Origin of the sequence: Tsukamurella pseudospumae, assembly GCF_001575205.1 — a bacterium.
GTDB lineage: Bacteria > Actinomycetota > Actinomycetes > Mycobacteriales > Mycobacteriaceae > Tsukamurella > Tsukamurella pseudospumae.
Genome location: NZ_LSRE01000050.1, coordinates 558007 through 614796, shown reverse-complemented (window position 1 = coordinate 614796; position 56790 = coordinate 558007). Strand labels below are relative to the sequence as shown.

54 protein-coding genes, 4 tRNA genes and 1 pseudogene (2 of these 59 cut by a window edge) are annotated in these 56790 nt (G+C 69.9%); 42 read left to right on the top strand and 17 right to left on the bottom strand.

The window, feature by feature from the left end:
* Positions 1-179: the beginning of an AbrB family transcriptional regulator gene (locus AXK61_RS23995; protein WP_068574380.1), read on the bottom strand. Its footprint begins 901 nt before the window's first position; 179 of the gene's 1080 nt are visible here — the first part of the coding sequence; its start codon is at positions 177-179; its stop codon lies beyond the left edge, outside the window.
* 74 nt (positions 180-253) lie between these two features.
* On the opposite strand from AXK61_RS23995, the gene AXK61_RS23990 reads away from it, so the two are divergent.
* Positions 254-667 (top strand): MarR family winged helix-turn-helix transcriptional regulator, encoded by a 414-nt coding sequence (locus AXK61_RS23990; protein WP_068574382.1) that lies wholly within the window; start codon positions 254-256, stop codon positions 665-667.
* 4 nt (positions 668-671) lie between these two features.
* Here AXK61_RS23990 and AXK61_RS23985 read toward each other — a convergent pair whose 3' ends face one another.
* Entirely contained in the window at positions 672-1328 is a 657-nt protein-coding gene (locus AXK61_RS23985) for a Fic family protein (protein ID WP_068574384.1), read from the bottom strand.
* A 90-nt stretch (positions 1329-1418) separates the two neighbouring features.
* Here AXK61_RS23985 and menD point away from each other — a divergent pair, with 90 nt between their 5' ends.
* The 7 genes from menD (at position 1419) to AXK61_RS23950 (ending at position 8519) form a co-directional block, all read left to right on the top strand.
* A complete protein-coding gene (gene menD, locus AXK61_RS23980; RefSeq protein WP_068574386.1) occupies positions 1419-3056 on the top strand; it encodes a 2-succinyl-5-enolpyruvyl-6-hydroxy-3-cyclohexene-1-carboxylic-acid synthase in 1638 nt (545 codons plus the stop codon).
* Positions 3053-3520 (top strand): DUF3592 domain-containing protein, encoded by a 468-nt coding sequence (locus tag AXK61_RS23975; RefSeq protein WP_068574388.1) that lies wholly within the window; start codon positions 3053-3055, stop codon positions 3518-3520. Before menD ends, AXK61_RS23975 begins: the two co-directional genes overlap by 4 nt.
* Positions 3521-3557: 37 nt before the next feature.
* Positions 3558-4712 (top strand): glycosyltransferase family 4 protein, encoded by a 1155-nt coding sequence (locus AXK61_RS23970; protein ID WP_068574390.1) that lies wholly within the window; start codon positions 3558-3560, stop codon positions 4710-4712.
* A gap of 10 nt (positions 4713-4722) precedes the next feature.
* Complete coding sequence (locus tag AXK61_RS23965; RefSeq protein ID WP_068574393.1) at positions 4723-5412, top strand: demethylmenaquinone methyltransferase; 690 nt, start codon at positions 4723-4725, stop codon at positions 5410-5412.
* Positions 5413-5416: 4 nt separating this feature from the next.
* The gene (locus AXK61_RS23960; protein WP_068574395.1) at positions 5417-6409 is read left to right on the top strand and encodes a polyprenyl synthetase family protein; all 993 of its coding nucleotides are present in this window, start codon (positions 5417-5419) and stop codon (positions 6407-6409) included.
* Positions 6410-6418: 9 nt separating this feature from the next.
* Entirely contained in the window at positions 6419-7279 is an 861-nt protein-coding gene (locus tag AXK61_RS23955) for a M48 family metalloprotease (protein ID WP_231855648.1), read from the top strand.
* Positions 7280-7604: 325 nt separating this feature from the next.
* Positions 7605-8519, top strand: coding sequence for a type IV toxin-antitoxin system AbiEi family antitoxin domain-containing protein (locus tag AXK61_RS23950; RefSeq protein ID WP_082778179.1), 915 nt, complete (start codon positions 7605-7607; stop codon positions 8517-8519).
* A 308-nt stretch (positions 8520-8827) separates the two neighbouring features.
* Here AXK61_RS23950 and AXK61_RS23945 read toward each other — a convergent pair whose 3' ends face one another.
* Positions 8828-9319 (bottom strand): YajQ family cyclic di-GMP-binding protein, encoded by a 492-nt coding sequence (locus tag AXK61_RS23945; RefSeq protein ID WP_068574399.1) that lies wholly within the window; start codon positions 9317-9319, stop codon positions 8828-8830.
* A 94-nt stretch (positions 9320-9413) separates the two neighbouring features.
* Between AXK61_RS23945 and AXK61_RS23940 the strand changes: the two genes are divergently transcribed.
* From AXK61_RS23940 to rplA, 11 genes are all read left to right on the top strand, one after another.
* Positions 9414-9495: transfer RNA gene (locus tag AXK61_RS23940), tRNA-Tyr, on the top strand.
* A gap of 139 nt (positions 9496-9634) precedes the next feature.
* Positions 9635-9707: transfer RNA gene (locus tag AXK61_RS23935), tRNA-Thr, on the top strand.
* Positions 9708-9739: 32 nt separating this feature from the next.
* Positions 9740-9813, top strand: a tRNA-Met gene (locus AXK61_RS23930).
* 34 nt (positions 9814-9847) lie between these two features.
* Positions 9848-10015: a 50S ribosomal protein L33 gene (gene rpmG / locus AXK61_RS23925; RefSeq protein WP_013125415.1), complete on the top strand. Its 168-nt coding sequence runs from the start codon at positions 9848-9850 to the stop codon at positions 10013-10015.
* A 97-nt stretch (positions 10016-10112) separates the two neighbouring features.
* Complete coding sequence (gene hadA / locus AXK61_RS23920) at positions 10113-10682, top strand: (3R)-hydroxyacyl-ACP dehydratase subunit HadA (RefSeq protein ID WP_068574401.1); 570 nt, start codon at positions 10113-10115, stop codon at positions 10680-10682.
* Positions 10669-11094 (top strand): (3R)-hydroxyacyl-ACP dehydratase subunit HadB, encoded by a 426-nt coding sequence (hadB, locus tag AXK61_RS23915; protein WP_068747168.1) that lies wholly within the window; start codon positions 10669-10671, stop codon positions 11092-11094. The genes hadA and hadB overlap by 14 nt, the downstream gene beginning before the upstream one ends.
* Before the next feature lie 200 nt (positions 11095-11294).
* Positions 11295-11367, top strand: a tRNA-Trp gene (locus tag AXK61_RS23910).
* A 75-nt stretch (positions 11368-11442) separates the two neighbouring features.
* The gene (gene secE / locus AXK61_RS23905; protein ID WP_068574405.1) at positions 11443-11835 is read left to right on the top strand and encodes a preprotein translocase subunit SecE; all 393 of its coding nucleotides are present in this window, start codon (positions 11443-11445) and stop codon (positions 11833-11835) included.
* 42 nt (positions 11836-11877) lie between these two features.
* Positions 11878-12723 carry a transcription termination/antitermination protein NusG gene (gene nusG, locus AXK61_RS23900; protein ID WP_068747167.1) on the top strand — a complete coding sequence of 282 codons (846 nt, stop codon included), beginning with the start codon at positions 11878-11880 and terminating at the stop codon, positions 12721-12723.
* A gap of 62 nt (positions 12724-12785) precedes the next feature.
* The gene (gene rplK / locus AXK61_RS23895; RefSeq protein WP_068523954.1) at positions 12786-13217 is read left to right on the top strand and encodes a 50S ribosomal protein L11; all 432 of its coding nucleotides are present in this window, start codon (positions 12786-12788) and stop codon (positions 13215-13217) included.
* Positions 13218-13329: 112 nt separating this feature from the next.
* On the top strand, positions 13330-14043 hold the full coding sequence (gene rplA, locus AXK61_RS23890) for a 50S ribosomal protein L1 (RefSeq protein WP_068574409.1): 714 nt from the start codon (positions 13330-13332) through the stop codon (positions 14041-14043).
* A gap of 86 nt (positions 14044-14129) precedes the next feature.
* Here the strand turns inward: rplA and AXK61_RS23885 are convergent, their stop codons facing one another.
* Together AXK61_RS23885 and AXK61_RS23880 are read right to left on the bottom strand one after the other, a co-directional pair.
* The gene (locus tag AXK61_RS23885; protein ID WP_068574411.1) at positions 14130-14594 is read right to left on the bottom strand and encodes a DUF4190 domain-containing protein; all 465 of its coding nucleotides are present in this window, start codon (positions 14592-14594) and stop codon (positions 14130-14132) included.
* A gap of 3 nt (positions 14595-14597) precedes the next feature.
* Positions 14598-14990, bottom strand: coding sequence for a DUF4190 domain-containing protein (locus tag AXK61_RS23880; RefSeq protein ID WP_068574413.1), 393 nt, complete (start codon positions 14988-14990; stop codon positions 14598-14600).
* 150 nt (positions 14991-15140) lie between these two features.
* Here AXK61_RS23880 and AXK61_RS23875 point away from each other — a divergent pair, with 150 nt between their 5' ends.
* The 10 genes and pseudogenes from AXK61_RS23875 (at position 15141) to AXK61_RS23825 (ending at position 29706) form a co-directional block, all read left to right on the top strand.
* A complete protein-coding gene (locus tag AXK61_RS23875; protein WP_068574415.1) occupies positions 15141-15956 on the top strand; it encodes a DUF2786 domain-containing protein in 816 nt (271 codons plus the stop codon).
* Positions 15953-16690, top strand: a complete 738-nt coding sequence (locus AXK61_RS23865; protein ID WP_156485805.1) for a hypothetical protein — start codon at positions 15953-15955, stop codon at positions 16688-16690. The genes AXK61_RS23875 and AXK61_RS23865 overlap by 4 nt, the downstream gene beginning before the upstream one ends.
* A gap of 32 nt (positions 16691-16722) precedes the next feature.
* The gene (locus tag AXK61_RS23860) at positions 16723-17487 is read left to right on the top strand and encodes a hypothetical protein (protein WP_068747165.1); all 765 of its coding nucleotides are present in this window, start codon (positions 16723-16725) and stop codon (positions 17485-17487) included.
* Entirely contained in the window at positions 17484-18404 is a 921-nt protein-coding gene (locus AXK61_RS23855) for a hypothetical protein (protein WP_068747164.1), read from the top strand. Before AXK61_RS23860 ends, AXK61_RS23855 begins: the two co-directional genes overlap by 4 nt.
* Positions 18400-18885 (top strand): annotated as a pseudogene (locus tag AXK61_RS23850) (TIGR04338 family metallohydrolase); the annotation flags it as partial. The gene AXK61_RS23855 and the pseudogene AXK61_RS23850, both read left to right, overlap by 5 nt.
* A 441-nt stretch (positions 18886-19326) precedes the next feature.
* Complete coding sequence (rplJ, locus tag AXK61_RS23845; protein WP_068574427.1) at positions 19327-19857, top strand: 50S ribosomal protein L10; 531 nt, start codon at positions 19327-19329, stop codon at positions 19855-19857.
* Between the two features lie 99 nt (positions 19858-19956).
* Positions 19957-20349 (top strand): 50S ribosomal protein L7/L12, encoded by a 393-nt coding sequence (gene rplL, locus AXK61_RS23840; protein ID WP_068574429.1) that lies wholly within the window; start codon positions 19957-19959, stop codon positions 20347-20349.
* 187 nt (positions 20350-20536) lie between these two features.
* Positions 20537-21688, top strand: coding sequence for an ABC transporter ATP-binding protein (locus AXK61_RS23835; protein ID WP_068747162.1), 1152 nt, complete (start codon positions 20537-20539; stop codon positions 21686-21688).
* 515 nt (positions 21689-22203) lie between these two features.
* A complete protein-coding gene (gene rpoB, locus AXK61_RS23830; RefSeq protein WP_068574433.1) occupies positions 22204-25722 on the top strand; it encodes a DNA-directed RNA polymerase subunit beta in 3519 nt (1172 codons plus the stop codon).
* A gap of 27 nt (positions 25723-25749) precedes the next feature.
* Entirely contained in the window at positions 25750-29706 is a 3957-nt protein-coding gene (locus AXK61_RS23825; protein WP_068574435.1) for a DNA-directed RNA polymerase subunit beta', read from the top strand.
* Between the two features lie 456 nt (positions 29707-30162).
* Here AXK61_RS23825 and AXK61_RS23820 read toward each other — a convergent pair whose 3' ends face one another.
* Positions 30163-31035, bottom strand: a complete 873-nt coding sequence (locus tag AXK61_RS23820; protein WP_175400089.1) for a DUF559 domain-containing protein — start codon at positions 31033-31035, stop codon at positions 30163-30165.
* 326 nt (positions 31036-31361) lie between these two features.
* Here AXK61_RS23820 and AXK61_RS23815 point away from each other — a divergent pair, with 326 nt between their 5' ends.
* Together AXK61_RS23815 and AXK61_RS25835 are read left to right on the top strand one after the other, a co-directional pair.
* Positions 31362-31787 carry a DoxX family protein gene (locus AXK61_RS23815; protein WP_068574439.1) on the top strand — a complete coding sequence of 142 codons (426 nt, stop codon included), beginning with the start codon at positions 31362-31364 and terminating at the stop codon, positions 31785-31787.
* Positions 31788-31829: 42 nt separating this feature from the next.
* Positions 31830-32534 carry a hypothetical protein gene (locus AXK61_RS25835; RefSeq protein ID WP_231855647.1) on the top strand — a complete coding sequence of 235 codons (705 nt, stop codon included), beginning with the start codon at positions 31830-31832 and terminating at the stop codon, positions 32532-32534.
* A gap of 8 nt (positions 32535-32542) precedes the next feature.
* Here AXK61_RS25835 and AXK61_RS23805 read toward each other — a convergent pair whose 3' ends face one another.
* Positions 32543-32917 (bottom strand): YccF domain-containing protein, encoded by a 375-nt coding sequence (locus tag AXK61_RS23805; RefSeq protein WP_068747210.1) that lies wholly within the window; start codon positions 32915-32917, stop codon positions 32543-32545.
* A 34-nt stretch (positions 32918-32951) separates the two neighbouring features.
* Here AXK61_RS23805 and AXK61_RS23800 point away from each other — a divergent pair, with 34 nt between their 5' ends.
* On the top strand, positions 32952-33287 hold the full coding sequence (locus tag AXK61_RS23800) for a hypothetical protein (RefSeq protein WP_068574441.1): 336 nt from the start codon (positions 32952-32954) through the stop codon (positions 33285-33287).
* Here AXK61_RS23800 and AXK61_RS23795 read toward each other — a convergent pair.
* Entirely contained in the window at positions 33274-34191 is a 918-nt protein-coding gene (locus AXK61_RS23795; RefSeq protein ID WP_068747161.1) for a helix-turn-helix transcriptional regulator, read from the bottom strand. The two genes, AXK61_RS23800 and AXK61_RS23795, sit on opposite strands and share 14 nt — an antisense overlap.
* Positions 34192-34254: 63 nt before the next feature.
* Here AXK61_RS23795 and AXK61_RS23790 point away from each other — a divergent pair, with 63 nt between their 5' ends.
* Genes AXK61_RS23790 through AXK61_RS23775 form a run of 4 tightly spaced genes read left to right on the top strand, consistent with a single transcriptional unit; the run spans position 34255 to position 36497 of the window.
* Positions 34255-34845, top strand: a complete 591-nt coding sequence (locus tag AXK61_RS23790) for a TIGR03086 family metal-binding protein (protein WP_068747160.1) — start codon at positions 34255-34257, stop codon at positions 34843-34845.
* Between the two features lie 55 nt (positions 34846-34900).
* A complete protein-coding gene (locus AXK61_RS23785) occupies positions 34901-35491 on the top strand; it encodes a TIGR03086 family metal-binding protein (RefSeq protein WP_068574447.1) in 591 nt (196 codons plus the stop codon).
* Entirely contained in the window at positions 35488-36081 is a 594-nt protein-coding gene (locus AXK61_RS23780; protein WP_068574449.1) for a dienelactone hydrolase family protein, read from the top strand. Before AXK61_RS23785 ends, AXK61_RS23780 begins: the two co-directional genes overlap by 4 nt.
* Positions 36082-36122: 41 nt before the next feature.
* Complete coding sequence (locus AXK61_RS23775) at positions 36123-36497, top strand: VOC family protein (protein ID WP_068574451.1); 375 nt, start codon at positions 36123-36125, stop codon at positions 36495-36497.
* A 482-nt stretch (positions 36498-36979) separates the two neighbouring features.
* On the opposite strand, the gene AXK61_RS23770 is transcribed toward AXK61_RS23775, so the two are convergent.
* From AXK61_RS23770 to AXK61_RS23750, 5 genes are all read right to left on the bottom strand, one after another.
* On the bottom strand, positions 36980-40228 hold the full coding sequence (locus AXK61_RS23770; protein WP_068747159.1) for a DEAD/DEAH box helicase: 3249 nt from the start codon (positions 40226-40228) through the stop codon (positions 36980-36982).
* A 45-nt stretch (positions 40229-40273) separates the two neighbouring features.
* Positions 40274-41293 (bottom strand): beta-ketoacyl-ACP synthase III, encoded by a 1020-nt coding sequence (locus AXK61_RS23765; RefSeq protein ID WP_068574455.1) that lies wholly within the window; start codon positions 41291-41293, stop codon positions 40274-40276.
* 88 nt (positions 41294-41381) lie between these two features.
* Positions 41382-42389, bottom strand: a complete 1008-nt coding sequence (locus AXK61_RS23760; protein ID WP_068747209.1) for a hypothetical protein — start codon at positions 42387-42389, stop codon at positions 41382-41384.
* Positions 42386-43588: a sensor histidine kinase gene (locus tag AXK61_RS23755; protein WP_068574459.1), complete on the bottom strand. Its 1203-nt coding sequence runs from the start codon at positions 43586-43588 to the stop codon at positions 42386-42388. Before AXK61_RS23755 ends, AXK61_RS23760 begins: the two co-directional genes overlap by 4 nt.
* Positions 43576-44274, bottom strand: coding sequence for a response regulator transcription factor (locus tag AXK61_RS23750; protein WP_068574461.1), 699 nt, complete (start codon positions 44272-44274; stop codon positions 43576-43578). The genes AXK61_RS23755 and AXK61_RS23750 overlap by 13 nt, the downstream gene beginning before the upstream one ends.
* 194 nt (positions 44275-44468) lie before the next feature.
* Between AXK61_RS23750 and AXK61_RS23745 the strand changes: the two genes are divergently transcribed.
* Entirely contained in the window at positions 44469-44738 is a 270-nt protein-coding gene (locus AXK61_RS23745) for a LuxR C-terminal-related transcriptional regulator (RefSeq protein ID WP_068574463.1), read from the top strand.
* Between the two features lie 9 nt (positions 44739-44747).
* On the opposite strand, the gene AXK61_RS23740 is transcribed toward AXK61_RS23745, so the two are convergent.
* Positions 44748-45647 carry a LysR family transcriptional regulator gene (locus AXK61_RS23740; protein ID WP_068574464.1) on the bottom strand — a complete coding sequence of 300 codons (900 nt, stop codon included), beginning with the start codon at positions 45645-45647 and terminating at the stop codon, positions 44748-44750.
* Positions 45648-45768: 121 nt separating this feature from the next.
* Between AXK61_RS23740 and AXK61_RS23735 the strand changes: the two genes are divergently transcribed.
* The 4 genes from AXK61_RS23735 to AXK61_RS23720 all read left to right on the top strand — a co-directional run bounded on the left by AXK61_RS23735 (position 45769) and on the right by AXK61_RS23720 (position 51301).
* Complete coding sequence (locus AXK61_RS23735; RefSeq protein WP_068574466.1) at positions 45769-47133, top strand: MFS transporter; 1365 nt, start codon at positions 45769-45771, stop codon at positions 47131-47133.
* Positions 47130-47858: a 3-hydroxybutyrate dehydrogenase gene (locus tag AXK61_RS23730; protein WP_068574468.1), complete on the top strand. Its 729-nt coding sequence runs from the start codon at positions 47130-47132 to the stop codon at positions 47856-47858. Before AXK61_RS23735 ends, AXK61_RS23730 begins: the two co-directional genes overlap by 4 nt.
* A 405-nt stretch (positions 47859-48263) precedes the next feature.
* Positions 48264-49319: an IS110 family RNA-guided transposase gene (locus AXK61_RS23725; RefSeq protein ID WP_068747158.1), complete on the top strand. Its 1056-nt coding sequence runs from the start codon at positions 48264-48266 to the stop codon at positions 49317-49319.
* Between the two features lie 560 nt (positions 49320-49879).
* Complete coding sequence (locus tag AXK61_RS23720) at positions 49880-51301, top strand: acyltransferase (protein ID WP_139058076.1); 1422 nt, start codon at positions 49880-49882, stop codon at positions 51299-51301.
* Here the strand turns inward: AXK61_RS23720 and AXK61_RS23715 are convergent.
* From AXK61_RS23715 to AXK61_RS23705, 3 genes are read right to left on the bottom strand one after another with little or no spacing between them, the layout of a single operon-like run.
* Positions 51298-52713, bottom strand: coding sequence for a phytoene desaturase family protein (locus AXK61_RS23715; RefSeq protein WP_068574473.1), 1416 nt, complete (start codon positions 52711-52713; stop codon positions 51298-51300). The genes AXK61_RS23720 and AXK61_RS23715 overlap by 4 nt on opposite strands.
* A complete protein-coding gene (locus AXK61_RS23710) occupies positions 52710-54557 on the bottom strand; it encodes a DUF3556 domain-containing protein (protein WP_068747156.1) in 1848 nt (615 codons plus the stop codon). The genes AXK61_RS23715 and AXK61_RS23710 overlap by 4 nt, the downstream gene beginning before the upstream one ends.
* A 33-nt stretch (positions 54558-54590) precedes the next feature.
* Complete coding sequence (locus AXK61_RS23705; protein ID WP_068574477.1) at positions 54591-56051, bottom strand: class I adenylate-forming enzyme family protein; 1461 nt, start codon at positions 56049-56051, stop codon at positions 54591-54593.
* A 177-nt stretch (positions 56052-56228) separates the two neighbouring features.
* Here AXK61_RS23705 and AXK61_RS25950 point away from each other — a divergent pair, with 177 nt between their 5' ends.
* Positions 56229-56790: the start of a PucR family transcriptional regulator gene (locus AXK61_RS25950; RefSeq protein WP_068575290.1), read on the top strand. The gene runs 731 nt beyond the window's last position; only the first 562 of its 1293 coding nucleotides appear in the window; the start codon lies at positions 56229-56231; the stop codon falls past the right edge of the window.

Genomic DNA, 56790 nt, shown 5'->3' with positions numbered 1-56790 from the left:
GCCGCGAGCTGCGCCGGCCGCGGTATCGGCCCCGGAGCCCGTCCGAACAGCGCCGCGGCCACCGCGCACACCAGCGCTGCGAACAGCGGGGCACTGGGCACGCCGGCGGCGAGGAGCGCCGCGGAGAGCGCGCAGGAGGCGACGATCAGACCGGCCCACCTCGTCAGTTCGCTGCGCATGACAACAAGTATCTACGTGATAAACACGCGAATCAACTCGCAAAAGACGCAAAAGTATGAAGTAAAATCTTGCTATGTCTGATGTCAGCGAGCTCCGGTACGGCGTGCACTCCCTGAGCCGGGAGATCCGCGCGCACCGTCGGCCGGGCCCGTTCACCGAGACCCAGTACCTCATCCTCGGCAGTCTCGACCGCGGCGGCCCGGCGACACCGGCCGACCTCGGAGAGGCCCTGCACGTCCGCTCGCAGACCCTCACCCCCGCGCTGAACGCCCTCACGGACGCGGGCCTCGTGGGGCGGCGCCGGGACGAGGCGGACCGTCGGCGGCAGTACGTCGAGCTCACCGCCGAGGGGCGCACCGTCATCGAGGAGGACCGCGCGACCCGCAACGCGTGGCTCGAGGCCGCCATGGCCGAGCGGCTCACCCCGCTCGAACGCGACGTGCTCCTGCTCGCCGGTCCCGTGCTGGCGAAGCTGGCCGGCGGTTAGTGGGCTACGCGCCGATCGGCACGATCCCGTCCCGGCGCAGCAGGTTCTTCACGCCGTCGTCCTCGCCGAGCAGGTAGGCGCGGGCGAGCAGGTCGTTGAAGGTGTCCGCGACTGCGGGGTCGGTGTCGGAGACGGGGACGGTCAGGAGCTTTCCGGCTGCGGCGCTCAGCAGGAGGTGATTCGCGGCGAACAGCGCCGTGCGCTTGTTGCCGTCCTCGAAGGGCTGGGCCCGCGCGACGCCCACGAACAACGACAGCGCGGCCTCAATCGGATCCGTTCCGGCCGTGAGGGTCTCGACGAGGTCCTGCAGGCCCTCGTTGGTGAGGGCCTCCGGAGAATGCCGGCCGTACCGGGTGCGCACGCCGATCCGCTGCTCCGCGGTGCGCAGCTCGCCGGGATGCAGTGCGCCGCTGCGAGTGATCCGCGCGTTGATGTCTCGGACGAGCGCGGCGTCGGTCGGGCGCGCGGCACCGTCGAGGATGAATCCCGCGGCATCGCGCAGGTCCTCGAGGAGTGCCAGGTCCGCGCGCGAGGTGATCCCCTCGACGCTGCCGGAACGGAGGAAGTTCTCCGTGTCGAGCCGTCCGGTCGACAGCCCGTCGAAGACCTTGCCGGAGGAGTACACGACGCCCGCAAGGTCGGCGACGGTGATCGCGGTCATCTTCTGCTCCCTCCTCGCGGCATCCCGCAACGACCGTACGTCAGGTGCCGGGAGCCGGGCGAGCGCGAATGCGGTCGTAAGGTGGTGCGCATGCAGAAGCCGCCGAACCCGTCCACGCTGCAGGCGCGGGTGATCGTGGACGAGCTGGTGCGCGGGGGCGTGACCGACGTGGTGCTGTGTCCCGGCTCGCGCAACGCGCCGCTCGCCTTCGCGGTCCACGCCGCCGACAAGCGCGGAGAGCTGCGGCTGCACGTGCGGATCGACGAGCGGACCGCGGGCTTCCTCGCCGTCGGCCTGGCCGCCGCGAGCCGGCGCCCGGTGCCGATCATCATGACCTCCGGCACCGCCGTCGCGAACCTGTCGCCGGCGGTGTTCGAGGCCAACTACGCCCGGGTCCCGCTGCTCGTGATCAGCGCGAACCGCCCCTACGAGCTGCTCGGATCCGGTGCCAACCAGACCGTCGAGCAGTTCGGCATCTTCGGCACCCAGGTCCGCGCCGCTCTCAGCCTGGGCCTCTCCGAGCCGGGCCTCGACCGCAACTCGCAGTGGCGCAGCGCCGTCTGCCGCGCGCTCGCCGCCGCCCGCGGCGCCCGCACCGGCAACGCGGGCCCCGTCCAGTTCGACATCCCGCTCCGCGAACCCCTCGTGCCCGACGACCCGTCGCCCGCGCTCGCGCAGGGCAGGCCCGACGGTGGGCCGTGGACCGTCGCGCCCGTCGCCACCCTCGACGTCCCGCTCCCGATCGACCTGAGCCCGGACACCGTCGTCATCTCCGGGCACGGGGCGGGGGAGAACCCGGCCCTCGCGGGCCTGCCGACCGTCGCCGAGCCGACCGCGCCGCAGGCGACGAACGCGTTGCATCCCTGGGCGCTGTCGGCGCTGCAGCCCAAGCAGGCCATCATCTGCGGCCGCCCGACCCTGCACCGCGAGGTCAGCGCCCTGCTCGCCGACCCGGAGGTCACCGTGTACGCCGTGACCACCGGGCCGCGCTGGCCTGACGTGTCGGGCAATGTCGCGGCGACGGGCACGCGCGTCGTGCCCGTCGGGGAGCCCTCGCCGGACTGGCTCGCGACCTGTGCCGGGGCGGACGCCGCCGCCCGCGAGGCCGTCGCGCTGGGCCTGGAGGACGGCCCGGTGACGGGCCTGCACGTCGCGCGGGCCGTGTGCGCGGCACTGCGGCCCGGCGACCAGCTGGTGGTCGGCGCGTCGAACCCCGTCCGCGATGTCGCGCTCGCCGGGCACGTGCCCGACGGGGTGCGCGTGCTGTCCAACCGGGGCGTCGCCGGGATCGACGGCACCGTCAGCACCGCGATCGGTGCCGCACTCGCACATCCGGACCGGCGCACCGTCGCGCTCATGGGCGACCTGACCTTCGTCCACGACGCGTCCGGGCTGCTCATCGGCCCCGAGGAACCCCGGCCCGACAACCTCACGATCGTGGTCGCCAACGACAACGGGGGAGGCATCTTCAACCTGCTCGAACAGGGCGAGGAGCGCTACTCCGGCGCGGAGTACGACGGTGCCGCCGCCCGGGTGTTCGGCACGCCGCACGGGACGGACATCAGCGCGCTCTGCGCCGCGTACGGCGTCGAGTACGCGCGTGCCGGCCTGGACGACCTGGGATGGGAGCCGGACGGGCTGCGGGTCGTCGAGGTCCGGACCGAGCGGGCCGGGCTCCGGGCCCTGCACGCGGGCATGCGCGCACGGATCTCGGGCGGGCACGCGTGAGCCGCACGGCGCTGCGCCGGGTGCAGTTGGTGCTGCTGTCGGCGGCGATCCTCATCACCGGGCTGTGCGCGGTCCTCGTCGCGGCGGCCTGGCGCGACGACGTGACCATCGACGCCGACCGCGGCACGGCGACCGCGGAAGTGCTCTCCGCGGGGCCCCGCCGCTCGACGATCAGCTTCTACACGACCGACGGCGTCAACCACAATCCTCCGCTCGGCGTCCTGTACCCCAGTGAGCTGTCGGTGGGCGACCGGATCCAGGTGGAGTACAGCCGGTCGGACCCGGAGCTGGTCCGGGTGGCCGGACGGTCCGCCGTGGTCGCGGTGGTGCCGGCGGCGTCCGTCGCCGCCGGGACGTGGCTGGTGATCGGGGCGATCATGGTGCTCCTCGCCGTCGGCTACCACCGGGGCGACGGGTCCCGGCCCGAGAGTTCACCTGACGTTCCGCACACCGTCGACCCTTAGGCTCCCGCACGGCCCTCCCGCACGACACACTCGGCACGTGCGTATCGCGATCGTGGCCGAGTCCTTCCTGCCGAACGTCAACGGGGTCACCAACTCGGTGCTCCGGGTACTGGAGCACTGTCGCCGTACCGGTGCGGACGCGATCGTGATCGCGCCCGATTCGGTCGCGGGTGAGGAGCCCGCCCCGCTGGAGCACCTCGGGTTCCCCGTGTACCGGGTGCCGGCGCGGATGCTGCCGCGGATCTCGTCGCTGCCCATCGGGCAGCCGAACATGCGGATCCTCGACGTGCTCCGCGAGTTCGAGCCCGACGTGGTGCACCTCGCTTCGCCCTACTTCCTGGGCGCGGGTGGCCTGGCCGCGGCCAAGCGCCTGGGCATCCCGACGGTCGCGATCTTCCAGACCGATGTCGCCGGCTTCGCGGGCTCCTACGGGCTCGGGCCGCTCGAGCGCGCAGCGTGGTGGTGGACCCGGCAGATGCACAAGCAGTGCGACCTGACCCTGGCACCCTCGAGTGCGTCCGTGGCCGATCTCGAGGCGCACCGCATCCCCCGCGTGAAGACCTGGGCCCGCGGCGTCGACGGCGAGCGGTTCGCGCCGTCGCACCGCAGCGCCTCGCTGCGCGCCGCCTGGTTGGGGGACCGGCCGGACCGGATGGTCGTCGGGTTCGTCGGGCGGCTCGCGGCGGAGAAGCACGTCGAGCGGCTCGTCGGGCTCGCGGGGCGCGATGACGTGCAGCTGGTCATCGTGGGCGACGGGCCGGAGCGCGCGCGGCTCGAATCACTGCTGCCCGGAGCGGTGTTCACCGGGCAGCTGGGCGGCGCGGAGCTCGGCGCGGCCTACGCCTCCCTCGACGTCTTCGTGCACGCCGGCGAGCACGAGACCTTCTGCCAGGCCGTCCAGGAGGCGCTCGCGTCGGGCGTACCGTCGATCGCGCCGGACCAGGGCGGGCCGCGCGACCTGGTCGCGCACTGCCGCAACGGCTACCTGCTGCCCGTCGCCGAGTTCGCCGACCTGCTTCCCGGCGTCATCGACACCCTGGCCGACCCGGCGCTGCGCGCCCGGTTCGGCGAGGCCGCCCGCAAGTCGGTCCTCGCTCGCACCTGGCCCGCGCTGTGCGACCAGCTGTTCGCGCACTACGAGAGCGTGATCGCCGGACCTGCGACGAATCGTGGCGTGCGCGCGGTCGTGTAACTTTCGGGTCATGGCAAGGGCCTCCCTGGACAAGAAACCCGGCGACGTCGCGTCGATGTTCGACGGTGTCGCGCGCCGCTACGACCGGACCAACACGCTCATGACGGGCGGGCTGGATCGGTACTGGCGCGCCCGCACCCGGCGCGCGCTCGACCTCAAGCCGGGGGACCGCGTCCTCGACCTCGCCGCCGGGACGGGCGTCTCGACGGTGGACCTCGCCCGGTCCGGCGCGTGGGTCGCCGCCTGCGACTTCTCGACGGGGATGCTCCAGGCGGGTGCCTTCCGGCGCGTGCCGATGGTCGCGGGTGACGCGATGGCGCTGCCGTTGGCGGACGACTCCTTCGACGCGGCGACCATCTCCTTCGGGCTCCGCAACGTGCAGGACACCGTCGCCGGCCTGCGCGAGATGGCCCGCGTGGTGCGGCCCGGCGGGCGGCTCGTGGTGTGCGAGTTCTCCACCCCGACCAACGGCGCCTTCCGCACGCTGTACGAGAAGGTCGCGCTGGAGGCCATCCAGGTGGTGGCGAAGGGATCGTCGAATCCGGAGGCCTACACCTACCTCGCCGAGTCGATCCGGAACTGGCCCGCGCAGGCCGACCTCGCGGAGCTCGTGCGCGAGGCCGGTTGGGGTGGCGTGAGCTGGACGAACCTGACCGGCGGCATCGTCGCACTGCACACCGCGACCCGCCCGCTAGGCTGAACCCGTGGAGAAGACGGTAGCCGGGGTCTCGCTGGGGTCCGACGAGTTCGCGGCCGGGGTCCGCGCGGATCTGGCCCGCGTGGAGCAGGTCATCGCCGACGGCATCGCCGAGGCCGACGGGTGCGTGATCGAGGAGGCGCTGCACCTGTTCCAGGCCGGCGGCAAGCGGTTCCGGCCCATGTTCACGGTCCTCTCCGGCCGGATCGGTGGTTCGCCGTCGGAGGAGGTGATCACCGCCGCGGCCGCGATGGAGCTCACCCACCTCGCGACGCTGTACCACGACGACGTGATGGACGAGGCCGACACGCGCCGCGGCGCACCGTCGGCCAACGCGAAGTGGGGCAACTCGATCGCGATCCTCGCGGGCGACTACCTGTTCGCGCGCGCCTCGAAGTACGGCGCCGACCTCGGCCCCCGCGCCGTCGGCGTGATCGCGCAATGCTTCGGGGAACTGGTCACCGGGCAGATGCTCGAGCTCAAGGGGGCCGGCGACGGCGATCCCGTGCAGCACTACCTCGACACCATCTGGGGCAAGACCGGCAGCCTCATCGCCACCTGCGGCCTGCTCGGCGCGCTGCATGGCGGCGCCGACGAGGAGACGGCGCAGCGGATGTACCGCATCGGCGCCGCGATCGGCATGGCCTTCCAGATCAGCGACGACATCATCGACATCAGCTCGATCGCCACGGAGTCCGGCAAGACGCCCGGCACGGACCTCCGCGAGGGCGTGTTCACCCTGCCGGTGCACTACGCCCTGCGCGACTCCGGGCCGGAGGCCGACCGGCTCCGGGAGATCCTCGTCGGCCCCGTCACCGACGATGCACTGGTCGACGAGGCCATCGAGCTCCTCGGTCGCTCCGCCGGCATGAAGGAGGCCGAGGCGGTGCTCGCGCGGTACGCCGACGAGGCCCGCGCCGAGCTCGCCGCGCTGCCCGAGTCCGAGCCGCGCGCCTCGCTCGAATCCCTCGTCACCTTCACGGTCGCCCGCCTGGGCTGAGGTCTGCGCGTGCTGGGCCCCCGGAGCCGGACCGGGAATCTGATCCGCACCGCGCTGCTGCTGGCGCTGGTCGCGGGTTTCGTGATGGCCAGCGGCGCGATCTTCGGACGCACCACCTTCCTGCTGTCCATCGTCCTCGCCGCCGGTGTCTGCGCCTACCTGTACGTCAGCGGACCGTCGTTGCCGCTGCGCGCGATGCACGCCCGGCGCGTGTCCGAGCTGCAACAACCCGCGCTGTTCCGGCTGGTGCGCGAGCTGTCGACCTCTGCGCGGCTGCCGATGCCCGCGGTGTACGTCTCACCGACCGCGGCGCCCAACGTCCTCGCCGCCGGACACGGGCCGTCGCACGCGGCGGTGTGCGTCACCGTCGGGCTGCTCGAGCTGCTGCCGGAGGACGAGCTGCGCGCGGTGCTCGCGCACCAGCTCGCGCGGATCGGGGCGCGGGACACTCTGACCGCGTCCGTGGCCGGCGCGCTCGGCGCCGTGATCTGCGGGTTCGCCGGGTTCGGGTACCTGTTGGGTTTCGGGGACGGCGGATCGCGCCGCAGCCGGGTCGTCGACGCGATGCTGTCGGTGCTCGCGCCGATCGCCGGCGCGCTGATCCGGCTCGGTGTCTCGCGGACCGTCGACTACCGCGCCGACCATTCCGCGGCACTGCTCACGGGTGCCCCGTCGGCTCTGGTCCGCGCCTTGCGCACCGTGTCCGACGGTGCCGCCCGCGCCCCCCTGCCCCCCGAACCCGACCTCGCCGTGCACGCCGACACGATGCTCGTGTACCCCTTCCGTGACAGCGACCGCCTCGGCCGCGTCTTCCGCACCCAGCCGCCGCTGGAGAGGCGCGTGGAGCGGCTGGAGGCGCTGACCGCGTAGCCCGGCTCGACGGTGCCGCCGGTGCGGCAGGTGCGCGGCGGTTGGCGCGGGGTTGGGGCGCGGCGTGGGGGTCGGCGGCGTGGCGTGGGGGACAACGCGTCCCTCGCGAAACGCCGGGCGTTCGGTGGGGGACGGAACGCCTGGTGCTCCTGGCGGCGCGGCGCGGGGGACGACGGCGCGGCGCAGGGGGAACGGTGGGCTGGGGCCGGGGCCCGTCGTAGGGGGAACGATCAGCGCCGAATTTGTTGTGGATACCCTCCAGTAGCCTGGGGATGAACGCGGCTGGGCGGCGATTCGCGGTGTCGCGGTGCGGTTCACTCAACGCATGGGGGAGATTCTGACTCGGGAGTATCTGCTCGCGACGGGGTGGACGAGCGGCGACATCAGCAGGGCTGTGGACAGCGGCGAGCTGATCCGACTGGCCATGGGGGTCTACGCGCACGCCGGCGGCTACGACGCGCGGGCGCTGTACCGAATGAAGATCCTCGCGGCGTCGATGTCGTGCGGTGGCGTGGTGAGCCACGAAAGTGCCGCGGTGCTGCACGACATTCCGTTCCTGCAGCCGGACCGGCAGTCGGTGCACTTCACCGTCGATCGGGAGCATGGTGGAGGACGGCGCCCCGGGATCCACGTTCATCCCCGGCCGCTGGAGGACGACGAGGTCGTGGAGGTCGACGGGGTGCGTGTCACCTCGCGAGTGCGTACTCCCATCGACGTGGCGATGTCCGGCGACCTCGTGCGGGCCGTCGCGGCGATCGACGCGGTGCGCTTCATCCCCCGATTCCCGACCGCGTCGACTCCGGCGCCGGTTCCACTGGAGAGCCTGCAGTCCACTCTGGACAGGCTCGGTCGACGGCGGGGATCAGCCGTGGCCAGGCGCGCCTTGCACCTGTCAGTGGACTGCAGTGAATCCGCGGGGGAGTCCTGGTCGCGGATGTTGATGCTGGCGTGGGGTGTGCCGACTCCACAGCTTCAGGCGGAGTTCCACCTCGATGGACACCTGCTCTTCGCCGACTTCCGGTGGGGAACGCTGATCGGTGAATTCGACGGTGAGGGCAAGTACGGCACGACCGACTCCGAGCGCTCCGCTGCGCTCGCCGCGGAGAAGCAGCGGCACGCGGTGTTCGCCGCGCACGGCTTCGAGATCGTGCGGTGGGGCTGGAAGGATCTGGTCGACGACGCGCGCTTACGCCGCAAACTCACTCCGACTTTGGTCCGTCACGGTCTGCTGGCCGCGTAGTCGCCATCGCGGCGTGGGGGACGCCATCGCGGCGTGGGGGTCGGCGGCGTGGCGCGGGGGACAACGCGTCCCTCGTGAAACGCCGGGCGTTCGGTGGGGGACGGAACGCCTGGTGCTCCTGGCGGCGCGGCGCGGGGGACGACAGTGCCTCACCGGGGGCGGCGACCTTCCCGCCGCGCCGAAACCCGCGGCCCAACCTCTCCTGTGAGAAAACCCACAGCTGACCCCCGCACTCGACGACGAAACGAGGGACGGGTGCGGTCACCCCAACCGGCCCGGACAACCGCACACCGTCGGGCAGAAAGGCCTCAGCGGTAGTTGACGAACTGCACCGCGATGTCCAGGTCCGCGCCCTTGAGCAGGGACTGGACGGACTGGAGGTCGTCGCGGGACTTGCTGGTCACGCGGAGCTCCTCACCCTGGATCTGGGCCTTGACGGACTTGGGGCCCTCGTCGCGGATGAGCTTGCTGATCTTCTTGGCGTTCTCGCTGGTGATGCCCTCGACCAGAGTGCCCGTGATCTTGTAGGTCTTGCCGGAGGCGACCGGGTCACCGGCGTCGAAGGCCTTCAAGGACAGCCCGCGCTTGATCAGCTTCTCCTGGAACACCTCGAGGCCGGCCTTGACGCGCTCCTCGGCGTCGGAGGTGAGGACCACCTTGTCCTCGCCGGAGAACTCGACCGTGGTGTTGGTGCCGCGGAAGTCGTACCGCTGGCTGAGCTCCTTCGCCGCCTGATTGAGGGCGTTGGCGACCTCCTGGCGGTCGATCTTGCTCACGACATCGAACGACGAATCGGCCATCTCGGCTGGACTCCTAATCAGTTGACCTGCGGGTTTGCGCGGCCCCGGTGGGGGCGATGTAGTCTACTCTCCGCTGCCTTCACGGGCAGTGAACGGCACGTTGCCCGAGCGGCCAATGGGAGCGGACTGTAAATCCGTCGGCTTAGCCTACGTAGGTTCGAATCCTACACGTGCCACCCGCCTCGACCCCCGGTGATCTCGATCGCCGGGGGTCGCTGCGAAAACGGATTGACCTGCGGATTTGGATGATCTCCGCCGCAGTGTGTAATCTCGTTGAGGCTCTTGGAGTGCCGGAGACGGCGCCCCCAGGACCACGCCCCCTTAGCTCAGTCGGTAGAGCGTTTCCATGGTAAGGAAAAGGTCAACGGTTCGATTCCGTTAGGGGGCTCGCTAGACCAGTGCAATGTGCTGATAGCTCAGGGCGGTGTAGCTCAGCTGGTTAGAGCGCACGACTCATAATCGTGAGGTCGGGAGATCGAGCCTCCCCACCGCTACAACTGACAAGAGATTTGCGAAAGAGGGAACGTCGTGGCTTCATCGACAGATGTTCGCCCCAAGATCACCTTGGCGTGCGAGGTGTGCAAGCACCGCAACTACATCACCAAGAAGAACCGTCGCAACGACCCCGATCGCCTCGAGCTGAAGAAGTTCTGCCCGAACTGTGGCTCGCACCAGGCGCATCGCGAGTCGCGCTAGGCGAAACGTTCGAACGAAGGGGAGGGCATCCGCCAAGGATGCCCTCCCCTTTGGCATACTGCTCTTCAGCCCATTTCACGTTAGGTAGGTTCCCCACGTGAGCAACGACATCGATGTACCGGGTGGCCCGGTCACCGAGCAGCTCAGCCCGGAAGAGGTCGCGGAGCGTACCCGCGCCGCGGTCGGTTACAACTACGAGTACAAGGACAAGTACTACGTCAGCCGTGAGAAGGTGCGGGAGTTCGCCAACGCCAGCCAGCTGACCGACCCCGTCCACCACGATCCCGAGGCCGCGCGTGCCGCCGGATACGACGACATCGTTGCGCCGCCCATCATGTTCTCGCTGATCGGCATCGTGGCGCATCGCCCGTTGTTCGAGGAGGCCATCGTCGGCTACGGGCGTCGCCCGGTGATGCAGACGGAGCAGAAGGTGCAGTTCCATGCGCCGATCCTGGCCGGCATGACGCTGACCACCCACGTGCACTTCGACGCGTTCCGGCAGGTCGCTGGCGTCGATCTGATCGTGACGCGCAACGAGATCTCCGATCAGGACGGCAACCCGCTCGTCACGTCCTGGACCACGCTGGCAGGTCGCTCGACCGATGACCCCGACGCTCCCGACTTCATGGGCGCCGCAGAAAAGGTGATGATGTATGGCACTTCGTAACTTCGCGGACGTATCGGTGGGCGAGGAGCTTCCCGAGCGGATCTTCGAGCTGACCCGCGGTGACCTGGTCAACTACGCGGGCGTCACCGGCGATCCGAACCCCATCCACTGGTCGGATCACATCGTGAAGCTGGCCGGCATGGAGGACGTCGTCGCGCAGGGCATGCTCACGATGAGCCTGGGCTCGAATTACATCACCGAGTGGCTGGGCGATCCGGGCGCGCTCAAGGAGTACAGCGTCCGCTTCACCGCGCCGGTGTTCGTTCCCGCCGACCAGAAGGCGGAGCTGCTGTACGCGGGCAAGATCAAGTCCCTCGACGAGGAGACCAAGACGGGCGTCGTCTTCCTCACCGTCAAGCAGGGTGACCGCAAGATCTTCGGTAAGCCGGTCGCCACCGTCCAGTTCGGCTAGTCACGACGGTGCGCGGTCCCGCCGGGCCGGACGACGGTCACCGTCGGGCGGGCCCGACCGTGGTGGACTGCCGGGCCTCTGACGGGGCGTTTTGAGGTGCGGCACCGATGTGCCGTACACTGAACTGTCCGCACCACACGGCGGGCGTGCGAAAGCGCGCCCATCGAAGGGTGCGGGTGCGGGACCGCGAGGTCCCGCAAAGGGGTGTAGCTCAGTTGGTAGAGCAGCGGTCTCCAAAACCGCAGGTCGCAGGTTCGAGTCCTGTCGCCCCTGCACAGGCGGGCCCCGGCGCCCGGCTCTGACATCGGTCGGCCCGCGGGTCGCCGGAGGAACAGCGGAGGGAAGTGCGTGAGCGACGAGCAGGACGACGCGACCACCGGCGAGACCGCCGGGGACAGCGCCGCCGAAGACGCCCAGCAGGCCCGCCCCTCCGGTAAGCGCTCCAGCGGCCGGCGTGGCCGCACGGCGCTGGCCGAGGCACCCGAGCCCGGTGAGTCGACGACGGCGTCCGGCACTGCGAAGAAGACCGCGGCCGCGAAGCCCTCGCGCAATCCGTTCGCCGCCATCTGGCTGTACATCCGCCAGGTCGTCGCCGAGCTGCGCAAGGTCATCTGGCCCACCCGCAGCCAGATGGTCAACTACACGATCATCGTGCTGCTCTTCGTGGTGATCCTCACCGCGATGATCAGCCTCCTCGACCTCGGCTTCGCGAAGCTGATGTTGTGGGCGTTCGGCAAGTAGCCGGACCGCCCGAGAAGACGAGACGGAAGGAACTTCGGCGCTGTGAGCACCCCGGAGCACAACGAGGCTGAGCAGGACTCCCCTGAGGGCGTGCTGGTCGATGACGCCGAGGCGACCGAGGTCGAGTCGGCCGAGGACGAGGCCCTGATCGAGGCCGAGGAGAACGTGTTCGGCACCCCCGAGGAGGACGCGGCCGCCGGTGACGGCGCCGAGCTCGTCGAGGAGGAGGCCGAGGAAGAGGTCGAGATCGACCCCGTCGAGGAGCTGAAGGCGCAGCTGCGCACCGCCCCCGGCGACTGGTACGTCATCCACACCTATGCGGGCTACGAGAACAAGGTCAAGGCCAACCTCGAGACCCGTGTCCAGAACCTCGACGTCGGCGACTACATCTTCCAGGTGGAGGTCCCCACCGAGGAGGTCACCGAGATCAAGAACGGCCAGCAGAAGCGGGTCAACCGCAAGGTGCTGCCGGGCTACATCCTGGTGCGCATGGACCTCAACGACGAGTCCTGGGGCGCGGTGCGCAACACCCCCGGCGTCACCGGCTTCGTCGGCCTGACCAGCAAGCCCTCGCCGCTCACGATGAACGAGGTCGTGAAGTTCCTGCTCCCCGAGAGCGCCCGGACCAAGCCCGCCAAGGACAAGGCGGGTGCCGCGTCCGACGGTGCCGCGGCCGCGTCCGGTGGCGCCGTGTCGCAGGGGCCCGCGGTCGAGGTGGACTTCGAGGTCGGCGAGTCGGTCACCGTCATGGACGGCCCGTTCGCCACCCTGCCCGCGTCGATCAGCGAGATCAACGCCGAGCAGCGCAAGGTCAAGGTGCTCGTCTCGATCTTCGGTCGCGAGACGCCCGTCGAGCTCGCGTTCAACCAGGTCGAGAAGATCTCCTAGCGAGACACCAATGCTTCCCGCGCCGGTACACGGGCGCGGGGTGATGAAAAAGGATACTGAGGATGCCCCCGAAGAAGAAGAAGGTCGCCGGGCTCATCAAGCTGCAGATCCAGGCCGGGCAGGCCAACCCTGCTCCGCCCGTGGGTCCCGCGCTTGGTCAGCACGGCGTCAACATCATGGAGTTCTGCAAGGCGTACAACGCCGCGACCGAGTCGCAGCGTGGCAACGTCATCCCGGTCGAGATCACGGTCTACGAGGACCGTTCGTTCGACTTCAAGCTGAAGACTCCTCCTGCTGCGAAGCTGCTGCTCAAGGCCGCAGGCGTGCAGAAGGGCTCGGGCGAGCCGCACAAGACCAAGGTCGCCAAGGTGACCTGGGATCAGGTGCGCGAGATCGCCGAGACCAAGAAGGAAGACCTGAACGCGAACGACATCGATCAGGCCGCGAAGATCATCGCCGGCACTGCTCGCTCGATGGGCATCACCGTCGAGTAACTCGCACCGTCGAGTTTGTCGCCGGGAGGCCTGTGCCTCCCGTGGGAGGGCCGGCTCGGCCCGCAGAACCACTCACTGCCCGCACGCTGGGCAAGATAAGAAAGAGTTCCACATGAGCAAGAACAGCAAGGCCTACAAGGCCGCTGCCGAGAAGGTCGACAAGGACAAGCTGTACAGCCCGCTCGAGGCCGTCACGCTCGCCAAGGAGACCTCCTCCACCAAGCAGGACGCCACCGTCGAGGTCGCCATGCGCCTCGGTGTCGACCCCCGCAAGGCCGACCAGATGGTGCGCGGCACCGTCAACCTGCCGAACGGTACGGGTAAGACGGCGCGCGTGATCGTGTTCGCCGTCGGCGACAAGGCCGAGGAGGCCAAGGCCGCCGGTGCGGACGAGGTCGGCGCCGAGGACCTGATCGAGAAGATCCAGGGCGGCTGGCTCGAGTTCGACGCCGCGATCGCCACCCCGGACCAGATGGCCAAGGTCGGTCGCATCGCTCGCGTGCTCGGCCCCCGTGGCCTCATGCCGAACCCGAAGACCGGCACCGTCACCCCCGACGTGACCAAGGCCGTGGGCGACATCAAGGGCGGCAAGATCACGTTCCGCGTCGACAAGGCGTCGAACCTGCACTTCGTGATCGGCAAGGCGTCCTTCGACGCCAAGCAGCTGGTGGAGAACTACGGCGCCGCGCTGGACGAGGTCCTGCGCGCGAAGCCGTCGGCGGCCAAGGGCCGGTACCTGAAGAAGGTCACCGTCTCGACGACCACCGGACCGGGCATCCAGGTGGACCCGTCGCGAGTGAGCAACCTCGCGGAGGAGGAGGCGTAAGCCTTCCCCTCATCAGGGCCTGATCCACGAAGCCCCCGATCTCCGCGAGGAGGTCGGGGGCTTCGTCGTGTCCGGGGACGCTGCGGTCAGAGCAGGGACAGCACGTACGAGCTGGAGCTCGAGCCGACGGCCGCGATGATGATGATCGCGTAGATCACGACCACGACCAGCAGCATCGCGCTGCTGATCCCGCCGAGGATCGCGCCGACCAGCGCGACGGTGTTCTTGTAGCCGCGCTCCTTCGACTTGTTCAGCGCGATCCAGCTGACGATCAGGCCGATCGGGCCGCAGCAGACGAAGTTGAGGACCAGTCCGACGATGCCCATGGCGTTGTCGGGGTCCTGCATCTCGCCGTTCGGCACGGGGTAGCCGGGGTAGCCGCCCGGGTACGGCTGGGCCGCCGGGTAGCCCTGGCCGGGGTACGACGGTGCCTGGCCGTACGGATCGTACTGCCCGGCGCCGTACTGGCCCGCGCCGTACTGCGCGTTCGGGTCGTTCGTACCGTACGGATCCTTGGTGAACGGGTCCTGCGGGTTCTCGGGGTAGCCCATGCGTCAGACGAGGAAGTAGGACGAGCTCGACGCCGAGCCGATACCGATGACCACGGCGAAGATCAGCCACAGCACGAACAGCACGGAGAAGATCGCGCCGAGGATCACGCCGATGAGGGCCGGCGTGTTCTTGTAGCCGCGCTGCTTGGACTTGTTCAGCGCGATCCAGCTGACGATGAGGCCGACGATGCCGCCGCAGACGAACACCAGCACGAGGCCGACGATGCCCAGGGTGTTGTCGGGATCGTTGAGCTGCTCGCCGTTCGGGCCGATGGGCGCCGGCTGGCCCGGGTACGGCTGACCGGCGAAGGGCTGCTGCTGGCCGTACGGCTGCTGCTGGCCGGGGTACTGGTTCGGGTCCGGCTGCTGGCCGTACGGGTCGTTGGGCGTCGACATAGTGAATTCTCCCCTTGGTAATGCGAAGCTTAGGTCCGGATAAGCGTAACCGAAAGCCGCTGGCGGATCACTTGGAGGAGCCTTGGAACGTCGCGACCCCGTCGATGTGCGACCACGAAACCTGTCACCCGACGTCGGTATCCTCGCGCCATGGACGACGACAGGCTGTTGACGCGGATCGGCGCGCTGCTGCGGCAGGCCGAGGGGACCGACAACGAGCACGAGGCGGCCACCTTCACCGAGGCGGCGCAGCGGCTCGCCACCGCGGCATCGATCGACCTGGCCGTGGCCCGCGCGCACCAGCGCGGCACCGAGCGCGCGCGAGCAGTGCCGGAGCAGCGCACCGTCCGGATCGGTGAGGCGGGCCGGCGGGGCCTGCGCACCTTCGTCGAGCTGTTCGTGGCGATCGCCCAGTCCAACGACGTGCGGTGCGATGTCGCGTCCAATTCCACCTTCGTCTTCGCCTACGGCTTCGCGGAGGATGTCGACGCGTGTGAGGCGCTGTACGCGTCGCTGGTCATCCAGATGGTCCGCGCATCGGACGCGTACCTGCGCTCGGGCGCGCACAAGTCCGAGACGGTGCAGCAGCTCTACGAGGATCGCCGCACGCGGCGGCGGTGGGTCGAGACGAAGCCGGTCTCGGGGGTCACGGCGCGGATCAACTTCCAGTCCGCGTTCGCGGCGCGCATCGGCGCCCGGCTCGCAGAGGCGCGGGCTGCGGAGACGGCGCAGGTCGTGGAGCGGGGCGAGCCCGGCACCGCCGTCGCGCTGCGTGACAAGGAGGTCGAGCTCGCGTCGTTCTATCGCGGCGAGTCCACGGCGCGCGGCCAATGGCGTGGCTCCAGGGCGTCGGCCGGCTACTCCGACGGTGCCCGCCGCGCGGGCGACAAGGCCGGCCGGTCGGCCCGTCTCGGCGACCATTCCGAGCTGGGCGGTGGGCGCGCGCTGGAACGGGGCGCCCCGTGAGCGCGCCCTACTCGCCGTACTCACCCCCGCCCGTGCCGCCACCGCGGCGCGGGCCGGCGCTGTGGTGGGTGATCGGGGGCGCGGTCGCGCTCGTCGTCGTGGTCGGGGTGGTCGCCACGGTGCTCCTGGTCCGGTCGTCGGGCCGCGGCCCGTCCCCGTCGACGGTGGCGGCACCGTCGACCTCGCGGACGGGGAGCGGCGGATGCGGCATGCCCGGGCCGGGCTCGACGGTGCCGATCACGGAGCGGGTGGTCTCCGGGCCGCTGTCCTTCCCCGTCTCGGCGGCGCCGGGGTGGACGGCGCAGCGGTACCAGCTGTTCGCGCCGGGAGCGCAGACCGCGGGCCTGCGGCAGAAGGTGCCCGGCCACCAATGGGACGCGCACGCCGAGATCGGGCAGACCACCTTCGCCCCCAAGGCGTCGGCCCAGGACGCCGCGCGCCGGATCATCCCGTGCATCGTCGCGAGCAGCCGGTACGACTCGTACCGTCCGCGGCTCGAGGGCCTCACGGAGCCCGAGGCGATCACGGTCGACGGTGTGCCCGCGGCGCGCGTCACCGGCCGGATCCTGGTCAGTCGCGCGGGCCTGGACATCGCCGGTGACGTGCTGACGGTCGTGGTGATCGCGTCCGCCCCGCAGACCTACTTCCAGTCCGACAGCCCGATCGGAGACGCGGCGCTCGCGGCCGTGGTGCAGAACATCTTCGACCACCTCAAGGTCGCGAGGGACGTATGAGCCGGCCGTCGGGTCCCGGACCGTATCCGCCCGTGCCCGGTGGCCGCCCGGGCGGCTACGGAGGCCCCGGTCCCGGTTTCGGCGAGCCCGCGCCGAAGCCGCCGAACCGCGCCCTGTGGTGGGCCGTGGGTGGCGCGGTGGTCCTGGTCCTGGCCGTGATGGTCACCGCCGCCGTGGTCGTGGTGCGCAACCCGGCGTCGCAGGGTACGCGGGCGGCACCGTCGACCTCCACGGGCGCGAGCGCCCGGTCCGGGGCGGCCGCGGATTGCGGCAGCCCGGGGGAGAGCTCGACCACGCCCGTCACCGAGCGCGTCGTCGCCGGGCCCCTGTCGTTCCCGAGGTCCGCGGCGCCCGGGTGGACGCAGAACGGGTACGTGATCTTCGCCGAGAGCGCGCTGGGCGTGGGCCTCAAGCAGTCGATCGCCGGGCAGGGGTGGCAGGCGCACGTGGAGATCGGCCTCACCCACTTCGGGACGAAAATCTCCTCGGCGGAGGCATCGCGTCGGGTGATCGGGTGCATGGCGGCGGGTACGGGCTACGCCAGGTACTCGCCGCGCGTGGAGGCGCTCACCGAACCGGAGGCGGTGCGCGTCGACGGTGTGCCCGCTCACCGCGTCACGGCACGGATACTCGTCTCCAAGTCCGGGCTGAGTCTGGCGGGAGACGTGGTTACTGTTGTGGTGATCGACTCGGCGCCCCAGGCATACTTCGAGTCGGACACCCCGATCGGGGATACCGCCCTCGCGGCGGTGGCCCAGCAGGTCTTCGAGCAGCTCAAGGTGGCGAGGGACGTATGAGCAACCCGCAGGATCCGTACGGGCAGCAGCCCAACCCGTACGGGCAGCAACCCGACCCGTACGCACAGCCCGACCCGTATGCGCAGGGCGGCTACCAGTACGGCTACGGCCAGCAGCAGAACCCGTACGCACAGCAGCCCTATCAGCAGGGGTATCAGCAGCAGGGCTACCAGTACCCCGGCCAGGCGCCCCAGGGGCAGCCGCCGCAGAAGCCGAAGCGCACCGGCCTGTTCGTCGCGATCGGCGTGGCCGTCGTCCTGGTGATCGCGGTCGCCATCGCCGCTGTCGTCATGGTGATGAACTCCGGCTCGGAGGGCGGCGGTACCGCCGCGCCCACCACCAGCGCGGCCGCCACCACCAGCGGCGGCGCCACCGGAGCGAGCTGCGGAATGCCGGGCACGGGCCTGGCCTCCGACATCACCGACCGGGTCGCCTCCGGCCCGCTGTCCTTCCCCGTCTCGGCCGCTCCGGGCTGGGAGAAGGAGAGTTACACCGTGTACGCGCAGAGCATCGCCGCGGCGGGCCTGCAGAAGTCCACGGGCGACGGCCAGTCGTGGCAGGCCGGCGCGGAGGTCGGGCAGACCAACTTCGGATCCAAGCTGGACCCGAAGGACGCTGCGGCGCGGATGATCCAGTGCATCGCCGACGGCGCCGGGTACAACAGCGCCACGTCCCGTCGGGTCGAACAGAACGCGCCCGAGACGATCACGGTCGACGGCGTGTCCGCGGCCAAGGTCACCGGCAAGATCCTGGTCACGGCGCCGAACGTCACCGTCCCCGGTGACGACGTCACCGTCGTCGTGATCGCGTCCGCGCCGCAGACCTACGCCATGATCGTGATCCCGATCGGGCGGGACGACATGGCGGCGACGGGCAAGGCGATCCTCGATTCGCTGAAGGTGGCCAAGGACGTCTAGGGACGCACAGCGCGCCGCGGTCTACCGGGCGGAGGAGATGGTCCGCAGCCTGTTCGACCATGCCGGGGCGGGGCGGACCGTCGACGTGCTCGGCGTACCGCTGACGCTGCCGCCGGAGGCCCGGTTCGCGTCCGTGGAGTCGGTCCAGAGCTACGCCGACCGGGTACTCGGGCTCGGCGAGGTCCGTGTCCGGGCCCGCGCAGGCAGCGCGGGCGCGCACTACGAGAGCGGGAACGGCCGGACGCCGGTCGTCGCCGTCCCGGCCGGGCGCGACGGTGCCTGGGCCCTGCGGGAGCTCGTCGTCCTGCACGAGCTCGCGCACCACGTCGCCCTCGCGACCTCTCGTCCCGGCGTCGACGGTGCCGCCCACGGCGCGTCGTTCACCGCGGCGTTCATCGAGCTCGCGGCGCGGGTCATGGGTCCGGAGGCCGGACTGGCGTTGCGCATCGTCTACACGGAGTCCGGCGTCGCGGTCGGCTGAGTCGGCGTTGCACAAGGGGAGACCCGGCGTTTGGTGGGGGATTCGGCGCCGCGCGGGGGACAGCTGAGTCCCCACGAGACGCACGGCGTCCGGTAGGGGACGAACCGCGAAGTGGGGGATTCGGCGCGGCGCGGGGGACGACGGGGCGAAGCGGGGCCGGCGTCCCGACCGGCCCGGACCAGGGCACCGTCGGGGCGACGATTTGGCGAACCGGCGCACCGTCGGTACTCTGAACCCTTGGAATCCGGTGTCAACCGGATCGTTCCACCGAAGACCGTCGGTCGTCGGGCGTCAGCCCGATCGAAGGTCCGGCCCCGAGCCGGCGACCCACGCAGGAGGACGAGGATTCTTCATGAACCCCGTGCGCCCTGCGCCGGGGTTCTCGTCGTTTCTGGCCCGAACCTTCGGCCGTCGGTACGACACGTAGAGAGGAGGCGAAGTATGGCAAACGCCGAGAAGGTCACAGCAGTCGCTGAGATCGCCGAGAAGTTCTCGAAGTCCACGGCCACCGTGGTCACCGAGTACCGCGGGCTGTCGGTCGGTTCCATCACCGAGCTGCGTCGTTCGCTCGGGGCTGGTGCCACCTACTCCGTCGCCAAGAACACCCTGGTCAAGATCGCCGCGAAGGATGCCGGCGTCGAGGGCCTGGACGAGCTGTTCGAGGGTCCGACCGCGATCGCCTTCATCGAGGGTGAGCCGGTCGAGGCCGCCAAGGCGATCAAGAAGTTCGCCAAGGACAACAAGGCCCTGGTCATCAAGGGCGGCTACATGGACGGCAAAGCGCTGTCCGTGGCCGAGGTCGAGCGTATCGCCGATCTCGAGTCGCGCGAGGTGCTCCTGGCCAAGCTCGCCGGTGCCATGAAGGGCAACTTGGCGAAGGCCGCTGGCCTGTTCAACGCTCCCGCTTCGCAGGTGGCCCGTCTGGCCGCCGCGCTGCAGGAGAAGAAGGCAGCCGACGAGGCCGCCGCGTAAGACCGCTGATCCAGCGAACCCCCGCGGGCACCGCTCGTGGGAACCATCACCACCTTGCCTCGCGGATCAGCGAGCAAGACTGAACGGAAGGACGCCACCATGGCGAAGCTCACCACCGACGAGCTGCTTGATGCTTTCAAGGAGCTGACCCTGCTCGAGCTCAGCGAGTTCGTGAAGGCTTTCGAGGAGACCTTCGAGGTCACCGCTGCTGCTCCGGTCGCCGTCGCGGCTGCCGGCGCCGCCCCCGCGGCCGGCGGCGCTGACGCCGCCGCCGAGCAGGACGAGTTCGATGTCGTCATCGAGGCCGCCGGCGACAAGAAGATCCAGGTCATCAAGGTCGTCCGCGAGCTGGTTTCGGGCCTCGGCCTGAAGGAGGCCAAGGACCTCGTCGAGAGCGCCCCCAAGGCGATCCTGGAGAAGGTCGACAAGGAGGCCGCCGAGGCCGCCAAGGCCAAGCTCGAGGAGGCCGGCGCTTCGGTTTCGGTGAAGTAATAACCGAGCCGCACGTCAGTGCTTTTGACCGCCCCGTCGCCCAGTGCGACGGGGCGGTTCTCGTTTCCGGGTGCGCGGTGCGCCCGATTGGAACAGGTCCGGTACCGCGACCAGCGGTGACTGGGGTACTGTGCTCCCAGCGGTCTGTGGCGCGAGCCACACCTGGAAGCGACGAAAGGTCTCGACAGTGGGTGTCGAAGTAACTACCAAGAACCTGACGAAGTCGTTCGGGTCCCAGAACATCTGGTCCGACGTCTCGTTGACCCTGCCTGCGGGCGAGGTCTCGGTTCTGCTCGGCCCGTCGGGTACCGGTAAGTCGGTGTTCCTGAAGTCGTTGATCGGTCTGCTGCGCCCGGAGGAGGGCGAGATCATCATCGACGGCACGGACATCCTGACGTGTTCGAGCTCGGAGCTGTACGAGATCCGGAAGATGTTCGGTGTGCTGTTCCAGGACGGCGCGCTGTTCGGCTCGATGAACCTGTACGACAACACGGCCTTCCCGCTTCGTGAGCACACGAAGAAGAAGGAGAGCGAGATCCGTCAGATCACGATGGAGAAGCTCGAGATGGTGGGTCTGATCGGCGCGGAGGACAAGCTTCCCGGTGAGATCTCGGGTGGTATGCGTAAGCGTGCCGGCCTGGCCCGTGCGTTGGTGATGGATCCGAAGATCATGCTCGTCGACGAGCCGGACTCGGGTCTGGACCCGGTGCGTACCACGTACACCAGTCAGCTGCTGATGGACATCAACGCGCAGATCGACTGCACGACGCTGATCGTCTCGCACAACATCAACATCGCCCGGACGGTGCCGGACAACATGGGCATGCTGTTCCTCAAGCACCTGGTGATGTTCGGTCCCCGCGAGGTGCTGCTCACCTCGGAGGAGCCGGTGGTCAAGCAGTTCCTCTCCGGTTCGATGATCGGCCCGATCGGTATGTCGGAGGAGAAGGACTCGTCGCAGATGGAGGCGGAGGCCGCTCGCGTGGCGGCCGGTCACTCCGACGGTGGTGTGGACGTGCCGGACGAGATCGCGCCGCAGATGCAGCCGACGCCGGGTATGCCGCAGCGGCAGGGTGAGCTGCGTCGTAAGGCGCGTGTGCGGCAGATCCTGCCGACGCTGCCGCACAAGGCGCAGATCGCCATCCGCCGCGACCTGGGCGATGATCCCGCCGAGTTCGCGACCACGGCGCCGGCGCAGGTCGCCGCGCAGGCCCCGGAGGCGGCCCCCGTGTCCATCCAGAAGGCCTACTCGGGCGACGATTCGCCCACGGGCGCGTACCCCACCACCCAGATCGACGAGAACCCGACCGATCACCTGCCCAAGGTCGACGGCCGCTAGGTCGACCACGGCGCACCGTCGAACACGAACATCGGACCGGCCCGGGGAAACATCCCCGGGCCGGTCCCGTCGTCTCAGGAGCCCTTCAGGTCTCCTGGAGCGCGCCTTCAGCTCGTGAGCGCGCCCGATATTCGAAGGAAATCGGCGGTTTCGCTTGACGTCCGTGCGGATACGGGTCACAGTTATCGGCAGGACGCGACGTGCTCGTGTCCACGTGAGAGCATCATCGAGTGCATGCGGCCCGCAGAGGTAGCCAGCCTGGGGCCGGTGCGGCGGCGAGTCCGACCGGTGGTGCCGGTGTTCGAGAGAACGGCGCGCGTCATGCTTGCGCGGGAGCCCCTCGGGGCTTAGTCTGGACTGCCCCTTGCGGGGTGGTCGTTCCTCTGTTAATGTTGGACGTTGCGCTGGCTGCCTCCTGCCCATCTGAATATTGCCTCAGCGATTGAGGTCGTTATCTCTGCGGGTTGCCGTCAGCACAATTAGGCAACGTTACTAGTCACAGCAGAGGACGCATCTTGGCAGTCTCCGTCTCCAGCCAGACTCAGAACGATCAGAACAGCGCGGTGGTCCCTGGGGCCCCCAAGCGCGTTTCGTTCGCAAAGATCAAGGAGCCCCTCCCGGTTCCGGGACTGCTCGACCTGCAGATCGACTCGTTCGAGTGGCTCGTCGGCACCCCCGCATGGCGGGAGAAGGCCGCTGCGCGCGGTGAGGCTCAGCCCACCGGTGGTCTGGAGGACATCCTCGCGGAGCTCTCGCCCATCGAGGACTTCTCGGGCTCCATGTCGCTCTCCTTCTCCGACCCGCGCTTCGACGAGGTCAAGGCCTCGATCGAGGAGTGCAAGGACAAGGACATGACGTACGCGGCTCCGCTGTTCGTCACGGCCGAGTTCATCAACAACAACACCGGCGAGATCAAGTCGCAGACCGTCTTCATGGGTGATTTCCCGATGATGACGGACAAGGGCACGTTCATCATCAACGGCACCGAGCGCGTGGTCGTCTCGCAGCTGGTCCGTTCGCCCGGCGTCTACTTCGACGAGAACATCGACAAGTCGACCGAGAAGCCGCTGCACAGCGTCAAGGTCATCCCGGCCCGCGGTGCATGGCTGGAGTTCGACGTGGACAAGCGCGACACCGTCGGCGTCCGCATCGACCGCAAGCGTCGCCAGCCGGTGACGGTGCTGCTCAAGGCTCTCGGCTGGTCCGCCGAGCAGATCCTCGAGCGCTTCGGCTTCTCGGAGATCATGCGCTCCACCCTGGAGAAGGACAACACGGCCGGCACCGACGAGGCGCTGCTCGACATCTACCGCAAGCTGCGCCCGGGCGAGCCGCCCACGAAGGAGTCGGCGCAGACCCTGCTGGAGAACCTGTTCTTCAAGGAGAAGCGCTACGACCTGGCCCGCGTCGGCCGGTACAAGCTGAACAAGAAGCTCGGTCTCCCGGCGAACTCCGACGGCACGCAGCCGCTGGTGCTCACCGAGGAGGACATCGTCGCGACGATCGAGTACCTCGTGCGCCTGCACGAGGCACCGTCGGAGCAGCTGACGTACATGACCGTGCCGGACGGTGGCGTCGAGGTTCCCGTCGAGGTCGACGACATCGACCACTTCGGCAACCGTCGCCTGCGCACGGTGGGTGAGCTGATCCAGAACCAGCTCCGCGTGGGCCTGTCCCGCATGGAGCGCGTCGTCCGCGAGCGCATGACCACGCAGGACGTCGAGGCGATCACCCCGCAGACCCTGATCAACATCCGCCCGGTCTCGGCGGCGATCAAGGAGTTCTTCGGCACCTCGCAGCTCTCGCAGTTCATGGACCAGAACAACCCGCTGTCGGGCCTGACCCACAAGCGCCGCCTCTCGGCCCTGGGCCCGGGCGGCCTGAGCCGTGAGCGCGCGGGCCTCGAGGTCCGCGACGTCCACCCGTCGCACTACGGCCGCATGTGCCCGATCGAGACCCCTGAGGGCCCGAACATCGGCCTGATCGGCTCGCTGTCGGTGTACGCGCGGGTCAACCCGTTCGGGTTCATCGAGACGCCGTACCGCAAGGTCGTCGACGGTGCCACCACCGACGAGGTCGTCTACATGACGGCCGACGAGGAGGACCGGTACTACATCGCGCAGGCCAACGCCGCCACCGACGACGCCGGTCGCCTGACCGACGACAAGGTGCTCGTGCGTAAGCGCGGCTCCGAGGTGGAGTTCGTCCCGGTCTCGGCCGTGGAGTACATGGACATCTCGCCGCGCCAGATGGTGTCGGTCGCGACGGCGATGATCCCGTTCCTCGAGCACGACGACGCCAACCGTGCCCTCATGGGCGCGAACATGCAGCGCCAGGCCGTGCCGCTGGTCCGTTCCGAGTCGCCGCTGGTCGGTACCGGTATGGAGCTGCGCGCCGCGGTCGACGCGGGCGACGTGGTGATCACGGAGAAGCCGGGCGTCGTGGAGGAGGTCTCGGCCGACTTCATCACGATCATGGCCGACGACGGCTCGCGCAAGACGCACCGCCTGCGCAAGTTCGCGCGCAGCAACCAGGGCACCTGCGCCAACCAGCGTCCGATCGTGAACGCCGGCCAGCGCGTCGAGGGTGGCCAGGTCCTGGCCGACGGCCCCTGCACCGACAACGGTGAGATGGCGCTCGGTAAGAACCTGCTCGTGGCGATCATGCCGTGGGAGGGCCACAACTACGAGGACGCGATCATCCTCTCGCAGCGCCTGGTGGAGGAGGACGTCCTGACGTCCATCCACATCGAGGAGCACGAGATCGATGCCCGCGACACGAAGCTGGGCGCCGAGGAGATCACCCGGGACATCCCGAACGTCTCCGACGAGGTGCTGGCCGATCTCGACGAGCGCGGCATCATCCGCATCGGCGCCGAGGTCCGCGACGGCGACATCCTGGTCGGCAAGGTCACGCCGAAGGGCGAGACCGAGCTGACCCCGGAGGAGCGGCTGCTCCGCGCGATCTTCGGTGAGAAGGCGCGCGAGGTCCGCGACACCTCGCTCAAGGTGCCCCACGGCGAGACCGGCAAGGTCATCGGCGTCCGCGTGTTCTCGCGCGACGACGACGACGAGCTGGCCCCCGGCGTGAACGAGCTGGTCCGCGTGTACGTGGCCCAGAAGCGCAAGGTCCAGGACGGCGACAAGCTCGCCGGCCGCCACGGCAACAAGGGCGTCATCGGCAAGATCCTGCCCGCCGAGGACATGCCCTTCCTGCCCGACGGCACCCCGGTCGACATCATCCTCAACACGCACGGCGTGCCCCGTCGTATGAACATCGGCCAGATCCTGGAGACGCACCTCGGGTGGGTCGCCAAGACCGGCTGGGACGTGCGCGACGAGAACGGGAACATCCCGGACTGGGCGTCGGCGCTGCCCGAGGAGATGTACAGCCAGCCCAAGGACACCAACACCGCGACCCCCGTCTTCGACGGTGCGCGGGACGAGGAGCTGGCGGGCCTGCTGGGCTCGACGCTGGCCAACCGCGACGGCGACGTCATGGTCGGTGCCGACGGCAAGGCGACGCTGTTCGACGGCCGTTCGGGCGAGCCCTTCCCGTACCCGGTGGCCATCGGCTACATGTACATCCTCAAGCTGCACCACCTGGTCGACGAGAAGATCCACGCTCGTTCCACCGGCCCGTACTCGATGATCACGCAGCAGCCGCTGGGTGGTAAGGCGCAGTTCGGTGGCCAGCGCTTCGGCGAGATGGAGTGCTGGGCGATGCAGGCGTACGGCGCCGCCTACACCCTGCAGGAGCTGCTCACCATCAAGTCGGACGACGTGGTCGGCCGCGTGAAGGTGTACGAGGCGATCGTCAAGGGCGAGAACATCCCCGAGCCGGGCATCCCCGAGTCGTTCAAGGTGCTCCTCAAGGAGCTCCAGTCGCTCTGCCTGAACGTGGAGGTCCTGTCGTCCGACGGTGCCGCCATCGAGATGGCCGACGGTGACGACGAGGATCTCGAGCGCGCTGCTGCCAACCTCGGCATCAACCTCTCGCGCAACGAGAACGCCTCGGCCGAAGACCTCGCCAACTAACCGCCAACCGGACGAATTAGGAGAGAAGTGCTCGACGTTAACTTCTTCGACGAACTGAAGATCGGTCTGGCGACCGCCGATGACATCCGTAACTGGAGCTACGGCGAGGTCAAGAAGCCCGAGACCATCAACTACCGCACGCTCAAGCCCGAGAAGGACGGCCTGTTCTGCGAGAAGATCTTCGGACCTACTCGCGACTGGGAGTGCTACTGCGGTAAGTACAAGCGCGTCCGCTTCAAGGGCATCATCTGCGAGCGCTGCGGCGTCGAGGTCACTCGCGCCAAGGTGCGTCGTGAGCGGATGGGCCACATCGAGCTGGCTGCTCCCGTCACCCACATCTGGTACTTCAAGGGCGTCCCGTCGCGCTTGGGCTACCTGCTGGACCTGGCGCCCAAGGATCTCGAGAAGATCATCTACTTCGCGGCCTACGTGATCACGGAGGTCGACGAGGAGCAGCGCCACAACGAGCAGTCCACGCTCGAGGCCGAGATCACCTCCGAGAAGAAGGTCCTCGCCGACCAGCGCGACGTGGATCTGGAGAACCGCGCCAAGAAGCTCGAGGACGACCTCGCCGTGCTCGAGGCCGAGGGCGCCAAGGCCGACCAGCGCCGCAAGGTCAAGGACGGCGGCGAGCGCGAGATGCGGCAGATCCGCGACCGCGCCGGCCGCGCCATCGACGAGCTGGACGAGATCTGGACGACCTTCGTCAAGCTCGCTCCGAAGGACATGATCGTCGACGAGAAGCTCTACCGTGAGCTGCAGGATCGGTACGGCGAGTACTTCAAGGGCGCCATGGGTGCCGAGGCGATCAAGAAGCTCATCGAGAACTTCGACATCGACGCCGAGGCCGAGATCCTGCGCGAGACGATCCGCTCGGGCAAGGGGCAGAAGAAGCTCCGCGCCCTCAAGCGGCTCAAGGTCGTCGCGGCGTTCCAGATGTCGGGCAACTCGCCGCTGGGCATGGTCCTCGACGCGGTGCCGGTCATCCCGCCGGAGCTGCGCCCGATGGTCCAGCTCGACGGTGGCCGCTTCGCCACGTCCGACCTGAACGACCTGTACCGTCGCGTGATCAACCGCAACAACCGCCTCAAGCGACTGATCGACCTCGGCGCGCCCGAGATCATCGTCAACAACGAGAAGCGGATGCTGCAGGAGTCCGTCGACGCGCTGTTCGACAACGGCCGCCGCGGCCGTCCGGTCACCGGACCGGGCAACCGCCCGCTCAAGTCGCTGTCCGATCTGCTCAAGGGCAAGCAGGGCCGGTTCCGCCAGAACCTGCTCGGCAAGCGCGTGGACTACTCGGGCCGTTCGGTGATCGTCGTGGGCCCGCAGCTCAAGCTGCACCAGTGCGGTCTGCCGAAGCTGATGGCGCTCGAGCTGTTCAAGCCCTTCGTGATGAAGCGCCTGGTGGATCTCAACCACGCGCAGAACATCAAGTCGGCCAAGCGCATGGTCGAGCGGCAGCGTCCGCAGGTGTGGGACGTCCTCGAAGAGGTCATCGCCGAGCACCCCGTGCTGCTCAACCGTGCTCCCACGCTGCACCGTCTGGGCATCCAGGCGTTCGAGCCGCAGCTCGTGGAGGGCAAGGCCATCCAGCTGCACCCGCTCGTCTGTGAGGCCTTCAACGCCGACTTCGACGGTGACCAGATGGCCGTGCACCTCCCGCTGTCCGCGGAGGCGCAGGCCGAGGCCCGGATCCTGATGCTCTCGAGCAACAACATCCTGTCGCCGGCGTCGGGCCGCCCGCTCGCCATGCCCCGTCTGGACATGGTGACCGGTCTGTACCACCTGACCACGCTCAAGCCCGAGGCGATCGGTCACTTCGTGGCCGCCGCCAAGGACCAGCCGGAGACCGGCGTGTACTCGTCCCCGGCCGAGGCCATCATGGCCGTCGACCTGGGCGAGCTGTCGATCCAGGCGCCGATCAAGGTGCGGCTCACGCAGCAGCGCCCGGCGGCCGAGGTCGAGGCGGAGCTGTTCGACGGTGCGTGGACCCGCGGTCAGGCCTGGACGGCCGAGACCACCCTGGGCCGCGTGCTGTTCAACGAGCTGCTCCCGGCGGACTACCCGTTCATCGACGAGCAGATGCCGAAGAAGCGTCAGGCCGTGATCATCAACGACCTGGCCGAGCGGTACCCGATGATCGTGGTCGCGCAGACCGTCGACAAGCTCAAGGACGCCGGCTTCTACTGGGCCACGCGTTCGGGCGTCACGGTCTCGATGTCCGACGTGCTCGTTCCGCCGAGCAAGAAGGACATCCTCGACCGTTACGAGGAGCGTGCCGACGGCATCGAGCGCAAGTACGCCCGCGGTGCCCTCACCTCGGGTGAGCGTCGCGACGCGCTGGTCGAGATCTGGAAGCAGGCGACGGACGAGGTCGGTAAGGCGATCGACGACTTCTACCCCGAAGACAACCCGATCACGATGATCCCGAAGTCGGGTGCCACCGGCAACATGACCCAGGTGCGGAACCTGGCCGGCATGAAGGGCCTGGTGACGAACCCGAAGGGTGAGTTCATCCCGCGCCCGATCAAGTCGTCCTTCCGTGAGGGCCTGACGGTGTTGGAGTACTTCATCAACACCCACGGCGCTCGTAAGGGTCTGGCCGATACCGCGCTCCGTACCGCCGACTCGGGTTACCTGACCCGTCGTCTGGTGGACGTCTCGCAGGACGTCATCGTCCGCGAGACCGACTGCAACACCACCCGTGGCATCGTCGTGCCGCTGGCGGAGGTGCAGGCCGACGGTTCGCTCATCCGCGATGCGCACGTCGAGACCTCGGCGTACGCCCGCACCCTGGCCGAGGACGCGAAGGACGCCGGCGGCAACGTCGTCGTCGAGCGCGGCCACGACCTGGGCGACCCGCAGATCGAGGCGCTGCTCGCCGCCGGCGTCGCCGAGGTGAAGGTGCGCTCCGTGCTCACCTGCACCACCGGCACCGGCGTCTGCGCCACCTGCTACGGCCGCTCGATGGCGACGGGCCAGCTCGTCGACATCGGCGAGGCCGTCGGTATCGTCGCCGCGCAGTCGATCGGTGAGCCCGGCACGCAGCTGACCATGCGTACCTTCCACCAGGGTGGCGTCGGTGACGACATCACCGGCGGTCTGCCGCGAGTCACCGAGCTGTTCGAGGCCCGTGTCCCCAAGGGCAAGGCCCCGATCGCCGAGGTCTCCGGCCGCATCCGCCTGGAGGACGACGACCGGTTCTACACGATCACCATCACGCCGGACGACGGCGGCGAAGAGGTCGTGTACGACAAGATCAGCAAGCGTCAGCGTCTCCGCGTGTTCAAGCACGAGGACGGCAGCGAGCGTCTGCTGGCCGACGGTGACCACGTGCAGGTGGGCCAGCAGCTCCTCGAGGGCGCTGCCGATCCGCACGAGGTGCTGCGCGTCATGGGCCCGCGTCAGGTGCAGGTGCACCTGGTCAACGAGGTCCAGGAGGTGTACCGGTCGCAGGGTGTGTCGATCCACGACAAGCACATCGAGACGATCGTTCGTCAGATGCTGCGTCGTGTGACGATCATCGACTCGGGTTCGACGGAGTTCCTGCCCGGCTCGCTCACCGAGCGCGCCGAGTTCGAGGCCGCGAACCGTCGCGTCGTGGCCGAGGGCGGCGAGCCCGCGGCCGGCCGTCCGGTGCTCATGGGCATCACGAAGGCCTCGCTCGCGACCGACTCGTGGCTGTCGGCGGCCTCCTTCCAGGAGACCACCCGCGTGCTCACGGACGCCGCGATCAACACCCGCTCCGACAAGCTGGTGGGCCTCAAGGAGAACGTCATCATCGGTAAGCTCATCCCGGCCGGTACGGGCATCAACAAGTACCGGAACATCCAGGTGCAGCCGACCGAGGAGGCCCGCGCGGCCGCGTACTCGGTGCCGACCTTCGACGACCAGTACTACGGTCCGGAGGGTGCGTTCGGCGCCCCGTCCGGCGCCGCGGTGCCGCTCGACGACTACGGCTTCTCCGACGGTTACCGGTGAGCTGAGTAGCTGAATTCGGCCCCCGCCCTGCGCAAGCAGGTCGGGGGCCGTTCTCATGTCCGACGGTGTGCTTCTGGCCGGCCGGTACCGTGCCCGACGGTGCTGTGGCCGGGCTGTGCGGAGGCATCGCCGCTCGCTTAGACCTCCTCACCTCGCCTAGCGGCTCGGCTCGTCCGATGCGCTCGTCGGCGATGCCTCCGCACATCCCTCGTCCGGCAGTCGGCTTGCGACGCTGGCGATAGTCGGCGGTGGTGCCTCCGCGCGTCCTTCGTGTGGCAGTCGGTTCGCGACGCTGCTGATATGTGGCGGTGCTGCCTCAGCGCATCTCTCATCCAACGGTTGGCTCCCTGCGCTGCTTGAATTGGCCGGCACTGTCGGTAGTCTGCGGTGGATCGAGTGGTCGGCGCCCCCATCGAGTCGTCGTGAGCACGACGTGAGCCGACTTCCCCAAGGTTGCTAGTGGTTTCGGTGATCGTGACCTGCGATTCGCCCGCCGATTCCGCTAGCAACCGTTTGGTCGGCGGCGTCGGTGGGCGGCTTCGCCGTGGCGCTCGCCGGCAGTATGAGGCGCGGCACGGTCGGCGGTGGGCCCGTCCAGCCGCGGTGTCGGAGTTCGGATTCGATGCGCGTGATGAAGGCCGCGAGGTCGCCGGTGAGCGTCTCGGATGTCACGCGAATGATCGCCCACTCGCGGCCGGTGATGGCGTTCCACCGCCGGATGTCTCTGCGCTGCTGCCGTATTGAGCGGTGGTACCCGCCGTCGTATTCGATGGCGATCTTGTGCTCACCGTCGCCCAGGTCGACGTGGTACCCGGTGCCGGGAACCGGCGCCTGCGGCGTGAAGAAGGTCAGGCCCGCGCGGTGCACGGCGAGGCGGGAGTAGGTCTCCCAGTGCGAATCGGCGCCCGTGCTCGATTCGGCGAGGACGGCGCGCACCCGGTTACCGCCGTAGAAGCCGGGATGGGCGTCGAGGTAGGCGAGGACCGCCTCCTGCGTGGTGACGGACCTGTCGTAGTCATCGACGCGCAGACACTGGTCGAACCCCGCGATCCCCTCGTCATCGGTGCTGTGGCGCGCGATGTCGGCAGCGGTGAGCGGCCCCGATGTCGCGCGCCGCCGCAGGACCCTCTCGATGTCCGCCTCGTCGAGCCGGCCGGTGCGGATGATGATGTCCTTGCGGCTGCGCTGCTGCGGCAGCCAGATCTCCGCCGGATGACCCTCGGTGTACAGCGCGCCGTGGAGCGCGGCGGCCGTCCAGCCGGTGAACACGGCCGCGGGGTAGGCGATGGCGAGCGCGTCGCGGACGTCTCTGGCGTTGGTGGACCCCACGCCGTCCTTCCGTAAGCCGTGCACCACCGATGTGGACTCGATGCGCACGGCGTGCGCGGTCCGAGCCTGGAGCAGTTCGCGCGTTCGGCGGATCACATCAATTGGACGCATCACCTCCGTCCGCGGTTCCCGGCCGACCGATTCCCAGCGGTTTCGGCGACGCCGACCTGCGATTCGCCCGCCGAAACCGCTGGGAATCCCATCCGCGGCTCACGTCGTGGACGCGATGTCGCCCGACGTAGCCATTGACGCAACCGATCGGTTGTGTGTACGGTGTGAACATTAGCTGATGTTCACGGCGTGAACACCGACTTGAGGAGCCGATCATGACCACAGCAACCGCCACCGACGCCACCGCCACCAAGCCGTGGACGGGCCGCTCGCGATCGTGGATCGCGGGGATGGTGCTCACCGTCCTGATCTGGGCGTTCCTGGTGTTCGACGTCGTCGGCAAGATCACGAAGCCACAGGCCGTCATCGACGGGACCACGGACCTCGGATTCCAGGAGAAGCACATCCTGGTGATCGGCCTGGTGCTGCTGGTCGGCGTCGTGTTGTGGACGATTCCGCGCACGGCGGTGATCGGTGCGATCTACCTCACCGGCTACCTCGGCGGGGCCGTCGCGATCAACCTGCGTGCCGAGCAACCGATCGCCGGATTCGTGCTGTCGGGCGCGTACGTGGGAGTGCTCATCTGGGTCGCCATGATCCTGCGTCGTCCCGAGCTGCGCCGCGCGATCCTCGGCCGGTAGGGCGCGCGCACGGGGCGGTCGGCGGACGCATATCCTTCCCGCATGAACCCAGATGTCCCGCCCCGCGGTCCCTACGGTGGCGGCCCCGGCGGACCCGCGCCTCAGCAGGGCCGGCAGCAGGGCCCGCCGCCACAGCAGGGCCGGCAGCAGGGCCCGCCGCCGCAGCAGGGCCCGCCTCAGCAGCAGGGCCCGCCTCAGCAGCAGGGATTCCCGCCGGCGCCGCGCTCGCCCCAGCAACAGGGATTCCCGTACCAGCCGGGTGGTCCTCAGCAGGCGGCACCGTCGGGCTACCCGCCCGCGGGCCGAGCGCCCTACGGCGGACCCCAGCAGCCCCCGGCCGCCTACGGGCAGCAGGGAGCGCCGGGCCTGGTGATCACCACCAAGTACTTCCCGATGTCGTGGATCTTCGCCTTCTGCAAGCCGGCGATCGCCGTCGACGGCCACGAATCCCGCGGCGTCTGGGGTCCGAACCCGATCCCGGTCGCGCCGGGCCGGCACCACGTGCACGTGCACGTGCCGTACATCTTCCCGTCGCGGACGGGCCCCGCCGACCTCGTGGTCGATGTCGCGCCCGGCCGCACCACCGAGCTGCAGTACAAGGCGCCGCTGTGGACCTTCAGCGCCGGCTCGCTCGGGGAGGGGGAGCAGAAGTACAACGGCGTCGGCATCCTCGTCGCGGTCATGGCCGTGCCGATCGCGCTGTTGGTGCTGATGCTGCTGCTACTGATCGTCGTGGCAGCGGCCTGACCCCGCACCTACGCCGTCGGCACGATCTCCGAACCGAGCGGCAGTAGTGACAGCCGGATCATCTTGAAGTTCGCGATGCCCAGCGGGATCCCGATGATGGTCAGGCACAACGCGATCCCGGTCACGATGTGCCCGATCGCCAGCCAGATCCCCGCCACCAGCAACCAGATGATGTTGCCGACCAGGGACGCCGCGCCAGCGGTCGGCCGGTCGACGACGGTGCGCCCGAACGGCCACAGCGCGTAGTTCGCGATCCGGAAGGACGCCAGTCCGAACGGGATCGTCACGATGAGCACGCAGCAGATGACGCCGGCCACCGCGTAGCCCAGCGCCATCCAGAACCCGCACAGGACCAGCCAGATGATGTTGAGGATCAGCTTCACCACCCCAGTATGCCGACGCGGCTACCGTGGTGGCATGAACCTCTTCCAGCGCGGAGCCAAGCTGTTCAACACCGCCTTCACGCCCCTGCTCTCCCTTCCCGTCGTCGGGCCGGCGCTGGGGAAGTCGATGGTCACCATCAGCTACACCGGCCGCAAGTCCGGCAAGCAGTTCTCGCTCCCGGTCGCGTACCAGCGCCGCGGCGACGAGGTCGTCATCGGCGTCGCGATGCCGGACCAGAAGCAGTGGTGGCGCAACTTCTCCGGCGAGGGCGCCGACCTCACGCTCCACTTCCCCGACGGTGACCGCTCGGGCCGCGCCGTCGCCTCGTCCGGTCCGAAGGGTACGGCCGTCACGGTCACCCTGCGCTGAGCGCCTCGGTCACCTCCGCAAGCCGTGTGGCGAGGGCCGCCCGGATCTCGGGTGGTCCCAGCACGGTGACGAAGGGCAGTGCGCCCCAGAGCGTCCAGATCGCCCGACCGAAGTCGCCGAACTCCAGGGCCCCGGCACCGTCGGGTCCGGGTGGCGTGACGACGGTGCTGAACGCGCTCAGCTTCGCCCAGCCGTACTCGTCGGCGCGCACGGTCACCGTCGTCCCGGCGTGCCCGGACCGGAACGACGCGCGGGAGGCCTCGAACTCGGCGGGGAGGTCCACCTCGTCGGGCCGCTGTGCGGGCTCGGAAAGGACTGTGACGGAGGAGAACCGCGACGTGCGATAGGTGCGCCGCTCGCCGTCGCGCAGGGCCATGAGGTACCAGGCCTGCCCCGCGTGCACCAGCCCGACGGGGTCCAGCACGCGTTCCGCCGCCCGGCCCCCGCGCGGTCGGTAATCGGCCCGCACGCGCAGCCCGTCGATCACGGCGCGCTGCAGGTCGCCGAGGAACGGGTCGGGCTCGGGCGCGCGGGCGAAACCGTCGGGGCGCACGTGGATCCGTTGGGCGGCGGCGGCCGCTTCCCGACGGTGCGCCTCCGGCACCGCCGCCGCCACCTTCCGCATCGCGCTCGCGAAGGCCGCCGACGACGGTGCCCCGGCGAGTAGCGCCTTGGCCTCGTCGAGGGTGAGTCCCGTCAGGTCTGTGCGGTAACCGGGGAGCAGGCTGATCCCGCCGCCGCTGCCGCGGTCCGTGTAGACGGGCACGCCGGCGGTGGAGAGGGCCTCGACGTCGCGGAGGACGGTGCGGGTGGACACCTCGAGCTCGACGGCGAGCTGTGCGGCCGTCATGGTGCCGCGGTGGCGCAGCAGCATGAGGACGGAGAGGAGGCGGTCGGCGCGCATGTCTTCAAGACTGACAGAAAAACATGACAGAAGGTGTCATGTTAGGGCTGTTGAATCTGTTCCATGACCAATACAGCCACAGATCCCCGCCCCGCCTACGCCGCCGTTTCCGCCTGGATGCAGTCCCTCCTCGCGGGCATCACGGCGGACCAGTTCGACAAGCCCACGCCGTGCGACGAGTTCGACGTCCGCGCACTCGCCCAGCACATCGGCGCCGTCGGCCTGCGGTCCGTCGCGCTCGCCGAGGTCGCCACCGTCGAGGGACAGCCCTTCCTCGCCGACGACTACAGCGCCGAGGCCTACGGCGCCACTCGGGAACGCGCCCTCGAGGCCTGGGACGTCGCCCCGCTCGGCCGCGAGGTCACCGTCCCGTGGGGCGTCGTCCCCGGCTTCGCGGCGCTCGGCATGTACATCAACGAGACGCTCGTCCACGGCTGGGACCTCGCCGTCGCCACGGGGCAGCCCGCCGAGTTCGGCGGCGATCCGGCCGTCGTCGAGGGTGCGCTCGCGGCTGTCCACGCGGCGCTTCCGGCCGAGATCCGCGGGATGGAGGGCGTGCCCTTCGGCCCCGTCGTCGAGCCGCGCGACGGTGCGGGCCCCACCGAGCGCCTCGCCAATTGGAACGGCCGCAGCGCCGCCGGCTGGGTGGCGTGACGCCGGAGCACATTGAGGTCGGGAACTGACCGCTGGGACCTGTTGGATCGATGTCATGACAGAGTCCGTTTCCGATCCCCGCCCCGACTACGCCGCCGCCACGGCGTGGGTCCTGTCCCTGCTGGAGGGCGTCACCGCCGACCAGCTGGACCGGCCCACGCCGTCCGGTGGCGACCTCGATGTCCGTGCGCTAGCGGGGCACCTGACCGCCCATTGCCTGCAGCTGACCGCGCTCGCGGAGACGGGCACCGTCGCCGGCCTGCCGAACACGGTGGCGGAGCACGACGCCGCGACATACGCCGACGCCCGGGCGCGGTCGCTCACCGCGTGGGCGGGCGCGTCGCTCGACGGGACGGTGACCGCGCCGTGGGGGCCGGCCTCCGGCGCCGAGGCGTTGGCGACCTACGTCAACGAGGCGCTGGTGCACGGGTGGGACATCGCCGTGGCCACCGGGCAGCCCGCCGAGATCCCCGACGGTGCCGTCGCCGCGGCCGCCCTCGAGGTGGCGCGGGTCGCGATTCCGGCGGAACTGCGTGCGGTGCCGGAGTTCCCGTTCGGCCCCGTCGTCGAGTCGCGCGACGGTGCCGGCCCCACCGAGCGTCTGGCCAACTGGAACGGCCGCAGCGCAGTAGGTTGGGGCGCATGAGCACTGTCGCGTTGTTCCACTCGGTTCTCGGCGTGCGCGAGGGCGTGCGGCTCGCCGCGGACCGCCTCCGCGCCGCGGGACACACCGTGCACGTGGTCGATCAATACGACGGCCGCGTCTTCGACTCGTACGACGAGGCCGCCGCGTTCGCGGAGGGCATCGGTTACCCGGCGCTCATGGCGTCGGCGCTGGCGGCTGTCGAGGGGCTCCCGGACGACCTGGTGGTCATGGGCTTCTCCAACGGCGGCGGCATGTCCACCTACGTCGCGTGCAACCGGCCGGTGAGCCGCGCCGTGCTCTGCTCCGGCGCGCTGCCGCTGGACATGATCGGCCTGCCGCACTGGCCGCAGGGCGTGCCGGCGCAGCTGCACTACGCGGTCGACGATCCGTTCCTGCAGCCCGGCTCCGTCGAGTCCGTGCTGCGCTCCGTGGGGGAGGCGGGCGCGATCGGCGAGTTCATCCAGTACCCCGGGGCGGGTCACCTGTTCACCGATCCGTCCCTGCCCGACGAGTTCGACGGTGCCTCCACCGAGGTCTTCTGGGACGCGGTGCTCCGGTTCGTGGGAGCGGCCGACGCCGACGGCCGTTAGCCGTTGACATGAACGCCGGTTGAGGTCCTAGCGTTTCAGGTATGAGCATCGCACTGAACCACACCATCGTCGCCGCCTCCGACAACTTCGAGACCGCGCGGTTCCTCACCGAAGTACTCGGTCTCGAGGCGCCGGTGGACGTCGAGGGTGGGCACTTCCAGCAGGTCCGACTGGCCAACGAGGTCGCCCTCGATGTCATGACGGTGCCCGGGCCGATCCACCCGCAGCACTACGCCTTCCTCGTCTCGGAGCCTGAGTTCGATGAGATCTTCGCCCGCATCCGCGAGCGCGGCCTCGCGTTCCACGCCCACCCCGACGGTTCCGGCGTCGGCGAGATCAACCACCGCTTCGGCGGCCGCGGCGTCTACTTCCCCTCGCCCGACGGCCACGCCCTCGAAGCCCTCACCGCCGTCTGAGCCGCCACTCGGGGAACGCGCGGGGACGGCGGCGTGGCTTGGGGGACGACGGTGCGGCTTGGGGGACGGCGTCGTCGCGCGGGGGCCAGCCGAGCCCCCATGAGAAGCGCGGCGTCTGACGAGGGAGCGAACGCCAGCCCCGCCTCTCGGCGCCGCGCGGGGGACGACTGCCCGCCGGCTCCTGGTGGCGGGACTCGGTGGGGTCGCGGGGATGATTCGGCGGAATGGACCACGCGAGGGATTGCGCCACACGCACTGCGCGTAACACCCGCGGAAGTGCTGCCCCACCGGCTGTACCTGGTTATGCATGTCGCGCATAACCTCTGATGAGAAGATAGCCTCTGACCTGCGCAAATAGGGGTATGCGCGGCGTGCATGACTGTTCGCGGCGACTATGCTCGCCCCGGCCCCGGCCCCGGCCCCGGCCCCGGCCCCGGCCCCGGCCCCGGCCCCGGCCCCGGCCCCGGCCCCGGCCCCGAACCTCAGTCCTCGAACAGCGCCCGGATGTCGGACTCCGCGAGCCGGGCGTCGAAGCCGCCCTCCCCGCCCACCACGGACTCGAACAGTGCCGCCTTGCGCTCCTTGAGCGCCATCACCTTGTCCTCGATGGTGTCCGCGGAGACCAGCCGGTAGACCATCACGCTGCGGGTCTGCCCGATGCGGTGCGCGCGGTCGATGGCCTGCGCCTCGGCGGCGGGGTTCCACCACGGGTCCAGGAGGAAGCAGTAGTCCGCCTGCACGAGGTTGAGCCCGAATCCGCCGGCCTTCAGGGAGATCAGGAACACCTGCACCTCCCCGGAGGTGAACTTCTCGATCGCCGCGGGCCGGTCGGTCGTCGATCCGTCGAGGTACGCGTACTCCACGCCCTCCTCGTCGAGGCGCTCGGCCGCCTTGCGCAGGAACCCGGTGAACTGGCTGAACACCAGCACCGCGTGCTTCTCCTCGAGCAGCTCGTCCAGCTTCTCCACCAGGAAATCGAGCTTGGCCACGTCCTCGACCGCGAGCTCCTCGTCGATCAGCGACGGGTCGAGCGCGAGCCGGCGCAGCATCGTCAGCGACCGCAGGATCTCGAACCGGTTGCCCTCGAAGTCGTCGAGCAACCCCAGCAGCTTCGCCCGCTGATCGGCGAGGATCCGGTCGTAGGTGTGCCGGTGCTCTTCCGAGAGTTCCACCTGTACCACGGATTCCGTCTTCGCCGGCAGGTCCTTGGCGACGAGGTCCTTGGTGCGGCGGAGCATGAACGGCCGCACGCGCCGCCGCAGCCGGGCGAGGCGGTCGTCGTCGCCGCCCCGCTCGATGGGCCGCCGGTACTCCTCGGCGAACCATGACCGCCCTGGGAACAACCCCGGCACGGTGAGTGCGGTGAGGGCCCACAGCTCCTCGAGATGGTTCTCCATCGGGGTACCGGTCACGGCGAGGGTGAAGGGCCGGTCCAGCATCGTCACCGCGGCGAACGCTTTCGACCGCGGGTTCTTCACGAACTGCGCCTCGTCGAGGATCACGCCGGCCCACCGCACGCCCGCGTACTCCTCGGCGTCCAGCCGGAGCAGCGTGTACGAGGTCAGCACGACATCGGCGCCCGCCACGACCGCGGCGATCGACGACCCGGACTTCCTCGAGGTCTCGGACACCACCGCCACCGACAGGTGCGACGCGAACCGCTTGCACTCCGCCGCCCAGTTGCTCACCACGGAGGTCGGCGCGACCACCAGGAACGGCCCGGGTCGCGCAGGGCCCGCGGTTTCGTGCGCCCGGCAGATCAGCGCCAGCGTCTGGACCGTCTTACCGAGACCCATGTCGTCGGCCAGGATCCCGCCGAAGTCGTTGTCGTACAGGAACGCCAGCCAGTCCAGGCCGTCCCGCTGGTACGGCCGCAGCTCGGCCTTCAAGGTCGACGGTGCCTCCTGCCGCGCGAGGTCGCCCGCCGTCAGGGCGCCGACCCGGCGCGACCAGTCACCGTCGAACTCCGTGGCGTCGGCGAGGTCGGCGAGGTCGTCGACGAGGCCCGCCTGGAACCGGCTGATCCGCAGCCCGTCCCGATCCGGCGCGCCCGGCCCGGACCCGGCGGCCCGACCCGCGCGCCGCGCGCCGCGGGCGGGCAGGTCCCGGGCCTCACCGATGAGCTCGCGGAGCCGATCGAACCGCTCACCGTCGATCCGCGCGAGCACGCCGCCGGGCGTGACCAGGGTGTCGTGGCCCGCGGCGACGGCGGTGAAGACGTCCCGGAAGGGGACCTCCTCGCCGTCGACCTCGACGGCCACCTCGAGGTCGAACCAGTCCGTCGACGGATTGTCGGAGTCGCCGCGCACCCGCACGGACACCGAGGCCGAGCTCTCCGCCCAGCGGAACCCGGGATCGTCGACGACCTCGACGATCACCGCCGGCACCGACCGCAGCACCGGCGCGACCTCGGCCAGCCAGACCGCGGCCTCGGTGCCGCGGTAGAAGCCCTGCGAGTGGTCGACGCCCACGGCGGCCTCGCGCAGCGACACCGCCATCGCGCGGGTGATCCGCTGCTGCCCGACCGCGTCCGCCAGACCCGCCGGCTCGCGCCCGAGCGTGTAGTCCCGGACCTCGCCGCCGACAGTGTACCGCCACTTCCAGTCGACCTCGAGCTCGGCGGCCTCGGGGAAATACCGTGCGGTGCACAGCAACTCGGGCCCGAGCACCTCGACCTCGCCGACCAGTTGCTCCGGGTCGCGGACGGGCGCGACCGCCGCGAGGTACGGCAGGTACTTCTCGCGCAACTGCGGGACGGCCGCGGCCGGGACGACCACGGGCGTGAAGCGGCGCAGCGCGCCGGTGTGGTTCGGGGACAGCGGCGGCTCGAGCGGCGCGAGCCGCAGCACGTCGCCGTCCTGCTGGAACACCCCGAGGGCGCGGTGCGCGCCGAGCAGCCCGCCCGTGAAGGGCCGCGGACCGTCGCCGAAGTCGACCTCCCGGTCCAGCTCGACGCTCCCGTCCGAGGATCGCGCCACCAGCCCGAGCCGCGTCGGCGGGCCGAGGATCACGCTGCCCCGTGCCTTCTTCAGCAGCAAGGGGACGCCCGCGTCGCGGACGGCGCGGAGCTGGTCCCAGAGCAGCGGCGTGTCGACCATCCCCAGGTCGGCCCAGGCGTCCACGCCGTACAGCGACCACGTGATGAGCTGCGCGAGCGGCGCCAGCGCGTCGCGCTGGGCGGGGGAGACCCGCGGCGCGGTGGCGATGGTGCGCCACCGCACGTCGCCGGCGACCCAGGACCCGTCGCGCATGCCGGGCGTCGCGAGCCGCACCTGCAGCCGCTGGCCGGAGACGACGCCGCGTTCGTCCACGTCGAACTGCAGCGCGACGGGCAGCACGGCGGCGCTCGTGCGCGGGGTGTGGGGGAGCAGGGCCTCGAGCTGCCGCTCCCAGGGGTCGGGCTGCTCGACGACGCCGTCCTCGACGTCCTCCGCGGTGAGCTCGAGCAGCAGGGCCGCGCCGTGCTTGCAGTTCATCGCGACGGGGCAGGTGCAGTGCGAGCGGACGGGTCGCCAGCGGTCGCCGGCGGGCGCGATCCAGACCTTGGTGTCGTACTCCCGGGAACCGGCGACGACGCCGGTCACCAGGTGCTTCTCGTCGTCCCACTCGAGATCGCCGATGAGGCCGGTGCCCACGTACTCGCCCGCCCGCCGGACGGTCGGCCCCCCGAAGAATCCGATCAGGTCCTCGGGGGTGAACGAGGGCCCTCCGCCGGTAGTCGCTGCGCTCATGGTCAAGCGGACAGTCTACCGCGCGGCGGTGGACGCCCGCAGAACTCACTCGAAGGGCACGGGCGGGAGCTTCACCACCTGGGCGGCGTAACTCAGGCCGGCGCCGTAGCCGAGCAGCAGCGCGGTCTGGCCCGGCTTGGCCCGGCCGGTGGAGAGCAGGTCGTCCATCGCCAGCGGGATGGACGCGGCGGAGGTGTTGCCGGTGCGCTCGATGTCGTCGGCGATCACGGTGTGCTCGGGCAGGTGCAGACTGCGCGCGAGGAGCTCGTTGATCCGCGAGTTCGCCTGGTGCGGGACGAAGACCTCGATGTCGGCGGCGGTGACCCCCGCCGCGTCCATCGCGCGCTGCGCCGCCCCACCCATCTCGAACGCTGCCCAGCGGAACACCGCGGTGCCCTCGAGCCGCAGGTAGGGGCGGTTCGCGTGGTCGTCACCGTCGAGGAAGGTGATCCAGTCGATGTCCTGCCGGATCGCGTTGAACTGGGTGCCGTCGCTCCCCCAGACGACCGGCCCGAGCTGCTGCTCCTCGGTCGGGCCGACGATCACCGCGCCCGCCCCGTCGCCGAAGATGAAGCAGTTGCCGCGGTCGGTCATGTCCATGCTCACGGACAGCTGCTCGGCGCCGATCACCAGCACCCGGCGCGCGCTGCCGCCGCGCACCATGTCGGCCGCGATCGCCATGCCGTAGCCGAAGCCGGCGCAGCCGACGGTGACGTCGAAGGCGGGCACGCCGTTCGCGCCGAGCTCGGTGGCGACCTTCACGCCGGCGGCCGGCGTCTGCAGGTAGTGGGTGTTGGTGGCGACGATGACCGCGTCGATGTCCGCGCCCGTGAGCAGGGCGTTGGCCACGGCGCGCCGCCCGGCTTCGACGGCCATCTCGACGACCGACTCGTCGCGCCGCGCGAACCGCCGCGACCTGATCCCGGTGCGGGTGTAGATCCACTCGTCGGACGAGTCGATCTTCTCGCAGATCTCGTCGTTGGTGACCACGCGCTCGGGGCGGTACGAGCCGATCCCCAGCAGTCCGATCGTCCGCGTCCCGGTCGCCTCCGCGAGAGTCGTCATCCGTGCATCCCCTTGCTCGTCGCGGCATCACCGAACTGAGACCCGCATTGATGACAGTTTGCTATTCAACACAGGACGGCGCAAGAGTTCAGGCGGAAACGGGCAGCTCGATCCGCGTCGTCGCCCCGTCGGGCGCCCGCAGGAGGACGGTGGCCGCCAACGCGCGTCCGGGCGGGACGGCGCGCGCCGTCACCGATCCGACGGGGAGCGAGTCGACGGCGTCGGCGATCCGGTCGCGGATGGCGTCGGCGACCGGTGTCGCCAGGTCGCGCAGGCCGCCGTCGTCGAGGAGTACGACGTCGACGCCCCGGCGCCGGGCCCGGTCCGCCGCGTCGGCGATGCGGGGCGAGAGCAGGCCCGGGGCGCGCACGGAGTCCCGCAGCCGCGCCTCGACGATGCGGCACTCCAGCCGTTCCGCCGCCGTCAGCGGGACGCCGGTCGCGAGCCGCTCGAGCATCGGGCGCGCCTCCCGGTCGAGGAAGTCGCGCTGCCGGCCGCGCACCTCCCGGGCGGTCTCGGCCGCGGCCTCCGCCGCGCGCCGCTCCCTGGTCCGCGCCCGCATCACGAAGGTCCACCGCGCCACCGGCCGGAGCGTCAGCGCGAAGAACGTGGCGGTCAGGGTCACCGTCGCGCTCGGCAGGCAGCGCAGCACCCCGTCGAGCGCCCCGTGGCCGCGGGTGACGGCCCACCAGACCACGACGGCTCCCGTCAGCGCGACCGACGCCCAGGTCGTGATCGCCCGTCCGCGCACCGCGAGGTAGGAGGTGAGGACGGCGCCGGCGCCGATGGGCCAGGTGGTGAGGGCGAAGGCGTAGTCGGCGGGCAGGAAGGGGAACACGCTCAACGCCGCGACCGGGCCGCCCGCGGCGACGACGAGGGTCCATCGCCACGGCAACGGATCGCCGGGGGCGCGGACCAGCACCATCGCGCCGAGCAGGAGACCGACGATGCCGATGACCTGCGGCCACGCCGGATCCAGGTCGGCGCGTGCGTACCACGAGAGGACGGCGAAGGTCGCGACGATCGCCCAGGCCAGCGCGGTCGCGCCCCGGTGCCGCATGCCGATGATGTCTCGGACGTCCTGGTCGTTCCTCATCGCGCCCACCGGACCGTCACGACGGTGCCCGCGCCCGGCGCCGATTCGACGGCGGCCGCACCGCCGGGGATCGACCGCATCCGGCCCAGGATGCTGCCCGCCACGCCGAGCCGGTCGGGCGCGACGGTGCGCGGGTCGAATCCGACGCCGTCGTCGCGGACGACCACACTGAAGCCCGATTCCTCGAAGACGGCGTCGACCGAGGCACGGTCGCCCGTCCCGGCGTGCCGCTGCACGTTGCGCAGCGCTTCCGCGGTCGCGGCGATCGCTCCCGTCAGTGCGTCCGACGGTACGCGTCCGGCGTCCGGATCGACCTGCGCCGACCACTGCGCGTGGGGCGCGCTGCGGCCGACCGCGGCGCCGAGAGCGGCTGCCGCTGCGCCCGCGGTCGCGTCCGCCCGATCGCTCGGGCCCTCGTAGTCGTCGACGGCGGTGAGCACCGTCCGGGCGTGCTGCGCGATCGCCGGGGCGTCGTCGATGCGGGTCGCGGCGAGCAGTGTCGCGATCACGTCGTCGTGGACGAGGGCGGCGAACCGCTGCTGCTCGTCGCCGCGGGCCTGCGCCGAGGCCTCGGCGGCCGTCGCCTCCAGGGCCTCGGCCTGCGCGAGGTCGAGCCGGCGCCCGGCACGCCACGCGACGATGGATGCGGAGAGGAACACCGCGGTGAAGACCAGCGAGAACAGCAGCGCCGGGACGTACGGATCGTGGGAGGCGCCCACCCGGTGGTTGAGCAGCACCGTGCCGACCACGACGACGACGCCGTATCCGGTGGCCGTCGCCGGACCCACGGGCATCGCGACGGCCATCGCGGCGAGCGCGGGGATGTAGTAGAGGAAGTGGTCGCCCGGCAGCTGCAGGGGGCTGATCGCGTCGGCGATGAGCCACAGCAGCACCGCGGCGAGGTACGCGACGCCTGCCACCAGCGCGGCCCGCCCGATGACTCGACGGTGCGCGCGGGCGAAGCTCGCGGGTAGCAGGGCGGCGCCGGTGCCGAAGACCGCCGGCGCGGTGACCGCCGTGAGCCACGGCGCGACGCGCCACGCGTCGAGCACGGACGGGAACGTGGTGACGAGGTCGAACAGGTAGCCCGCGGCGATGAATCGAGCGAACACCCTGGTCAGTCGCTCGTCGGCGCCGGCCGGCCCCTCGGGCACCGTCGGCGGGACGGCCCCGCGGGTCCCCGCTGTCAGCGCGACCATCGCCGCCTGCGCGGCGCCTGCAGGAAGCCGTCCTCGACGGCCCGCTGGTACATGTGCAGCTTGGTCTCCGCCGGGCGGCCCTGCACGGCGTACTTGGCGCGGATCCGGTCGATGTAGCTCTCGACGGTCTTGGGGGAGAGCGCGGTCAGCTCGGCGACGCGGGCGGTGGTCTCGCCCGACGCGTACAACGCGAGGACCTCCCGCTGCTGTGGGCTCAGCCCCACGTCGGAGAAGTCCGGGTCGCCGTCGATCGCCGCGGCCCATTCGGTGGTCACGACGGGGCGTTCGTCGGCGGTGTCCCGCACGGCCTGCACGAGCTCCGCCCCGCTCACCGTCTTCGGCACGATGCCCCAGACGCCGCACCGGGCGGCCTGGCGCGCGAGGTACGGATCGGTGTCGAAGCTGCCCGTGTACACCAGGACCCGGGACCCGGCGGTGTGCAGCTTCTCGATGTTCGCCTCGGGCGCGGTGCCGTCGGCGAGGAGCAGGTCGAGCACCACCACGTCGGGTCGGCCGCGGGCGAGGAGCTCGTCCACGCTCGGCGCGTGGCCGACGAACGCGAGGTCGTCGACGGCGGCCAGGCTGGCCTCGAAGCCGAGCACGATCAGCGCGTGATCCTCGACGATGCCCACGGTGTGCGTCGCACGGTTCGCCGGCTGTTCGACGACCGCGTCCGATTCGGTCATGGGAGAAACATACGCCGCCGCCGCGGAGCCGTCGGGGACGAGTGAAAGATCGTGCCGGATCGTCTGTTTCGTTGTCCTTGGGTAACGGTGAGGGGGTCTTCCCCGGCGGGACGGACCCGCTTTCGGGGCCGGCGTCCCGTCGCTAGCGTCGACGGTGGCGAAACCGCCGGATCCGGCGAGGCAGGGGTGGAGTCATGACCGCAGCGATGATGACGAGAGCGATGGACGAGCCCGAGCCCGTCTGGCTGACCGAGCGGGAGGTCGAAGTACTGCGGGCGTGGCTGTGCACGGAGAGCAAGGCGTCCGCGGCGCGGGAGCTGTACATCGCCGAGTGCACCGTGGCCGAGCACGTCGCGCGGGTGCGCGCGAAGTACGTCGCCGCGGGTCGGCACGCCACCACCAAGACCGCCCTCGCCGCGCGCCTCCTGCAGGACGGGCACGTCCGGCTCGACGAATTGCGCTGAGCCCGAAGATCATCCCTCGCCGAGCAGTGCCGCTCGCATCGACCCGACCTGTGCGCGCAGCGCCGTGACCACCGCGGCCACCTCGCGGCGCTGCGCCGCCTCGGGCCGCACCACCATCCAGTACTCGAGCTGGACGGACACCTCGTCGGGCAGCACCCGCACGAGGTCGGGGCGGCCGTCGGCGAGGAAGCAGGGGAGCAGTCCGAGTCCGGCCCCGGCGCAGGTGGCCTCGACGTGCACGAGCACGTTCGTCGAGCTCAGCCGGTCCGCCATGCCGGGGACGAGCACGCGCGCGAGGTCGAGGTCGTCGACCGTGAGCATCGAGTCGATGAAGTAGACCAGCGGCCGGCCCGTGAGCTCCCGGGGTCGCTGCGGCGTCCCGTCGGCCTCGAGGTAGCCCCGGGAGCCGTACAGGCCGAGCCGGTAGGGCGCGAGGAGTTCGGGCTCCACCCGGTACGTCTCGGGCCGCCCCACCACCACCTCGATGTCCACGCCGGAGCGGGTCGACGGTGCGCGGCGCGTCACGGTCAGCAGGTCGACGGACAGCCGCGGGTGCGCCCGGCCCAGCGTCGCGATCGCGGGCGCCACGACCCGCGCGCTGAACCCGTCGGTGGCGGCGATCCGCACCTTCCCGTGCAGGTCGTGGTCGGTGTCGGCGTCCAGTCCGTGCAGCACGGCCTCGATCCGCTCGGCGGCCCCGACGGCGGTCCGGCCGAGGTCGGTGAGCTCCCAGCCGGAGGCGGCGCGGGCCAGCAGCGGCCCGCCGAGCGTCTGTTCCAGCGCGGCGACCCGGCGCGACGCGGTGGTGTGGTTGATGCCCAGGACATCGGCCGCCGCGGTGTAGCGGCCGGTGCGGGCGACGGCGAGCAGGGTGAGCAGCCCGTCGGCGCTGGGGTCAGACGTGTGCATGGATGCAGATCCGATCGGCGATCGTGGGCATTGTGTCTGCGATTTTATCCATACATACTTCGTGAAACATGGCGTGGATCACATCCCGATCCGGCTATGACTCATCACACAAGGAGTAGGTATGGCGCAGTCCGACCTGGAGCGGCCCACGGGGCTGCGCAAGATCGTCGGAGCATCGATGGCCGGAACGGTCGTCGAGTGGTACGAGTTCTTCCTCTACGGCACGGCCGCGACGCTGGTCTTCAACAAGATCATGTTCCCGCAGGGCGGCAGCCCCTACGACCAGATCATCGCCGCCTTCATCACCTACGCGGTGGGTTTCGCGGCGCGGCCCGTCGGCGGCATCGTGTTCGGACATCTGGGCGACCGGTTCGGCCGCAAGAAGCTCCTGCAGGTGTCGATCGTGCTGGTCGGCGCCGCCACCTTCCTCATGGGCTGCCTGCCGACCTTCGATCAGGTCGGCTATCTGGCGCCGACTCTGCTGGTGCTGCTGCGCTTCCTGCAGGGCTTCGCGGTCGGCGGTGAGTGGGGCGGCGCCGTGCTGCTCGTCGGGGAGCACAGCCCGAACCGATCGCGCGGTTTCTGGGCGTCGTGGCCGCAGGCCGGCGTTCCGGGCGGCAACATCGTCGCCACCGTCGTCCTGCTGATCCTGACCAGCGTGCTGTCCGAGTCCGACTTCCTGGCGTGGGGCTGGCGCATCGCCTTCTGGCTGTCGGCCGTGATCGTGCTGGTCGGCTATTACATCCGGACCCAGGTCGACGAGTCTCCGCTCTTCCAGGAGGCGCAGAAGGAGATCGAGGCCGAGAAGGCGGTGTCCTACGGCGTGCTCGAGGTGCTCAAGCGCTACCCGCGCGGCGTGCTCTCGGCGATGGGCCTGCGGTTCGGCGAGAACATCTTCTACTACCTGCTGGTGACCTTCTCGATCACGTACCTCAAGCTCGTGGTGAAGATGAGCACCACGCACATCCTCACCTGGCTGCTCATCGCGCACGCGGTGCACTTCGTCGTGATGCCGATGTTCGGCGCGCTCACCGACCGCGTCGGCCGCAAGCCCGTGTACTGGGTGGGCGCGGCGCTGTCGGCGACGTGGGGCTTCTTCGCCTTCCCCATGTTCGACACGGGCAACAACGCCATGGTGGTCACCGCGATCACCATCGGCCTGGTCTTCCACGCGATGATGTACGCGCCGCAGCCCGCGATCATGGCTGAGGCCTTCCCCACCCGGATGCGCTACTCGGGCGTCTCCCTGGCCGCGCAGGTCACCGCGGTCGTGGCGGGCTCGCTCGCCCCGATCATCGCCACGAAGCTGCTCAAGGCCTACAACAGCTCTCTGCCGATCGCCTTCTACCTCGCCGGCGCGTGCCTGATCACCTTCATCGCCGTGTTCTTCGTGCGGGAGACCCGCGGCATCAGCCTCTCCGATGTCGATGCGCAGGACCGCGCGATGCTCGACCGCGCAGCCGCCGACCTCCAGGTCAAGGCGTGAAGGCTCTCGTCACCGGCGCGGCCGCGGGGATCGGGGCCGCCGTCGCGCGCCGGCTGGCCGCCGACGGTGCCCACGTCACCGTCGTCGATCGCGACGGTGCCGCGGCCGCCGGGGTGGCCGCCGAGATCGGCGGGTCCGCGCTCGAGCTCGACCTGACCGACACGGCCGCGCTCGCGGACCTGCGCCTCGACGTGGACGTGCTCGTCAACAACGCCGGCGTGCAGCACGTCGCGCCGATCGAGGAGTTCGATCCGGCGTGGTTCCACCGCATCATGGTGCTCATGCTCGAGGCGCCCTTCCTGCTGACCCGCGCCGCGCTGCCGGCGATGTACGAGCGCGGCTCCGGCCGGATCGTGCACGTCTCGTCCGTGCACGGGCTGCGGGCGTCGAAGTACAAGGCGGCCTATGTCGCCGCCAAGCACGGCGTCGAGGGCCTGTCCAAGGTCACGGCGCTCGAGGGCGGCGAGCACGGCGTCACCAGCAACTGCGTGAACCCCGGCTACGTGCGCACGGCGCTGGTTGCGAAGCAGATCGCGGAGCAGGCCGCCGCGCACGGGATCACCGAGCAGCAGGTCACCGACGAGGTCTTCCTCGCCCGCCCCGCGATCAAGCGCCTCATCGAGCCCGACGAGGTCGCCGGTCTCGTCTCCTGGCTCTGCTCGCCGGCGGCCGCGATGGTCACCGGGGCGTCGTACACCATGGACGGCGGCTGGGCCGCGAACTGAGCCGTGCCCGACGGTGCTCGTCACCGGGCCGGAGCCGGGGCTGGAGGCGGACGGTGTTCCGGCGAGCCATGCGCTCCGCGCATGGCTGATATTTTCCCAGCTCAGGTATGGTTTTCTGAGGTCGGGGCCATGCACTTGACTCAGTGTCACTCTGGGATCTACCGCGGCACGCTCTGATCGGATTCGATCTGGTCTTACCGGGTCTGCGGTGGTTGGGTTCAGTTCACCGGGCATCTGGCTCCATGCGCGTCTGCCGCCCCGATCAGGGCTGGTCACCATGCGTTTTGCCGGTGCCTGGTGGACTGGAACCGACCGGCGTGACTTGATAGGAGCGTGGCACCGCCCCCACTGAGATGTGTCCGCCGGCCGGTCCAACCTTCCACCTCAACAAGGGAGGCAACCATCATGGTTGTAGTTGGAGCCGATGTACACAAGCGAACGCACACCTTCGTCGCCGTCGATGACGTCGGCCGCAAGCTCGCAGAGATAACCGTCCCTACCACCACGGTCGGGCATCAGAAGGCGATCCGCTGGGCCCGCAGCGCATTCGGAACCGGCCTGACCTGGGGGATCGAGGACTGCCGGCAGATGTCGGCCCGCCTTGAACGGGACCTGCTCACCGCCGATCAGCACGTCGTACGCGTCCCGGCCAAACTCATGGCCCACGCCCGCGCCTCAGCACGCACCCGCGGCAAATCCGACCCCATCGACGCGCTGGCGGTCGCCCGCGCCGTGCTCCGCGAACCCGACCTGCCCGTCGCCTCGCACGATGAGCAGTCCCGCGAGCTCAAACTACTCACCGACCGCCGCGAGGACCTGGTCAAGATCCGCACCGGCATGATCAACCGGCTGCGCTGGCGAATCCACGAGCTCGAACCCGGCCGGGAACCCAAGCCACGGAGCATGGACCAGGCCAACCACCGGGCCGCGCTGCGCGCCTGGCTCACCGGCCAGCCGGGAACAGTCGCAGAATTCGCCCTCGACGAGCTCACCGACATCGACCGACTCACAGAGCAGATCAACCAACTCGCCAAACGGATCGGAAAAGCCACGGCCGCAGCAGCTCCCACGCTCCTGGAGATCCCCGGATGCGGCGAGCTGACCGCTGCGAAGATCGTCGGAGAGACCGCCGGCATCGCACGATTCCGCAGCGAAGCCGCCTACGCCCGGCACACCGGCGTCGCACCGATCCCTGTCTGGTCAGGCAGCACCAACGGACGCGTCCGGATGACCCGCACCGGCAACCGACAACTCAACTGCGCCCTGCACCGGATCGCGATCACCCAGATCCGCATGCCCGACAACCGAGGCCAGATCTACTACCGCAAACGCCTCGCCGCCGGCGACACCAAACGCGAAGCCCTCCGCTGCCTCAAACGCCGCCTCGCCCGCACCGTCTTCAACACCCTCAAAACCGACCACGCCACCACCACCGGAGGTGAACTTCCCGCCGCCGCTTGACATAGGAGAAACGCATGGCTCCCGTCCCATCGTTCGACGGTGCGCCTGCGCCGCCCTCCCTCGCGCCGCAGTGCTGTGCCGAAGTGCCGTGTCAGGTCCCCGCTCCGTCGTCCCCCGCGCGACGCCGTGCCCCCCCCAGCCGGCGTTCGGTCCCCGGTGAAACGCCGGGCGCTCGGTGGGGGAGCCGTCGTCCCCCGCGCCGCGTTCGCGCTCGCAGGCGATCGGCCCGTGCCGGTTGGAGGCAGCGGGACGGTGGGCACCGTCGGGCCGAAGACGGAGGGGTATTCGCGCAGTGAATAGCCCTCCTGCCAGAAACATCCCCTGACCTGCGCGAACCCAGCCATGCGTGGCGCGCATGGCTTTCAGGAGCAACCACATGCCCGCGCGGCGCCGCGAATCGGGCGCACCGTACGTCGTGGCGCGCCGTCCTGGCAGTCTCCTGGGAGGTGTGCGCCGGAGTTGGATCGGCGCTGTGCCAACGGTTACCGTACGAAGCGGCCTGTGACCAGGTATTGCCGTGGTGTATGAGGGATTGTTGATCAGTGGGTGTGGACCAGACGATGAGCGAACGCGGCACCGAGCCGGCGGGTACTGAGCCCACCCCGGCGGCGGAGCCCGCGGCCCCCGCGAAGCCGAAGCGCAAGGGCGGGCATCTCTACGAGCTCGACATCGTGCGCATCGTGACCTTCGCGGGCGTCATCTTCGATCACTGCGTCTCGGGTACCACGTTCCCGTTCAGTGTGGCGTCCAACGCGGTCCAGACGATCTTCCACTACACGCGCAACGCGTTCTTCGCGCTCACCGGATTCGTGCTGGTCTACCAGTACCGGGACCGCAAGCTGGACGCGGTCGACTTCTGGCGGCGCCGGTACAAGGCCGTCGGCCTGCCCTTCCTGACCTGGTCCGTCTTCTACTGGCTGTACCACATGTACGTCATGTGGCCGCCGGCGTTCTCCAATGTCTGGCGCACCTTCGAGACCTGGGAATCCACGAAGGCGGCGCTCAAGGTGCTCGGGTACGACCTGCTCACCGGCGACGCGTGGTACCACCTCTACTTCGTCTTCGTGACGATGCAGGTGTACCTGATCTTCCCGCTGCTGCTGAAGTTCCTCCGCTGGACCATGGGCTACCACCGGTACATCCTGGCCGCGAGTTTCGTCTTCCATCTGGTCCTGCTGCACTACATGACCAACGCCCGCCCCGAGATGTTCAACTACGGCCTGCTCGCCAAGCTGTGGAATCACCTCCCCGCCACGGTCTTCCCGTACCAGTTCTTCACGCTGCTGGGCTGCGTCGCGGCGATGCACATCGAGGGTGTCCGGGATGTGGTCGTGCGCTATCGCGGACGGGTGATCACGCTGGCGATCGGCGTGGTGATGGCGACGCTGATCGTCTACGGCTCCAAGGTCAGCATGGACGGGATGTTCCCGACCGACGCCGCGAACGTCTTCCACCCCTATGCGGCCGTCATGTTCGTCATGATCATCCTGGCCCTCTACGCAGCGGGCACGTACTGGGCCGATCACCGCACGGCCGGCTCGTTCTGGGACAGGTTCCTCAAGACCGCCTCGGACCGTTCGTTCGGCATCTTCCTCGTGCACGCGTTCGCGCTGCAGGAGCTGGCACCCACGATCCAGCGCTTCCGATTCGACGTGTACGCCCCGATCGTCACGGTGTGCACCTTCGTCGTCACGGTCTTCTTCACCGTCGCGATGACGGAGGTCTTCCGCCGCACCCCGATCAGCCTGTGGTCCACCGGCCGGAAGATGATTCCGATGGCGCAGCAGAGCCTGCCGGTCTCGGTCGGCATCGGCGTCGCGATGGTCGCCGTCGGGGCGGTCTTCTACTGGCCGCTGGCGGTGCCTGCGGGTGCGGTCGCGGTCTTCCTCGGCGCGGTCCTGCTGGTGTGGCAGGCCCTGGGCCGGACGGTGTTCGCCGGACCGGCCGGCGCTCGGCCGGCGGCTCCGGTCCAGCGCCCCTAACGCCCCAACTGCCGCAGCGCCCGGGTCGCCGCGTGGTGCCCGCACATCCCGTGCGCGGCCGGGCCGGGTGGGGTGGCGGCGGAGCAGATGTACATGCCGGGGACGCCGAGGTCGTAGGGCTGCAGGGTGATCCGGGGTCCGAAGACCAGCTGGAGCGGGTCCTTGGATCCGGTGTTGATGTCGCCGCCGACGAAGTTGGCGTTGTAGCGCGACATCTCGGTCGTCGAGCAGACCGCGGTACCCACGATCCGTTCCCGGAACCCCGGGGCGAAGCGCTCGATCTGAGCGATGATCGCTTCGGTCGCGTCGCCGGTGTAGCCGCCCGGGACGTGCGCGTACGACCAGACCGGATGGATGTCGCCCGCGCTGCGCGACGGGTCCGCGAGGTACTGCTGGCCGACCAGCACGAACGGACGATCGGGCATCCGCCCGGCGGCGATGTCGCGCTCGGTCGCCGCCGTCTCGGCGAAGTCCCCGCCCAGGTGGACGGTGCTCGACCGGCGGGCGTCGGGGTTGGTCCAGGGCACGCCGCCCTGCACGGCGAAATCGACCTTGAAGGCGCCGGGTCCCCGTCGGAACCCCTCGAACGCCCGGCGGACCCGCGCCGGCAGGACATCGCCGACGATGCCCGCCACCTGCGCGGGGTCCAGGTCGAAGAGCACGAGATCGCTGGACTCCACCTCGCGCAGCGAGGTCACCCGCACCCCGGTCTCGACGGTGCCGCCCAGCGCCAGCAGCTCGGCCGTCAGCGCGGCGGCGATGGCGCCGGACCCGCCCTCGGCGACCTTCCAGCCGTAGGCGTGGCCCGCGGAGAGCAGGCCGAGGCCGATCGCGGAGGTCATGGGCTGGTGCAGGGGCCGGAAGGTGTGTGCGGCGACGCCGCCCCACAGCGCCCGCGCCTGCGGCGTGCGGAAGGCCCGGGCCAGCAGCGAGGCCGGGAGCGGCGCGGGGGCGCCGAAGCGCGCCAGGTGGATCGGGTGCTTCGGGACACGGAGCAGGGGCGACAGGATCGCCGGGCCGACCTTGTCGATGTTTCGGACGGTGCTGTCGAACAGGGCCTTCCACAGCGCACCGTCGGGTCCCATCCCGGCGGCCGTCTCGTCGACGGTGCGCCGCAGCACCCCCGCCGTGCCGTCGTCGAGCGGCTGCACGCAGTCGATCTCGGCCGCGAGCCAGCGCAGTCCGTGCCGGGCGAGGTCGAGCGAGTTCAGGAAGGGTGAGCCGACGGCCATCGGATGCATGGCGGCGCAGTGGTCGTGGATCAGGCCGGGAGCCAGGGCCTCGAAGGAGCGGATGCCACCGCCGACGGTGTCGGCCGCCTCGAGGAGCGTGACGTCCACGCCCTCTCGGGCCAGGGTGATCGCGGCGGCCAGGCCGTTGGGGCCGGCGCCGACGACGGTGGCGGTGGTCATGCCGTCTTCTCCTTGTTCTCGACCGCGGGGCGGCGGTTGTTGCGGGAGGCCAGGTTCGACCAGGTGACGGTGTGCTTGGCGGGGCCGTTCGGGAGCCAGGGCTGCTCGTCGACCAGGTCGGAGAGTACCCAGGTGCCCTCCTCGACGACGCCGAGCGCGGGGTCGATCACCTTGTAGCACTGGTAGTTCTTGTGGATCGGCTGCGACTCGACCCAGACGATGAGGACCTCGCCGGGCTCGAACCCGGCCTCGTCCTGCACGGCCTTGATCATATCCTCGTTGTGCAGGTGGCCATCACCGAAGTTGAAGCCGATCAGGGAATTGCAGAGGAACTCCGCCTCGCGGACCGACCGCTGGTCGATGTCCGGTGCCACGGCGTGCAGCACGGAGAACAGGCCGCGGCCCTGGCTGTGCAGCGAGCGCCAGCCGGCGGTCATCTGCAGCGTGATCTCGGCCCACTCGGGCGGGTAGCCGGCGGCGATGAACTGGTCGACCTGGTTCGGGGCGGAGCGGGTGACCCGATTGAGCTTCTCCTCGGCGCCGGGCGCGAAGGCCCAGATCGCGGAGGCCCAGTTGCCGCCGTACTGCCGCATCGACGGGAGGAACGAGATCTTGTCGGGGCGAAGGTTTCCCAGGATCGGGAAGAACATCAGTGCTGCCGCGACGATCAGGGCGAGCCACGCGGGGGTCATGTCCCAGAGGGCGTAGCCGCGGTCGGCGGGGAAGCCCAGGAACAGGATCAGGGTGGTGTAGGAGAACATCAGGTTCCACTCCAGCGGCACCGCCAGCGGGAAGGTGGAGATGATGAACAGGTGGTAGAGGCACATGAACACGCCGGCGATGAGTGTGACCGTGTGGTTCGAGGAGAACAGCAGGATCAGCGGGGCCACGATCTCGACGACGGTGCCCGGCCCGTGCGCCATGAACCGCGCGAGCCCGGAGGGGCGCAGATCCTCGGGGTAGTTGCGGTACATCGCCTTCCGGATCCCGGAGAACGGGTTCGACGGTGCGTTGCTCACCATCGGCGGGATCACCATGACGAAGTGCTCGTTGAGCTTGGAGATGCCGGCCCCGATCCAGACGATGCCGATGATCAGCTTGAGCGCGATGATCATGTTCGTGAAGCCGTGACCGGCGGACAGCAGGGGCAGGATCGCGAAGGCGAGCATCGGGGGGATGTACTGCTCACTGCGAGCGGCGAGGAAGACCGTCTTGTCCCGCAGGCCCATCAGGATCAGCAGGACGATGGGCACGAAGAACAGTGCCGGACGGACCAGGCCCGCGGCGGTGTCGATCCCGAGGGACTGCATCGCGGTGCTGAAGTTCGAGACGTTCTGCACGCCGGGCAGGGCGATCACCAGGACGTATGAGGCGAGCAGCAGCAGGTAGAGCCCGATGTCGAGGGGCGTGCGGCGGTCGCCGGCGGTGCCGGGCACCCAGGTGAAGGGACGCAGCCGGATCGTGTTGCGCTTGGCCCAGAACAGGATTCCGCCGGTCATGGGCTTGGCCTTGCCGGCGAGCGGACCCCACGATCCGCCGATGCCGATGGTCTCGACCAGGAGCGTCCACATGACCAGCTTCTGGTAGACGATGGGCTGGTTCCACCAGCCGCCGTCGCCGACCACGGTGAATGGAGACAGGCCCGAGGTCGTGGTCGCGATGACCACGCCGAGGAAGCCGTAGAACACGACCAGTTTGAGGATGTAGATGGTGTGCACCATGTAGGGGGTGCCGAATCCGGAGCCGGCCCACTGGGTGCTCAACGTCTTGATCCGGTCGCGGAGGGGCAGTGCGAGGAATTCGTGCGGGTCGACCGCGGGGAATGTCGGGTCCTTGAAACCCATGATGATCGCTCCTTCGGTGGGTCGGGTGGATTGTCAGGCGCTGGTGGGCGCTTCGAACTTCCGCAGGGTGGGCTTGTCGAGCTTGCCGACGGCGTTCTTGGGGAGGCTCGGGAGAGTCGTGATCTCCGCGGGCAGTTTGTAGGCGGCCAGCTTGGCGGCCGCGTGCGTGAGGATCGCGTCGCGATCGAGCACCGCACCGTCGGTGAGTGCGACGAACAGGACGGGCACCTCGCCGAACTTCGGGTCCGGCCGGCCCACGACGGCCGCCTCGGCGACCTGGGGCAGTTGGTAGATCACGGACTCGATCTCCTTGGGGTAGATGTTCTCCCCGCCGCGGATGATCAGGTCCTTCGCGCGATCGACGAGGGTGAGGTAGCCGTCCTCGTCGAGGAATCCGATGTCGCCGGTGCGAAGCCGGCCGTCCACGAGGGTCTCGGTCGTGTCCTCGGGACGATTGAGGTAGCCGCGCATGACGTTCGGGCCGGAGATCACCACGTCGCCCGCCTCCCCGGCCGGCAGCACGGCACCGTCGGGGCCCAGGACCTGCACGGTCACGCCGGGGATCGCGGGTCCGACGGTGCCGGCCTTGCGGACGCCGTCGTACGGGTTCACCGTTGCCACGCAGGTGCATTCGGACAGGCCGTAGCCCTCGACGAGCGGGAAGCCGTAGCGCTGCTCCACTTTCGCGAGCAGTTCGACGCTGGCGGGCGCGGCACCGCAGATCCCGTACCGGATCGACGAGGTGTCGGGGCGGACGTCGGCCGGGAGGTCGACCAGCATCTGATAGATGGTGGGGACGGCGGAGAAGTAGGTGGGGCGGACCTGCTCGACCCGGTCGAAGAAGGTGGCGGCCTTGAACCGGCCGGCCACGGTGGTGCGGCCGCCGGCGAGCAGCGGCGACAGCGTGCCCGCCACGATCCCGTTCGCGTGGAACAGGGGCAGGATCAGCAGGCTGTGATCGTCGGCGGTCAGCCCGAGGACGTCCACGAGGGCGAGGCACTGCGCCGTCAGGTTCGCGTGGTCGAGCCGAACTCCCTTCGGGCGACCCGTGGTGCCCGAGGTGTAGATCAGCAGGGCTCGATCCTCGTCGTGCGGGTCGACGGCGGGCGCGCCCTCGGTTCCGGCGTAGAGGTCGGCGGTGAGCAGCACCGACGTGCCGAGATCGTCGGTCCGCGCGTTGTCGGTGACCAACACAACCGAGCTCGCATCCGTCGCCTGGTAGCGGATCTCATCGGTGGTCAGGACGGGGTTGATCGGCGTGACCGCCGCGCCGAGGCGCCACGCGGCGAACAGCGTCACGACGAGGTCGGCCGTGTTGGGCAGGAGCACCGCGACCACGTCGCCGCGGCGCACGCCAAGCTCGGCGAGGGTCGTGGCCGCGGCCTCGATGACCTGGTGGAACGCGGCGTTGTCGAGGGTCCGGTCGTCGTCGGCGACAGCCGGCGCCGAGGGCGCGGCGGCGGCCCGGTGTGCGGGGAGGAGTGCGAAGTGCATCGGAGGCCCTCTCAGGGGTGGAGTGTGGTCCGGCTCACTGAGAAATCTAGATCCACGTGACCGACGTCACATCGTCCGCGCAGGCCAAGGATTCCTCCGGCGTTGTCCTCGACGAACAACAGCGCGAGATCCACGGATCACCCGTCGCGCGTCGCCGCGATCGCTACGCTCGGGCTCATGTCGGCGACGGACGCGAGCGGATCCTCCGAGGGAACGGTCTCGGCGGCAGCGGCGGTGATCACCCGGATGGAGCCCCGCCTCGCCGCGGTGACGGACGCGGTGCGGGACGTGATCCTCGCGCAGATCCCGGAGCTGCGGGGTGATACCCAGCTGGTGGAGCTGCTGCGGGCCAGCGTCGAGGGCAACATCTCGACGATCTTCGCGGCGATCCGGCACGGCATCGACGTGGCGGGGGTGACCGCGCCGGTCGCCGCCGTCGAGTACGCGCGCCGGCTCGCGCAGCACGACGTGACGCCGAACGCCCTGGTCCGCGCCTACCGCCTGGGCCAGCAGGAGCTGCTGCGCCTGGTGTTCGCGGAGGTGCGGGCCGGCGGTGTCGACGCCGATACGGCGCTCGAGGTCTTCGAGGCCACGTTCACCGCGACCTCGCAGTACATCGACTGGATCTCCGAGCAGGTCGTCGAGGTGTACCGGCAGGAGCTCGACCGTTGGCGGGAGAGTCGCGAGCGGATCCAGGGCGAGCAGATCCGCAGGATCCTCTCCGGTACCGCGGATTCCC

Bases quoted from the DNA above. Each gene is read 5' to 3' on its own strand.
- AXK61_RS23800 (WP_068574441.1), top strand. From the start codon at position 32,952: ATGAACCTCTTCCAGCGCGGAGCCAAGCTGTTCAACACCGCCTTCACG.
- AXK61_RS23720 (WP_139058076.1), top strand. From the start codon at position 49,880: ATGAGCGAACGCGGCACCGAGCCGGCGGGTACTGAGCCCACCCCGGCG.
- rplA (WP_068574409.1), top strand. From the start codon at position 13,330: ATGAGCAAGAACAGCAAGGCCTACAAGGCCGCTGCCGAGAAGGTCGAC.
- AXK61_RS25835 (WP_231855647.1), top strand. From the start codon at position 31,830: ATGAACCCAGATGTCCCGCCCCGCGGTCCCTACGGTGGCGGCCCCGGC.
- AXK61_RS23950 (WP_082778179.1), top strand. From the start codon at position 7,605: ATGGGGGAGATTCTGACTCGGGAGTATCTGCTCGCGACGGGGTGGACG.
- AXK61_RS23785 (WP_068574447.1), top strand. From the start codon at position 34,901: ATGACAGAGTCCGTTTCCGATCCCCGCCCCGACTACGCCGCCGCCACG.
- AXK61_RS23795 (WP_068747161.1), bottom strand. From the start codon at position 34,191: ATGCGCGCCGACCGCCTCCTCTCCGTCCTCATGCTGCTGCGCCACCGC.
- AXK61_RS23725 (WP_068747158.1), top strand. From the start codon at position 48,264: ATGGTTGTAGTTGGAGCCGATGTACACAAGCGAACGCACACCTTCGTC.
- AXK61_RS23855 (WP_068747164.1), top strand. From the start codon at position 17,484: ATGAGCAACCCGCAGGATCCGTACGGGCAGCAGCCCAACCCGTACGGG.
- hadB (WP_068747168.1), top strand. From the start codon at position 10,669: ATGGCACTTCGTAACTTCGCGGACGTATCGGTGGGCGAGGAGCTTCCC.
- rplK (WP_068523954.1), top strand. From the start codon at position 12,786: ATGCCCCCGAAGAAGAAGAAGGTCGCCGGGCTCATCAAGCTGCAGATC.
- AXK61_RS23710 (WP_068747156.1), bottom strand. From the start codon at position 54,557: ATGGGTTTCAAGGACCCGACATTCCCCGCGGTCGACCCGCACGAATTC.
- rplJ (WP_068574427.1), top strand. From the start codon at position 19,327: ATGGCAAACGCCGAGAAGGTCACAGCAGTCGCTGAGATCGCCGAGAAG.
- AXK61_RS23755 (WP_068574459.1), bottom strand. From the start codon at position 43,588: ATGGTCGCGCTGACAGCGGGGACCCGCGGGGCCGTCCCGCCGACGGTG.
- AXK61_RS23750 (WP_068574461.1), bottom strand. From the start codon at position 44,274: ATGACCGAATCGGACGCGGTCGTCGAACAGCCGGCGAACCGTGCGACG.
- AXK61_RS23965 (WP_068574393.1), top strand. From the start codon at position 4,723: ATGGCAAGGGCCTCCCTGGACAAGAAACCCGGCGACGTCGCGTCGATG.
- AXK61_RS23815 (WP_068574439.1), top strand. From the start codon at position 31,362: ATGACCACAGCAACCGCCACCGACGCCACCGCCACCAAGCCGTGGACG.
- AXK61_RS23780 (WP_068574449.1), top strand. From the start codon at position 35,488: ATGAGCACTGTCGCGTTGTTCCACTCGGTTCTCGGCGTGCGCGAGGGC.
- rplL (WP_068574429.1), top strand. From the start codon at position 19,957: ATGGCGAAGCTCACCACCGACGAGCTGCTTGATGCTTTCAAGGAGCTG.
- AXK61_RS23760 (WP_068747209.1), bottom strand. From the start codon at position 42,389: ATGAGGAACGACCAGGACGTCCGAGACATCATCGGCATGCGGCACCGG.
- AXK61_RS23735 (WP_068574466.1), top strand. From the start codon at position 45,769: ATGGCGCAGTCCGACCTGGAGCGGCCCACGGGGCTGCGCAAGATCGTC.
- AXK61_RS23880 (WP_068574413.1), bottom strand. From the start codon at position 14,990: ATGTCGACGCCCAACGACCCGTACGGCCAGCAGCCGGACCCGAACCAG.
- menD (WP_068574386.1), top strand. From the start codon at position 1,419: ATGCAGAAGCCGCCGAACCCGTCCACGCTGCAGGCGCGGGTGATCGTG.
- AXK61_RS23775 (WP_068574451.1), top strand. From the start codon at position 36,123: ATGAGCATCGCACTGAACCACACCATCGTCGCCGCCTCCGACAACTTC.
- AXK61_RS23790 (WP_068747160.1), top strand. From the start codon at position 34,255: ATGACCAATACAGCCACAGATCCCCGCCCCGCCTACGCCGCCGTTTCC.
- AXK61_RS23985 (WP_068574384.1), bottom strand. From the start codon at position 1,328: ATGACCGCGATCACCGTCGCCGACCTTGCGGGCGTCGTGTACTCCTCC.
- AXK61_RS23990 (WP_068574382.1), top strand. From the start codon at position 254: ATGTCTGATGTCAGCGAGCTCCGGTACGGCGTGCACTCCCTGAGCCGG.
- AXK61_RS23945 (WP_068574399.1), bottom strand. From the start codon at position 9,319: ATGGCCGATTCGTCGTTCGATGTCGTGAGCAAGATCGACCGCCAGGAG.
- AXK61_RS23875 (WP_068574415.1), top strand. From the start codon at position 15,141: ATGGACGACGACAGGCTGTTGACGCGGATCGGCGCGCTGCTGCGGCAG.
- AXK61_RS23745 (WP_068574463.1), top strand. From the start codon at position 44,469: ATGACCGCAGCGATGATGACGAGAGCGATGGACGAGCCCGAGCCCGTC.
- AXK61_RS23740 (WP_068574464.1), bottom strand. From the start codon at position 45,647: ATGCACACGTCTGACCCCAGCGCCGACGGGCTGCTCACCCTGCTCGCC.
- AXK61_RS23715 (WP_068574473.1), bottom strand. From the start codon at position 52,713: ATGACCACCGCCACCGTCGTCGGCGCCGGCCCCAACGGCCTGGCCGCC.
- AXK61_RS23705 (WP_068574477.1), bottom strand. From the start codon at position 56,051: ATGCACTTCGCACTCCTCCCCGCACACCGGGCCGCCGCCGCGCCCTCG.
- AXK61_RS23885 (WP_068574411.1), bottom strand. From the start codon at position 14,594: ATGGGCTACCCCGAGAACCCGCAGGACCCGTTCACCAAGGATCCGTAC.
- AXK61_RS23770 (WP_068747159.1), bottom strand. From the start codon at position 40,228: ATGAGCGCAGCGACTACCGGCGGAGGGCCCTCGTTCACCCCCGAGGAC.
- AXK61_RS23765 (WP_068574455.1), bottom strand. From the start codon at position 41,293: ATGACGACTCTCGCGGAGGCGACCGGGACGCGGACGATCGGACTGCTG.